The 57,225-nt window shown below is 61.0% G+C and carries 48 protein-coding genes, 1 tRNA gene and 1 riboswitch (1 of these 50 only partly in view); of the genes, 25 read left to right on the top strand and 24 right to left on the bottom strand.

What is annotated here, in order from left to right:
- Positions 1-626 carry the 3' portion of an ABC transporter permease gene (locus tag GG26_RS07000; protein WP_206336834.1) on the top strand. 178 nt of this gene lie to the left of the window's left edge, so only the last 626 of its 804 coding nucleotides appear in the window; its start codon lies off the left edge, out of view; the stop codon is at positions 624-626.
- 4 nt (positions 627-630) lie between these two features.
- On the opposite strand, the gene metH is transcribed toward GG26_RS07000, so the two are convergent.
- Positions 631-4,290: a methionine synthase gene (gene metH, locus GG26_RS06995; RefSeq protein WP_099812841.1), complete on the bottom strand. Its 3,660-nt coding sequence runs from the start codon at positions 4,288-4,290 to the stop codon at positions 631-633.
- Between the two features lie 651 nt (positions 4,291-4,941).
- On the opposite strand from metH, the gene rpoD reads away from it, so the two are divergent.
- The 3 genes from rpoD to cobS are packed head-to-tail and all read left to right on the top strand — an operon-like array spanning position 4,942 to position 7,373.
- On the top strand, positions 4,942-6,156 hold the full coding sequence (gene rpoD / locus GG26_RS06990) for an RNA polymerase sigma factor RpoD (protein ID WP_011431207.1): 1,215 nt from the start codon (positions 4,942-4,944) through the stop codon (positions 6,154-6,156).
- A gap of 24 nt (positions 6,157-6,180) precedes the next feature.
- Entirely contained in the window at positions 6,181-6,561 is a 381-nt protein-coding gene (locus GG26_RS06985) for a DUF4342 domain-containing protein (protein WP_228375312.1), read from the top strand.
- A 32-nt stretch (positions 6,562-6,593) separates the two neighbouring features.
- Complete coding sequence (gene cobS, locus GG26_RS06980) at positions 6,594-7,373, top strand: adenosylcobinamide-GDP ribazoletransferase (protein ID WP_011431205.1); 780 nt, start codon at positions 6,594-6,596, stop codon at positions 7,371-7,373.
- 47 nt (positions 7,374-7,420) lie between these two features.
- On the opposite strand, the gene GG26_RS06975 is transcribed toward cobS, so the two are convergent.
- Positions 7,421-8,353 carry a bifunctional riboflavin kinase/FAD synthetase gene (locus GG26_RS06975; RefSeq protein ID WP_011431204.1) on the bottom strand — a complete coding sequence of 311 codons (933 nt, stop codon included), beginning with the start codon at positions 8,351-8,353 and terminating at the stop codon, positions 7,421-7,423.
- A gap of 47 nt (positions 8,354-8,400) precedes the next feature.
- Positions 8,401-8,886 carry a CGLD27 family protein gene (locus GG26_RS06970; RefSeq protein WP_414389588.1) on the bottom strand — a complete coding sequence of 162 codons (486 nt, stop codon included), beginning with the start codon at positions 8,884-8,886 and terminating at the stop codon, positions 8,401-8,403.
- Between the two features lie 133 nt (positions 8,887-9,019).
- On the opposite strand from GG26_RS06970, the gene GG26_RS06965 reads away from it, so the two are divergent.
- Positions 9,020-10,036, top strand: coding sequence for an adenylate/guanylate cyclase domain-containing protein (locus GG26_RS06965; RefSeq protein ID WP_011431202.1), 1,017 nt, complete (start codon positions 9,020-9,022; stop codon positions 10,034-10,036).
- A 161-nt stretch (positions 10,037-10,197) separates the two neighbouring features.
- Here the strand turns inward: GG26_RS06965 and GG26_RS06960 are convergent, their stop codons facing one another.
- A complete protein-coding gene (locus GG26_RS06960) occupies positions 10,198-11,310 on the bottom strand; it encodes an ATP-dependent 6-phosphofructokinase (RefSeq protein WP_099812844.1) in 1,113 nt (370 codons plus the stop codon).
- A 477-nt stretch (positions 11,311-11,787) separates the two neighbouring features.
- Here GG26_RS06960 and GG26_RS06955 point away from each other — a divergent pair, with 477 nt between their 5' ends.
- Positions 11,788-12,147, top strand: a complete 360-nt coding sequence (locus tag GG26_RS06955; RefSeq protein ID WP_011431201.1) for a pentapeptide repeat-containing protein — start codon at positions 11,788-11,790, stop codon at positions 12,145-12,147.
- Positions 12,148-12,248: 101 nt separating this feature from the next.
- On the opposite strand, the gene GG26_RS06950 is transcribed toward GG26_RS06955, so the two are convergent.
- Positions 12,249-12,470: a hypothetical protein gene (locus tag GG26_RS06950; protein ID WP_011431200.1), complete on the bottom strand. Its 222-nt coding sequence runs from the start codon at positions 12,468-12,470 to the stop codon at positions 12,249-12,251.
- Positions 12,470-14,326 (bottom strand): S8 family serine peptidase, encoded by a 1,857-nt coding sequence (locus tag GG26_RS06945; protein ID WP_011431199.1) that lies wholly within the window; start codon positions 14,324-14,326, stop codon positions 12,470-12,472. Before GG26_RS06945 ends, GG26_RS06950 begins: the two co-directional genes overlap by 1 nt.
- Positions 14,327-14,695: 369 nt before the next feature.
- Here GG26_RS06945 and GG26_RS06940 point away from each other — a divergent pair, with 369 nt between their 5' ends.
- The 3 genes from GG26_RS06940 to GG26_RS06930 all read left to right on the top strand — a co-directional run bounded on the left by GG26_RS06940 (position 14,696) and on the right by GG26_RS06930 (position 17,377).
- Complete coding sequence (locus tag GG26_RS06940) at positions 14,696-15,391, top strand: TPM domain-containing protein (protein ID WP_011431197.1); 696 nt, start codon at positions 14,696-14,698, stop codon at positions 15,389-15,391.
- A 162-nt stretch (positions 15,392-15,553) separates the two neighbouring features.
- A tRNA-Thr gene (locus GG26_RS06935) sits at positions 15,554-15,626 on the top strand.
- Positions 15,627-15,763: 137 nt separating this feature from the next.
- Positions 15,764-17,377 carry a DUF6930 domain-containing protein gene (locus tag GG26_RS06930; protein ID WP_011431195.1) on the top strand — a complete coding sequence of 538 codons (1,614 nt, stop codon included), beginning with the start codon at positions 15,764-15,766 and terminating at the stop codon, positions 17,375-17,377.
- 260 nt (positions 17,378-17,637) lie between these two features.
- On the opposite strand, the gene fni is transcribed toward GG26_RS06930, so the two are convergent.
- Positions 17,638-18,714 (bottom strand): type 2 isopentenyl-diphosphate Delta-isomerase, encoded by a 1,077-nt coding sequence (gene fni / locus GG26_RS06925; protein WP_041438548.1) that lies wholly within the window; start codon positions 18,712-18,714, stop codon positions 17,638-17,640.
- 97 nt (positions 18,715-18,811) lie between these two features.
- Between fni and GG26_RS06920 the strand changes: the two genes are divergently transcribed.
- Positions 18,812-19,591, top strand: a complete 780-nt coding sequence (locus GG26_RS06920) for a response regulator transcription factor (protein WP_099812846.1) — start codon at positions 18,812-18,814, stop codon at positions 19,589-19,591.
- A 492-nt stretch (positions 19,592-20,083) separates the two neighbouring features.
- Here GG26_RS06920 and GG26_RS06915 read toward each other — a convergent pair whose 3' ends face one another.
- Positions 20,084-22,234 carry an NAD(P)H-quinone oxidoreductase subunit 5 gene (locus GG26_RS06915; RefSeq protein WP_099812848.1) on the bottom strand — a complete coding sequence of 717 codons (2,151 nt, stop codon included), beginning with the start codon at positions 22,232-22,234 and terminating at the stop codon, positions 20,084-20,086.
- A gap of 372 nt (positions 22,235-22,606) precedes the next feature.
- Here GG26_RS06915 and GG26_RS06910 point away from each other — a divergent pair, with 372 nt between their 5' ends.
- The gene (locus GG26_RS06910; RefSeq protein ID WP_414389583.1) at positions 22,607-22,963 is read left to right on the top strand and encodes a single-stranded DNA-binding protein; all 357 of its coding nucleotides are present in this window, start codon (positions 22,607-22,609) and stop codon (positions 22,961-22,963) included.
- Here the strand turns inward: GG26_RS06910 and GG26_RS06905 are convergent.
- A complete protein-coding gene (locus GG26_RS06905; RefSeq protein ID WP_414389581.1) occupies positions 22,921-23,751 on the bottom strand; it encodes a cobalt-precorrin-6A reductase in 831 nt (276 codons plus the stop codon). The two genes, GG26_RS06910 and GG26_RS06905, sit on opposite strands and share 43 nt — an antisense overlap.
- Positions 23,752-23,816: 65 nt before the next feature.
- On the opposite strand from GG26_RS06905, the gene GG26_RS06900 reads away from it, so the two are divergent.
- From GG26_RS06900 to GG26_RS06885, 4 genes are all read left to right on the top strand, one after another.
- Positions 23,817-24,332 (top strand): bifunctional nuclease family protein, encoded by a 516-nt coding sequence (locus GG26_RS06900; protein ID WP_041438544.1) that lies wholly within the window; start codon positions 23,817-23,819, stop codon positions 24,330-24,332.
- Between the two features lie 725 nt (positions 24,333-25,057).
- Complete coding sequence (gene ispG, locus GG26_RS06895) at positions 25,058-26,296, top strand: (E)-4-hydroxy-3-methylbut-2-enyl-diphosphate synthase (RefSeq protein ID WP_011431186.1); 1,239 nt, start codon at positions 25,058-25,060, stop codon at positions 26,294-26,296.
- A 78-nt stretch (positions 26,297-26,374) separates the two neighbouring features.
- Entirely contained in the window at positions 26,375-27,685 is a 1,311-nt protein-coding gene (gene hemL / locus GG26_RS06890; RefSeq protein WP_011431185.1) for a glutamate-1-semialdehyde 2,1-aminomutase, read from the top strand.
- Positions 27,686-27,760: 75 nt separating this feature from the next.
- On the top strand, positions 27,761-27,997 hold the full coding sequence (locus GG26_RS06885; RefSeq protein WP_011431184.1) for a hypothetical protein: 237 nt from the start codon (positions 27,761-27,763) through the stop codon (positions 27,995-27,997).
- On the opposite strand, the gene GG26_RS06880 is transcribed toward GG26_RS06885, so the two are convergent.
- The 5 genes from GG26_RS06880 to GG26_RS06860 form a co-directional block, all read right to left on the bottom strand.
- Complete coding sequence (locus GG26_RS06880) at positions 27,994-29,394, bottom strand: ferredoxin:protochlorophyllide reductase (ATP-dependent) subunit N (protein ID WP_011431183.1); 1,401 nt, start codon at positions 29,392-29,394, stop codon at positions 27,994-27,996. The genes GG26_RS06885 and GG26_RS06880 overlap by 4 nt on opposite strands.
- Before the next feature lie 29 nt (positions 29,395-29,423).
- Positions 29,424-30,401: a protochlorophyllide reductase gene (locus GG26_RS06875; RefSeq protein ID WP_011431182.1), complete on the bottom strand. Its 978-nt coding sequence runs from the start codon at positions 30,399-30,401 to the stop codon at positions 29,424-29,426.
- Between the two features lie 158 nt (positions 30,402-30,559).
- On the bottom strand, positions 30,560-31,396 hold the full coding sequence (bchL, locus tag GG26_RS06870; RefSeq protein WP_041439195.1) for a ferredoxin:protochlorophyllide reductase (ATP-dependent) iron-sulfur ATP-binding protein: 837 nt from the start codon (positions 31,394-31,396) through the stop codon (positions 30,560-30,562).
- Positions 31,397-31,776: 380 nt separating this feature from the next.
- Positions 31,777-33,063: a recombinase family protein gene (locus GG26_RS06865; protein ID WP_011431180.1), complete on the bottom strand. Its 1,287-nt coding sequence runs from the start codon at positions 33,061-33,063 to the stop codon at positions 31,777-31,779.
- 126 nt (positions 33,064-33,189) lie between these two features.
- Entirely contained in the window at positions 33,190-34,161 is a 972-nt protein-coding gene (locus tag GG26_RS06860) for a 30S ribosomal protein S1 (RefSeq protein ID WP_011431178.1), read from the bottom strand.
- Positions 34,162-34,361: 200 nt separating this feature from the next.
- Between GG26_RS06860 and obgE the strand changes: the two genes are divergently transcribed.
- The 4 genes from obgE to GG26_RS06840 are packed head-to-tail and all read left to right on the top strand — an operon-like array spanning position 34,362 to position 37,243.
- Positions 34,362-35,519 carry a GTPase ObgE gene (gene obgE, locus GG26_RS06855; protein WP_011431177.1) on the top strand — a complete coding sequence of 386 codons (1,158 nt, stop codon included), beginning with the start codon at positions 34,362-34,364 and terminating at the stop codon, positions 35,517-35,519.
- A complete protein-coding gene (locus GG26_RS06850) occupies positions 35,461-35,829 on the top strand; it encodes a hypothetical protein (RefSeq protein WP_228375305.1) in 369 nt (122 codons plus the stop codon). The genes obgE and GG26_RS06850 overlap by 59 nt, the downstream gene beginning before the upstream one ends.
- Positions 35,830-35,850: 21 nt before the next feature.
- Entirely contained in the window at positions 35,851-36,558 is a 708-nt protein-coding gene (locus GG26_RS06845; RefSeq protein WP_011431175.1) for an L-threonylcarbamoyladenylate synthase, read from the top strand.
- A 55-nt stretch (positions 36,559-36,613) separates the two neighbouring features.
- Positions 36,614-37,243, top strand: a complete 630-nt coding sequence (locus GG26_RS06840) for a PAP/fibrillin family protein (protein WP_099812851.1) — start codon at positions 36,614-36,616, stop codon at positions 37,241-37,243.
- Here GG26_RS06840 and GG26_RS06835 read toward each other — a convergent pair.
- The 6 genes from GG26_RS06835 to trpC form a co-directional block, all read right to left on the bottom strand.
- Complete coding sequence (locus tag GG26_RS06835; protein WP_414389574.1) at positions 37,240-38,148, bottom strand: hypothetical protein; 909 nt, start codon at positions 38,146-38,148, stop codon at positions 37,240-37,242. The genes GG26_RS06840 and GG26_RS06835 overlap by 4 nt on opposite strands.
- Positions 38,149-38,259: 111 nt before the next feature.
- Entirely contained in the window at positions 38,260-39,288 is a 1,029-nt protein-coding gene (locus GG26_RS06830; protein WP_414389572.1) for a sirohydrochlorin chelatase, read from the bottom strand.
- 29 nt (positions 39,289-39,317) lie between these two features.
- A riboswitch (cobalamin riboswitch) is annotated at positions 39,318-39,454 on the bottom strand.
- A gap of 128 nt (positions 39,455-39,582) precedes the next feature.
- Positions 39,583-41,901: a heavy metal translocating P-type ATPase gene (locus tag GG26_RS06825; protein WP_414389569.1), complete on the bottom strand. Its 2,319-nt coding sequence runs from the start codon at positions 41,899-41,901 to the stop codon at positions 39,583-39,585.
- 110 nt (positions 41,902-42,011) lie between these two features.
- Complete coding sequence (locus GG26_RS06820) at positions 42,012-42,206, bottom strand: heavy-metal-associated domain-containing protein (RefSeq protein WP_011431170.1); 195 nt, start codon at positions 42,204-42,206, stop codon at positions 42,012-42,014.
- 64 nt (positions 42,207-42,270) lie between these two features.
- On the bottom strand, positions 42,271-42,510 hold the full coding sequence (locus tag GG26_RS06815; protein ID WP_011431169.1) for a DUF5340 domain-containing protein: 240 nt from the start codon (positions 42,508-42,510) through the stop codon (positions 42,271-42,273).
- 40 nt (positions 42,511-42,550) lie between these two features.
- Positions 42,551-43,471: an indole-3-glycerol phosphate synthase TrpC gene (trpC, locus tag GG26_RS06810; protein WP_011431168.1), complete on the bottom strand. Its 921-nt coding sequence runs from the start codon at positions 43,469-43,471 to the stop codon at positions 42,551-42,553.
- Positions 43,472-43,883: 412 nt separating this feature from the next.
- Between trpC and hmpF the strand changes: the two genes are divergently transcribed.
- The 5 genes from hmpF to GG26_RS06785 all read left to right on the top strand — a co-directional run bounded on the left by hmpF (position 43,884) and on the right by GG26_RS06785 (position 49,952).
- Entirely contained in the window at positions 43,884-45,611 is a 1,728-nt protein-coding gene (gene hmpF / locus GG26_RS06805) for a pilus motility taxis protein HmpF (RefSeq protein ID WP_414389564.1), read from the top strand.
- 482 nt (positions 45,612-46,093) lie between these two features.
- A complete protein-coding gene (plsX, locus tag GG26_RS06800; RefSeq protein ID WP_011431166.1) occupies positions 46,094-47,185 on the top strand; it encodes a phosphate acyltransferase PlsX in 1,092 nt (363 codons plus the stop codon).
- A gap of 5 nt (positions 47,186-47,190) precedes the next feature.
- On the top strand, positions 47,191-48,198 hold the full coding sequence (locus GG26_RS06795) for a beta-ketoacyl-ACP synthase III (RefSeq protein WP_011431165.1): 1,008 nt from the start codon (positions 47,191-47,193) through the stop codon (positions 48,196-48,198).
- Positions 48,199-48,217: 19 nt separating this feature from the next.
- On the top strand, positions 48,218-49,087 hold the full coding sequence (gene fabD / locus GG26_RS06790; protein ID WP_011431164.1) for an ACP S-malonyltransferase: 870 nt from the start codon (positions 48,218-48,220) through the stop codon (positions 49,085-49,087).
- A 124-nt stretch (positions 49,088-49,211) separates the two neighbouring features.
- Entirely contained in the window at positions 49,212-49,952 is a 741-nt protein-coding gene (locus GG26_RS06785) for a hypothetical protein (protein WP_011431163.1), read from the top strand.
- 4 nt (positions 49,953-49,956) lie between these two features.
- Here GG26_RS06785 and GG26_RS06780 read toward each other — a convergent pair whose 3' ends face one another.
- Positions 49,957-52,074: a DEAD/DEAH box helicase gene (locus tag GG26_RS06780; RefSeq protein ID WP_414389560.1), complete on the bottom strand. Its 2,118-nt coding sequence runs from the start codon at positions 52,072-52,074 to the stop codon at positions 49,957-49,959.
- 76 nt (positions 52,075-52,150) lie between these two features.
- Positions 52,151-53,176 (bottom strand): ABC transporter permease, encoded by a 1,026-nt coding sequence (locus tag GG26_RS06775; protein ID WP_011431161.1) that lies wholly within the window; start codon positions 53,174-53,176, stop codon positions 52,151-52,153.
- A 198-nt stretch (positions 53,177-53,374) separates the two neighbouring features.
- Here GG26_RS06775 and GG26_RS06770 point away from each other — a divergent pair, with 198 nt between their 5' ends.
- Complete coding sequence (locus GG26_RS06770; protein WP_414389557.1) at positions 53,375-54,355, top strand: NAD-dependent epimerase/dehydratase family protein; 981 nt, start codon at positions 53,375-53,377, stop codon at positions 54,353-54,355.
- A gap of 61 nt (positions 54,356-54,416) precedes the next feature.
- Here GG26_RS06770 and cobW read toward each other — a convergent pair whose 3' ends face one another.
- Together cobW and psbC are read right to left on the bottom strand one after the other, a co-directional pair.
- The gene (gene cobW, locus GG26_RS06765) at positions 54,417-55,475 is read right to left on the bottom strand and encodes a cobalamin biosynthesis protein CobW (protein ID WP_011431159.1); all 1,059 of its coding nucleotides are present in this window, start codon (positions 55,473-55,475) and stop codon (positions 54,417-54,419) included.
- Positions 55,476-55,606: 131 nt separating this feature from the next.
- A complete protein-coding gene (gene psbC / locus GG26_RS06760; protein ID WP_414389553.1) occupies positions 55,607-56,956 on the bottom strand; it encodes a photosystem II reaction center protein CP43 in 1,350 nt (449 codons plus the stop codon).
- Positions 56,957-57,225 lie beyond the last annotated feature (269 nt).

The raw sequence follows: 57,225 nt of genomic DNA, 5'->3' as shown, positions 1-57,225 counted from the left end.
CCACGCAAAATACCCTTGTCTTGGCTGGAGTCAGCACCCTGGTGAGCACGCTGCTGGGATCCCTTTTGGGCTATGGGCTGTACCGCTACCGCTTCCCCGGCCAGAAGGCTGTGCAGGGACTGCTGCTGTTGCCGGTGGTCGTCCCCGACATTGTGATGGCCATTACCCTGCTGTTGTTTTACCAGTTGGTGCGCGCCTACACCGGCTGGTTTGAGCTGGGCCTGGGGACGATGGTGATTGCCCACATCACCTTTCAGATTGCCTTTGTGGCCATCGTGGTGCGCAGCCGCCTGCAGCTTTTGGATCCGGCTTTGGAGGAAGCCGCCTACGACCTCTACGCCAACACCTGGCAGAAGCTGCGCTACGTCACACTGCCGCTGGCCATGCCAGGGATCCTGGCCGCGGCGCTGCTGGCCTTTACCCTCTCCATCGACGATTTTGTGATCTCCTTTTTCACCAGCGGGCCCGAAAGCCAGACCCTGCCCATTTTGATCTACAGCACGGCGCGGCGAGGGGTGACGCCGGAGATCAACGCCCTCTCCACCGTGATCGTCGCGATAACCTTGGTTGCCGTGATGGGCTTTCCCCTGCTCAGCCGCTCCTCTAGGGAGAGGGGCCGGGGGTGAGGGATCAAGTATTGAAATAGCGGGCCGCCGGGTGGTAGGCGACGATGGCGGTGGTGGACTGCTCAGGATCCAACTGGTCGCTTTCGTCCATCCTCAGGCCGATGCGCTCCGTCTGGAGCAGCTCCAACAAAACTCGCTGATCGGCGATGTTGGGGCAGGCGGGATAGCCGAAGCTGTAGCGGGAGCCGCGGTAGCCCTGGTGCAGGATCTGGCGGATGTCGGGGCTGTCCTCGCCGCCAAAGCCCAGCTCCCGCCGGATGCGGGCATGGCACCACTCCGCCAAGGCCTCTGCCAGGGTGACGGCCAGGCCGTGGAAATAGAGATAGTCGGTGTACTGGCCCTCGGCAAAGAGGTGCTGGGCGTAGGCCGTGGCCTCTGGCCCCACTGTAACTGCCTGCATGGGGAAGACGTCCACCAGGCCGGTGGAGCGGTCGGCGAAGAAGTCGGCAATGCAGAGGCGCTGGCCGCTCTTCTGGCGGGGGAAGGTGAAGCGGGCCAGCTCCCGCACCTGGGGAGAAAGCCGAGGGCGATCGACGGTGGGCAATTGCAAATAGGTGGTGGAGCCGGGCTCTAGAGCAAACAGCTCGGGGAAGCTGGCCGGGTCGAAGAGGATCACCGTATTCCCTTCCGCCTGCGCCGGGAAGTAGCCATAAACCACCTGCGGGCGCAGCAAGTCCTCGGTAACAATCCGCTCCTTCCAGCGCTCGATCACCGGCTCCACCTGGGTGGCGAGAAACTGGGCAAACTCCTCCGCCGACTGGTCGCGCGGCTTGCGAATCTGCCACTGGCCGGCTACCAGGGCCTGCTTGTCGATGTAGAAGAAGACCTCCGGCCAGGGGATCTGATCCGGCTCGAGAACTTGGGATCCCCAGAAGGGGGGGATGGGCCGCTCGGTATCGAGGGTAACCGCCTCGGAACGACGGGTGTCTGCCCCGCCGTCGCCAGCCGAGACAGCAGGGGCAGGAGCGGCGCCCACGGTCACCTCTGGAGCCGGCAAGGTGGGATCCCTTTCCTCCACGGCTGCCGCAGCTCTCCTCTGGCGGTTGTCAGAGCGGGATCCCAGCTCGAAGTTATCCAGAAAACCCAGCCGGTCATCCCAGCGCCCGGCCGCCTTGGCCTGCATCAGCCGATCCATAAAGTGCAGGTCGGCAAAGGCGTCGCGGCCGTAGATGACTTGGCCCTTGTAGGTCTGGCGGCAGTCTTCTTCCACAAAGCGGCGGGTGAGGGCCGCCCCTCCCAAGATCACCGGCACGGTAATGCCCCGCTCGTTAAACACCTCCAGATTCTCTTTCATAAAGGCGGTGGATTTCACCAACAGGCCGCTCATGGCAATGCAGTCGGGCTTGTACTTTTCGTAGGCCTCGATGATGTTTTCCACCGGCTGCTTGATGCCCAAATTGATGACCTTGTAGCCGTTGTTGGTGAGGATGATGTCCACCAGGTTTTTGCCGATGTCGTGGACATCCCCCTTGACGGTGGCGATCAAGAAGGTGCCTTTGCACACCTCCCCGCCTACTTTTTCCATGAAGGGCTCCAGGTATTTCACCGCCGCCTTCATGGTTTCTGCCGACTGCAGCACAAACGGCAGTTGCATTTTGCCGGCGCCAAAAAGCTCCCCCACCTCCTTCATGCCGTCTAGCAAAAAGGTGTTGATGATCTCCAGGGGGGGGTATTTCTGCAGCGCCTCTGCCAGGGTCTCCTCCAGGCCGATGCGCTCGCCGTCGATGATGTGCCGCCGCAGCCGCTCCTCCAAGGGCAGTTTGGCCAGGGATCCGGTCGCCCGCAGCTCCTGCCCGGAAACCCCCGCAAACAGCTCCGTCAGCCGCGCCAGGGGATCGTAGGTGCAGATGCCCTCAGCGTTGAACTGGCGCCGATCCCAGATCAGATCCCGGCACACCTGCTGCTGTTCTTCCGGGATCTTGCTCAGGGGCAGGATCTTGGCGGCGCTGACGATGGCGGCATCCAGGCCGGCCTGGCGGCACTCGTGCAAAAACACCGAGTTCAAGACCACGCGGGCTGCCGGCGAGAGCCCAAAGGAGATGTTGGAGATGCCCAAGAGAATGTGGGCCTCAGGAAAAGCCTGGCGGATGCGGCGGATGGCCTCCAGGGTAGCCGCCCCGTTGGCCCGGTCTTCCTCGATGCCGGTGGAGATGGGCAAAGCCAGCGGGTCAAAGAAAATCTCGTAGGGCGGGATCCCGTACTCAACGGCCTGGCGATAGGCCCGCTCGGCAATCTGGAACTTCTTCTCGGCGGTGCGGGCCATGCCCTCCTCGTCGATGGTGCCGATGACCACCCCCGCGCCGTAGGTCTTGGCCAGCTCCAGCACCTTGAAGAAGCGCTCTTCCCCATCCTCGTAGTTGGTGGAGTTGAGCAGGCACTTGCCCCCGGCCACCTTGAGGCCGGCCTCCATCTTCTGCCAGTCGGTGGAATCCAGCATCAGGGGAATGGGTATCTGGGTCACCAGCCGCGAGACCAGCTCCCGCATATCCCGCACCCCGTCCCGGCCCACATAGTCCACGTTGACATCCAAGATGTGGGATCCCTCCCGCACCTGCTCCCGCGCCAGGGCCACCAGGCCGTCCCAATCTTCGGCATTCAGCAGCTCCCGCATCTTCTTGGAGCCGCTGGCGTTGAGCCGCTCGCCGATGATCAAAAAAGAGTTCTCCTGCAGGTAGGGCTGAGGGGCATAGATGGAAGCGGCAGCCTGGATGCGCTCGACGGAGCGGCGTTTGGGCCGCAGCCCCCGCACAGCCTCCACCAAAGCAGCGATGTGATCCGGGCGGGTGCCGCAGCAGCCCCCCACCACCGCCACCCCCAGATCCCGCACAAAGTGCTCCAGGTGGAAGCGCAACTGCTCCGGCGTGAGCTTGTAGTGGGCCTTGCCGCCGATGTTTTCCGGCAGGCCGGCGTTGGGGATGCAGGAGATGGGAAAGGGAGAATGGCGGGAGAGGTAGCGGATGTGCTCAGCCATCTTGTCCGGCCCGGTGGCGCAGTTGAGGCCCAGCACATCGATGGGGTAGGGCTCCAGGATGGCCAGCGCCGCCCCGATCTCCGTGCCCACCAGCATCGTCCCCTGCACCTCAAAGGTCAGAGACACCACCAGCGGCAGGCGGATCCCGCGCCGGGCAAACTCCTGCTGCACGGCCACCAGCGCCGCCTTGGTCTGCAGGATATCTTGACAGGTCTCGATGATGAGGAGATCCACCCCCCCGTCGATCAGGCCCCGCACCTGCTCGGCGTAGCTGGCCCGCATCTCGTCAAAACCGATGTGCCCTAGGGTGGGCAGCTTGGTGGTGGGGCCGATGGAGCCGGCCACAAAGCGAGGCTTTTCCGGCGTCGAAAACTCCGCCGCCAGCCGCTTGGCCAGGCGCGCTGCCGCCACGTTCAGCTCGTAGGCTTTTTCCGCGATCCCGTACTCGGCCAAGACGATCGAGGTGGCGCCAAAAGTATCGGTCTCGATGACATCGGCCCCCACCTCCAGAAAGCCCCGGTGTACCCGCTCCACCGCCTCCGGCTTGCTCAGCACCAGGATCTCGTTGCAGCCTTCTAGCTCCGGCCCGCCAAAATCCGCTGCCGTCAGGTTCTGGGCTTGCAGAGAGGATCCCATTGCCCCGTCGAAGACGATCACACGTTCCTGGAGATGCTGCAGGAAGGGATGGGTCATAGGCGGTGCGGCGCTGGCAGGGATCCTTTCCTTTTAAGGTAGCCTGATTTAAGGTAGCATTGAGCCACTTCCCCGGACTAGGCCAACCCAGGGATCCCCTAGACCAGGATCTCAGAGCCGGGACGGGGTGGGGTGAAGTTAAGATTTTCTTCGTCTGCCCCGTTGCTGTTTCCCCAAGGGCGGGCTAATTTAGGGAAGACATTTTGGTGTGAACGGCTACAGTTGCCTGCAGGGATCTTCCTCAAGGTCGCTTGCTGGCGGCTGCAATGCGCTCTTCTCCTTATAGGTTGGGGTGATTGAGGTGCTGAATATCCTGCCCTCTCAGTAAGTGGCCTGGATTGTGCCAGGGGATAGGCAAAGCCAAAGACTTGCCTTTCGAGATCTCAGGAGGTTTTACCCATCAAAACGGGTTTTGCGCCAGTTCGGTTAAACCCTATGAGCGATATCTGCTTCGAGATTGGCCTGAGCGATCGGTTGCCTAGAAGCGGGCGAGCTTGCCCGGCGCAAGTGGGGTTTGGGTCTGCGGAACTTGACTCCCTCCATCTGGCGTCAGGGGCCGCAGCAAAGTTGGAACCTGCTTCCCTCATTTCAGGGCCTAGAACCCCTTAGTCTCCTCCAGTTGTCTGTGATTGAAGTTACGAGGAACTCAGCATGGCTCAAGCAAAGGAATTGGTGCAGTCTGGTCATACGGCTCTTCTCGAACCGGATCTGGAAAGTTCATCCTCCATCCCTCTGGATGCGGACAATGAGGTGGATCCCCTCGAGACGGAACTGGATGCCAGTGACACTGATGCTTTTGATGAGGATGATGAGGACGACGAAGAGTCCCTCGAGGAGGATGCCGATGCTGCTGCCGCCGCTGCCAAGGGCCGTTCCAAGCGCAAAGCGGCCAGCAAGAAAAAACCCTACACCGATGACTCCATCCGCGTCTATTTGCAGGAAATCGGGCGTATCCGCCTGTTGCGGGCAGATGAAGAAATTGAGCTAGCCCGCAAAATTGCCGACCTGCTGGAGCTAGAGCGGGCTCGCGAGGCCGTTTTCCAGCGTATGGGCCTCTGGTCCGACCCAGAGGAGGTACCGGAGACGCTGTGGGCAGAAGAAGTGAAGATGTCCCTGCCCGAATTCCGGCGGCGCTTGCATCGGGGGCGACGGGCCAAAGAAAAGATGGTGCAGTCCAATCTGCGGCTGGTGGTCTCCATTGCCAAGAAATACATGAACCGGGGCCTGTCGTTTCAGGATCTCATCCAAGAGGGATCCCTAGGTCTGATCCGGGCAGCGGAAAAGTTTGACCACGAGAAGGGCTACAAGTTTTCCACCTATGCCACTTGGTGGATTCGCCAGGCCATCACCCGCGCCATTGCCGACCAATCGCGCACCATTCGCCTGCCGGTTCACCTTTACGAGACCATCTCCCGCATCAAGAAGGTCACCAAGCAGCTTTCTCAGGAGCTGGGCCGCAGGCCGACCGAAGAGGAGATCGCCACCCGCATGGAGATTACCATCGAGAAGTTGCGCTTCATCGCCAAGTCGGCTCAGCTTCCCATCTCTCTGGAGACTCCCATCGGTAAAGAAGAGGATTCGCGGCTGGGCGACTTCATCGAGTCGGAAGGGGAAACCCCCGAGGAGCGGGTGGCCAAGGTTTTGCTCCGAGAGGATCTGGAAAGCGTGCTGGAAACTCTTACCCCCCGCGAGCGGGATGTGTTGAAGCTGCGCTACGGCCTAGACGATGGCCGCATGAAAACCCTGGAGGAGATCGGCCAGATCTTCAATGTGACCCGCGAGCGGATCCGGCAGATCGAGGCCAAGGCGCTGCGCAAGCTGCGCCACCCCAATCGCAACAGTGTGTTGAAAGAGTACATCCGCTAGGATCCGGTCTTAGGATGGACTCAGTTGCCGCTGCCAACCGACGTGTGGAGCCTCTTCAGCATGAACCCCAATGAGACGCCGGATCCCAACTTTCCTGAGAAGGCCGACATAGAGGCCAAGGATGTACCTCCGGCCCAGGTGGAGTACCACGTGGAGGAGTTTAAGATCAGCGGGGACGAGCTGTTGGCCAAAATTCGCGAGCTGATCGAGGAGGCCAATGTTCGCCGCATTCTGATCAAAAATGCCGAAGGGCAGACGCTGATCGAGATCCCTCTGGGCGTAGGCGTGGCGGCAGGGGTGTTGGGGGCGGCTCTGTTCCCGGTGTTGGCGGCTGTGGGAGCGATCGGGGCTCTGGTGGCCAAGCTGACCATTGTGGTGGAGCGAACCCTTCGGGATGATTCTTAGCTGATCAACGTTGTTTTGAGCGTCCTGAACAATTGCGGCGCTTCTGGGCAGCCCTGACCTTCTACACTGCCTTGCCTTTGGGGCGGGCGGGCGGGCTACAGTTTGAGGGCATTGCCGCCTGGCTGCCGGCGGTGGGCCTGCTGTTGGGCGGGATCCTCACCCTGGCGGCGCTTTTGCTGCAGATTTTCCCGCCGCCGGTGCGAGCAGCTTTGCTCGTGGCTCTGTGGGTGCTGTTAACCGGCGGGCTGCACCTGGATGGGGTGGCTGACACTGCCGATGGGTTGGCGGTCAACGTCCCCAAAAGCTTTGCCGACGCGGAACGGCCAGCCGTCAACGGGCTATCCCGCCGCCTGCAGGTGATGAGGGACAGCCACACCGGGGCCTATGGGGTGCTCGCCTTGGTGCTGGTGTTGCTGCTGAAATTTGCTGCCCTGAGCAGCCTGCAGGTCTGGCCTCTCTTGCTCTTGGTGCCGGCCTGGGGGCGCTGGGGCCAGTTGCTCGCCATTGTCCTATACCCCTATCTGCGCGACCAGGGATCCGCCCGCTTCCTCAAAGACTCCACTTCCCTGCCGGGATCCCTGTGGCCGGGCACGCTGCTGTTGCTGGCCATCAGCGGGGGGGTGGGCTGGGCCGGGCTCCTGGCTTGGCGGCCTTTGCTGCTTTGGACGCTGGGATCCGCCCTGGGAGCCCTGGCCGTGGGCTATTGGCTCTACCGCCAGTTGGGAGGGCACACAGGGGACACCTACGGAGCTACGGTGGAATGGTCGGAAGCGATAGCCTTGTTGTGGGGATCCCTGCTTGGCCCGTCCTAGCCCCCCTCTCCTTTTGGGATTGGGAGAGGGGCCGAGGGGGAGGGCCTCTAGACTAGGCCAACTTGCTCGGCCAAGCCCAATTGTTGGCGGGCCGTTTGGCAATCCTGCCGGATCTGCTGGATTAAGTCTGCCACACTGGGAAACCGCCGCTCTGGGCGGATAAAGCCTTGCAGCGCCACCTGCACCTCTTGCCCGTAGAGATCGCCTGTCCAATCCAGCAGATGCACCTCAACGGTGTGCTGCAGCCCGGCAAACGTGGGCCGATGGCCAATGTTCATCACCCCAGGCAGGGCTGCCGCCTCAGCAGGCACATTCACCCAAACGCTGTACACCCCGTCGCGGGGCAAAAACTTCTCCGGCGGCAGGCGCAGATTGGCGGTGGGAAAACCCAGCTCTCGGCCTCGCCGATCCCCTGGCACCACCTCTCCGATCAGCCGGTAGGGACGGCCCAAGAGCTCCGTTGCCGCTGCCACCTCCCCCGTAGCCAGGGCAGCGCGAATGCGAGAGCTGCTCACCCGCTCCCCCTTCAGTTGCGCCTCCGGGATCACCTCCACCGGAATGCAGCGCTCGGATCCCCAAGCCTGGAGAGTTTGGGCATTGCCCGAGCGACGGTGGCCAAAGCAGAAATCCCAGCCGACGCTGAGATGGCGAACGCGCAAGCCCTGTTCCAGTACTGTTTGGATAAACTCTTGGGGCGGCTGGCGGGCAAAGGCAGGAGTGAAGGGGAGCAACACCACCTGCTCAAAACCCATCTGCGCCAGCAGAGCCAGCTTTTCGGCAGGGGGAGTGAGCAACAGTTGCCTGCGCCCCGTCAATACTTCTTGGGGGTGAGGATGAAAGGTGAGAACCGTGCGCACCCCCTGCAGGGAGTCGCGAATGGGCTGCAGCACTTTCTGATGGCCCAGGTGCAAGCCATCGAAGTTCCCGATGGCAACGGCGGTGGGTCGCAAGGTTTGAGCCAGGTCAGAAGTTACGTGCACCGCTTGGGATCCCGAACAACAGCTGATTAACCACCGCCCGACAATCTCTACCAGAGGGGCCAAAGCAAAGCCATGAGCCCGCTCAGGCCGGCCACAGCCCACAAGCTACGTCGCAGGCGCTGCAACACAGGGTCGATTTGATAGTGGACGATCAGCCGATGCTGCGCCAGCTCCTCGTCCGATTTCGCGTAGATCGCCCCATCGTACCAGCCACTTTCTTCATAGGGGATCCGCGCCTGCACCAAGCGCCGCCGCACATAGGCCCATCCCAAGTAGAGGTGGAGCAACACCAGGCTGAGCAAGGCATTGGCCCCCAGCACAGACCCAGAGACGAAGTGGCCCCAATCCCCGGCAAAGCTGCCCCAGACCAGCGGCGAAACCGCCAGCACAACAGCTCCCCAAACCCCAAAGATTCGTTTTAAGTAAGGGATCCACCCCAAAGCAGGCCAGGAAAAAGGAAAGGCTTCCCTCAGCTCTGCGTATTGCCGGAGCGGCTGCTGCTCAGGGGGGATGGGATGGGAGGGATCCACCATATGGCCTTAATGTATCTACACAAAATGATACTGGCAGGCCCAGCCCCCCGCCAAGCCCAGCCCAGCCGCAGTTCAACCGAGGAGAAGAGGAGTATCGTATTAGAGTGTGGTCGCATCTACCTCTCGTTCTACCATGAGCGTCCCAGGCGAACCTGCCGCCACCACCGCCCCCTATGTGATCCTGAGAGAGCCGGACGGCAGCCAGAGGAAGTACATTCTCGCCGGAGCGACCGCTTGGACGCTGGGCCGCGATGAAGACAACGCCATCGTCCTGACCGATCCCAGCGTTTCCCGCCAACATGCCCTGCTGCAATACCTGGACAACAACAGCATCTATCTCATCGATCTGGGCAGCCGCAACGGCTCGTTCGTCAACAATCGCCGCGTCAGCATTCCCACCCTGCTGCAAGATGGAGATCACCTCACCCTCGGACAATCCCAGCTCGAGTTCCACAGCGGATCCCTGGCCAGCCCAGAACCCAGTCCTGCGGCCAAACTGTCGGACACCCTGGTTTTGCAAACCCGCTGGCTGATCTCGGTGGCCGTGGTGGATGTGCGCGGCTACGGACAACTGACCCAGCAACTGGACGAGCGCCTCCTCTCCCAGGTGATGGGCGATTGGTTCCGGCGCGGCGGAGATATCATTCAGCAGTACGGCGGCACTGTCGATAAGTACATCGGCGACGCGATCATGGCCGTCTGGTTTCATGCGCCCCAGGCCAATGAGGATCCCTTACAAGCTGAACAAGTGGGGATCGAGCTCGACGTGAAGTCGGTTTTGCGGGCCATGGTGAAGCTGTTTCAGATGACCGAGCAACTGAACGGCGAGTTTCCGCTGCCTTCTCCCCTGCGCCTGGGGGCGGGCGTCAACACCGGCTCGGCCATTGTTCGCCAGGTGGGCAACAACACCCGCCAGGAATACACCGCCCTGGGCGATACGGTCAATTTGGCCTTTCGCATCGAGAGTGTTACCCGCACCCTCAACGCCGACTTGGCCATCAGCCACGACACCTATACCTGCTTGGCGCAACAACTGGGACAGGCAGCTACCTGCTTTGCGCAGCAGGCGGTTCAGCTCAAGGGATATACCCACCCGCACCAGGTGTACTACTGCGATGTGGGGGCTCTGCAGGCCGTTCTCGGCACCTAGACCCCGCATCCCGATAGCTGGGGACGGCTCGCCGGGCCATGGGATCCCGCTGTTCTTCCAGAACCTTCTGCCGCTCTGTCGGCCGATGGGAGGGCAAGGCCCTTTCGACCGCACAAGAGCCCGACTCCTGACTGGGGTGAATCGGTGGTGGCAGAGCTTGATCAGGGGGAAAACCTGCGCAAAAGCTGCGGATCCACCTCGCCCACATAGGTATTCAGCCCGATAGCCGTGGCGATCAAAGCCCCATCCACCTCCACCCGCCGGTACTGGGCGATGGCCTCTGCCAGGGGCACATCCACCACGCGCCGATTTTGCCAGGCCACCATGCGGTCGTACTTGCCCTGGGCGATCAAGTCCACAGCCGCCACCCCAAAAGCTGCCCCCAGCAGACGATCCAAAGGAGAAGGGGTGCCTCCCCGCTGCAGATGGCCCAAAACCATCACCCGCGTCTCGATGCCGGTGCGCAGCGCGATCTCGTTGCCGATGTAATAGCCAATACCGCCGTAGAGAGACTGCCCCAGGCTGTTGGTGTAGGTCACCGGCTCTCCCGACTCGGTGCGAACAGCCTCCGCCACCACCACAATGCTGAAATTGTTGCCCCGCTCTTTGCGGTCGAGGATTCTTTTGCAGACGTTTTCCAGCTTGTAGGGGATCTCCGGGATCAGGATCACATGCGCCCCCCCGGCGATGCCAGCGCTGAGGGCAATGTGACCGGCATCCCGCCCCATCACCTCCATGACCATGACGCGGCTGTGGCTGATGGCCGTGTAGGTGAGCTGATCCAGAGCCTGCACCGCCACGCTCAGAGCCGTATTGAATCCCACGGAATACTCGGTGGCGCCGACATCGTTGTCGATGGTCTTAGGGATCCCGACAAAGTTCCAATCCCCCTGCAAAGCTAGCTGCCGGAGAATGGCCAGGCTGCCATCTCCCCCCACCCCAATGAGCGCATCCAACCCCAGCCGGTGGTAACCCGTGATCACCTCTGCCGAGCGATCCACCAAGCTGCCATCGGGCATGGGATAGGCGAAGGGGTTGCCCCTGTTCACCGTACCCAGAATGGTGCCGCCATAGCGCAAAATGCCCGAAACCCGCTTCACGTCCAGCAGCTCCGCTTCCACCGGTCGCGCCATCAGACCTGCGGTCGCGTTTTTGATGCCGTAAACCTCCATGTCATAGTCGCGGGCCCGCCGCACCACCGCCCGGATGACGGCGTTGAGGCCGCCACAATCGCCACCGCTGGTGAGGATCCCAATTCGCTTCCGTTTCGGCATGGTGCTCTAGGATGAACAGTTTGAACAAAAAAATTAAGAACTTCTTCGCTCCGCAGTTTCGAGCCGACTAGACTCTACTCCTGCAAGTGGCTTACAGCGGGCCCTGGGCCCTAGCAAGCTGTAGCCATGGGGCGCTTGACCAACCGCAGAGAAGGGAAGGCGACGGCTGGATTGATTATGTCCAGCCCTTGGGACCAAGATGCCTAGCAGAGTTTGCAGTGGGCGAGCGGCTCCGCAGACAAGACCAATTGTTCAGCATCCTTCACAACAAAGAATTAAGAAATATTGCTTGGCAAAGCTAAGTTTGGAGCAGTTTCCGCTATCTCTGAGGATAGATCTTGTAGGCAAGACTTGGGGGGAACAACTTGCCAAAAAACCAAAATTATTTGTTAAGCAACTTTGATCAAAACCCATTCAGGCCAATAAGGGTAGAGATGATGGAGATATAAGGATCGGGTCTGAGTTGGGAGAAGCATTATGACTCAAACCATTGCCCAATGTGGGCTGCGGGGGGCCTCAGAGCTGCTCAGCCGTTACCGGCAAGGAGAGCGTCACTTTCCCCAATCTTGTCTGGAGTACGCCTTCTTGCGGGGGGTCGATCTGCGCCGGGCCGACCTGCGCGGGTCTGACTTGCATGGGGCCAACCTGCGCTATGCCAACCTGCGCGGCAGCAATCTGGCCAATGCCGACTTGCGCTGTGCCGATCTGCGCTATGCCGACCTGGAGGGAGCCTGTTTGGAGGGAGCCAATTTAAGCGGAGCCCAGTACAACCACAACACCTGCTTCCCCGCCGGTTTCGATCCGGTAACGGCAGGGATGCAACGGTTCGAGTTTTAGTCAAGCTTTCAATCAAGGCGGGTGCTGCCTTGCAGCCGCAGCAAGCTCTCTAAAAAAATCGGGATCCCCAGGCGGGGATCCCAGGCTGTTTATCGGGTTAGCTAGGGCTGCGTCCGGAAGCTCTTCACCTCCAAGACCGGCCCCACCTGAGCCACCGTCACCATATCTTCTTTGAGCTGTCCCTGGATGGTGACTTCCAACCCCTCTTGTAAGAGCTCTTTGGGGGCGCGGAAGAGGGCGTAGTGCTGGCCGGAAGGGAGCGTCAGCACCCACACCCCCCCTTCGATATCCAGGAACTCGATGGTACCGCTGTATTCTTGCATCACTTCCTCAGCGCTAAACCGGTGCTGCTGGGCTGGGAATCCAGGATGGCTTGCGCCCCCAAATAGGCCAGGCCCAGGCAGAGCAAACCATTGAGAAGCAAGAAGGAGCGCCCCAGCCAAGCAGAGGATCCAAGCCATAGTACCCCCTCATAGAACAGGGATCCAGCTAGAAGCAGATGGGAGGCCATGCCGATGGAGAGGCCGACAACCGCCCAACGCCAGCGCCGATGTCCCAGGAGCAGCACCATCAACAGCCCTGGGATCAACACGCTGGCAAACAAGGGGTTCAAGGCATTGGTCTGGGCTAAGGCCGTGCCCAGCTCCGGCAGGGAGCTCCCCGCCAACTGGAAGGGCCAGCGAGGGGCACCCACAATGGCCAGGCCCTGCAGCGGGAAGAGGCCGGCGCTGCCCAGCAGGATCCCTCCCAGGAGGGGCGCCGTTGCCAGCATGGGCTTGGGAGCCAGCCACCAGCGGATCAGCACCAGGATGATGTAGCCGCCCACCACCATCAGCAGCTTGGGCACCAGGGCAATCGGGCCGCCGTCAAACCAGAAGCGAGGGTTGAGGTAGCCGTTGTTGTTCAGGTATTGCAGGAAGTCCTTCAGCCACAGCAGCAGGGGGTTCTCCTCTTGCTGACCGGTGGCCCTGGCCAGCGCCTTGGCAGCATCCAGACGACCGGCGCCGTAGAAGTTCTGCTTGTCGCCGGGCACCGGGGTGGCCGACATCTTCAGCACCTCTTCCACCTTGTCCGGATCTTTGATGCCCTGAGCCTGGATCAGCGCTGCTACGCCGGCCACGTGGGGAGTGGCCATGCTGGTGCCTTGGAAGTAGGCAAAGACCGGCTCGTTGGGGTTGCGTCGGTTGATGGTCTGCTGCAGAATGCCGTGCTCAGGATGCTCGGGAGTCTTGGCCCCGCCGGGAGCGGCGATATCTACCCCAACCCCATAGTTGGAGTAGGGGGCTTTGCTGCCATCGGGCCCGGTGGCCGAGACGGCGATGACATGCGGGTAGCGGGCCGGGTAGCTCACCTGGCTTGAGTTTTCGTTGCCGGCGGCGGCGATGATCGTCACCCCTTTGCTGTGGGCATAGGCTACGGCCTCCTCCATCAGTCGGGCCGAAGCGCGGCTACCCAGGCTGAGGTTGATGATCGTGGCGCCGTGGTCGGCAGCATAGCGGATCCCTTCCACCACGTCTGACAGGGATCCAAAACCATTGGCATCCAGCACCCGCACCGGCATGATCTTGGCCTTGAAGGCAACCCCGGCCACGCCTAGGGTGTTGTTGGTGGATTGGGCGATGGTGCCGGCCACATGAGTGCCATGGCCGTTGAGGTCGGTGGGATCCTCATCGTCGTCCACGAAGTCGTAGCCCTGCACAAATTGCGTTTGGGCCAGATCCGGCACCCGCGTCACCCCGGTGTCCACCACGGCTACCGTCACCCCTTCTCCCTGGGAAATGTCCCAGGCTTCCGGCATGCGGATGGCTCGCAGGTTCCATTGCTGGGGATAGAGGGGATCGTCGGGCACAAAAGCCGCCTGAAATTGGTAATTGGGGTGGGCATACTCGACCAGGGCTTCCCGCGAGAGCCGTTTGATGAGCCGCCGTGTGGCTCCTGGATGTTCCGCATCCACATCGAACAGGTAGATAGCCTCCTGGCGGGCAAAAGCGCTGTTGCTGCTGGGTCGCAGCGGCAAATTGTAGGCTTTGGCAAGAGCAGCGATCTCAGTGGGAGTGGCCGTGTTGACAAAGTTGACCACGATGCTGTCGTAGGGGGTGGATCCCTTGCCGCAGGCCGTCAGCAGCAGTGCCATCAGGCCAGCGCAGCAGAGACCCAACCAGCGTCTGAAGTTCATCATGCACGCCCTCGGGATCCAAAATTGTTGCCACCAGTATGCCCTCTGGATGGGCAATTGACCAGAAAATCAGCACGCTGCGTCACGAGCCTGTTCCTGTTGCCAACTTTTTCGGGGGCCACTCAGAAAACCCAGAAAAAGGGATCCCTCTGGCCAAACGATTTGTCCCGATGCATGATGGATCTGTAAGAACTTGAAATACTTCTTAACACCAGTTCTCAGTATCTCGTCATCACAGCCAAGAGAGGAACCAGCATGAGCATCGGATGGCAACGGATACTGCGCGTCGGGGCAAGCTTTTGCCTGGGGCTGTGGATTTGGCTAGGTGGGGGATCCCCGCTCTGGGCCCAGCCTGCTTTGCCAGTGGTGGAGATGGAGTTGCCGCAGCCGCCGGTGCCGGTTTTGGATTTGGCGGATCAGTTGACCAGCAATCAGGAAGCACAACTGGCCGAGCATCTGAACCGGTTGGAGGAAGAAACGGGCTGGAAGCTGCGGGTGCTGACCCAGTTTGACCAAACCCCAGGCCGCCAAGTGAAAGAGTACTGGGGCCTGAACGAGCGCAGCGTTTTGATGGTGGCCGATCCCAGGGGAGGCAACTTGCTGGCCTTTAACGTGGGAGACGCGGTGCGGGAGATCCTGCCGCGTACCTTTTGGATTGAGCTGCAATCTCGCTTCGGCAACCAGTTCTACGTGCGAGAGCACGGCACTCAGCGCGCCATTTTGGAAACCGTTGACGTTTTGGATCGCTGTTTTCACCAAGGGGGCTGCCGTGTGGTGCCCGGACTGCCGCAGGAGCAGTGGATCCTGACGCTGCTCACCTCTATCTTGGGCGGGATCGTCTTCGGGTTTGCCGGCAAACCCCGCCACGCGGAGGAGCTGTTTAACTGGCGTTGGGCTTTGCTTATCTCTCCCTTGTGGTTCATTTTGTTTGGGGCCTTCGGCATCGGCCCGGTGATCACCCGCACCCAGGATTGGCTCCCGCTGGTGCGCAACATCCTGGGCTTTCTCGCAGGAGCCTTGGTGATCTACTTGGCCCCCATTGCCCAACCGGCAGCGGAGCAGCAGTAGCCGTCCTGCCAAGTTGAGGCTAAGCTCCCTTCCCCTCTCCCTCTGGGAGGGGGGTGGGCCTCTGGGTCAAGAAAGCATCCCCCGCCTCTTGCCCCCCGAAGCAAGCCAGCGGCTGGGGGACAACTTCCCAAGAGAGAATGCTAGAATCGGTAGAGCTAAATTGCTGATGTAGCTCAGTTGGTAGAGCACTCGACTTGTAATCGAGCGGTCGTCAGTTCGAGTCTGACCATCAGCTTGGCAGGCGGCTCAGTCACTCAGCTTTGACTCTGGCAGTTTGGTTAGATTGACTTCAGGGGGATCCTTCATCCTCACCCCCTCAGATCCCCGCGCAGGGTATCTGCCAATTTGTTCCTTTGTTTGCTCTAGATGTCTATGTCGGGTCTGCCAGCCGCTACAGTTCGTCGATTGCAAAAGCTGCCCCAGGTGTCCTCGGTATGGGAAGGGGATTGCCACCGCCTACCAGGTTCGCTAGCCCTGGGATCCCAGATCTCCGCCGGCTTGGCTGAGGGGGAGTGCATTTTATGGGTGGATGGCGTTCAGGGCGTGGTGCGGGCCATGGAGGTGGTGCCTGCTGGCTCCGGCTTGGAGCCGATGGTGCGAACCTTGATCATGGCTATGGAGCGGCCCAATGCTGCCTTGCCGGCTCGTCCGCAAAAGGTCGTCGTGCGGGATCGGGAGGTGCAGTTTTTCCTGCGCGGCATTTTGCACGAGCTGGACATCAAAGTGGAATGCCAGCCGGAATTGCCGCTAATCGACGAGATCCTGCAGAGCTTTGCAGAGGCCAGTGAGGGGATCCCGCCGCCGCTGCCGGAGAACTACGCGAAGCTGCTGGCCGGCAAAGCCCTCACCCTCTGGCAAGATGCCCCCTGGGACTATCTAGAGGATCACCAAATCTTGGCGATCGAGCTAAATCGCTGGGATATTGAAACCCTCTACGTCTCGGTCATGGGGCGGCTGGGGATGGAGTACGGGGTTCTTTTTTATCGCTCGCTGCACTCCCTCAAACGGTTTCGCCAGGACGCGGGCCAACCAGAGACTTCCGAGGAGATGGAGGAAGCCTTCCTCAGGCAAGATTGTCTCTATCTCACCTTTCAAGCTCGCAATCCCGAACTCAACGAGCTATCAGACCTGGACTTGGCCGATCTGGATCCCGAAGAAATCGAGCCGAACTTCGGCACCATCCACCCTCTCGAGGGCCTGCGCGTTGTTTTGCAGGAAGATGAGGCGGCGGCTGTGGCGGTGGCTTTGGAGGCCTTGCATCGTTTTTTGAAGCAGTACCGCCGCAAGCTGGAAGAGGATTTCCAACCCTGTCAGGGGCGGTATCGCATTCCCAACCCCCAGGCCCCAGGGGAAACCCTCTCGGTGCAAGTGCGCACCTTGCCCGACTTGGCTGTAGAACTTCTGGAGCTAGAAGGAGACGAAGAAGAGCACACCCAAACCCTGCTGCGAGATGATCTGGTGCCTGAGGGTGCGCAGCTTAGCCTGGGCGTGCTGCCCTGGGCCACCGTAGAGGCGCTGCGCCGCACAGGGCAATGGCATCCTCTCCCCCAGAGTAAGCTGGTGCCAAGGGGTGAAGGGCTGCCGGTGGTGATCGTGCGCACCTCCCGCCCCAAGGCCAAGCAATTGATCGAAAACCTGCGCGGCGAAGGGGGGCCCCAGGGTGTTTGTTTTAACACAGGGGTGGATCCCTTTGCCGGCAGCCGCTACGACTTGGAAATTGTCCAAACGGGCAACCGCGACCTGCACCTGTTTGCAGAGTTTCCCGAGGACGATCCCGTGCACGCCAAAGCTCGCAGGCGCTGGGAGCGGCGTTGCCGCGAGACGGGCGGCTATTGTGGCCTGGTGGTGGCGATGGGGGTAAATTCCAACCGGCCAGAGCTGCAGGTACGCCACATTCTGGCCCTGTTTGAGATGCAGGCGCTCAACCCGACCCGATTGGGCCTGGGGCCTATGGTGCGCATTAGCCGACAGTTGCACTTTCCCTAAAGGCTTCCTGGGGCAGCCCCCAGCTAAGGGATCCCAAGACCGCCCAGGCCTCGCAGACGGCGTTTCAAAGCCTGAGGCTGGAGATATCCTTTGCCAAGCCTTTCCAGAGGCACTTTTTTGCCAGGGAAAGAGGGGGTCTCCTTGCGGAGAACTATCGCCCCGAGGCCCGACGCCGTAGCCTGTGAGCTGCAAGCAAGTGCGGCAGGGGCGGCCGTCCTGGGGTTGGAGGTGAGCCTGTGGCAGGTGTTGGGAATTTGATTTCAACCCCTTTCCATGATAGGAGGCAGCGGATCCCAGGTATCTTGCCAGCGCAAAGCCGCTTGCCGTAGCTGCGCCAAGTTGGCCGATCCGGTGCAAAAAGCGGCGATCCTCAGCTCCTCGATCACGGCTCGGAAGCTGTCCACCACCGCCTGGGCCCGCCCTCGGGAGACGGCGTGGAGAGCGGGAGCGGCCATGCCGACCACATCGGCCCCTAAGCGGATGGCTTTGGCTGCATCGATGCCGGTGCGGATGCCGCCGCTGGCCACCAGGGGCAGGTTGGGCAGGAAGCGGCGGATTTCCAGCAGGGCCAAGGCGGTTGGGATCCCCCAGTCCCGGAAGCTGTGGGCAATGCGTTTCTGGAGGGGATCGGTCTGGCGATGGGCTTCCACCTCGCTCCAGCTCGTCCCCCCTGCCCCAGCCACATCTAGGGCGGCCACGCCACACTCGGCCAGCCGCCGGGCTACTTGGGCGCTGAGGCCATTGCCCACTTCCTTGACCAGCACCGGCACCGGCAACTGGTTCACCAACTGCTCGATGCGGCGATAGAGGTTGCGCCAGTCGGGATCCCCCTGGGGCTGAACCGCCTCCTGCAGCGGGTTGAGGTGCAAAATCAGCGCATCTGCCTCGATCATCTCCACTGCCCGTCGCGCCTGCTCCAGGCCATAGCCGTAGTTGAGCTGCACAGCGCCCAGGTTGGCCAAAAGCAGAATATCCGGAGCCACTGGGCGCACCTGGTAAGTCTGGGCCAGCTCCGGGTGTTCTAAAGCTGCCCGCTGGGATCCCACCCCCATGGCAATGCCCAGCTCTTGAGCGGCAGCCGCCAGGTACAGGTTTAGCTCCCGGGCAGTGTCTGTCCCCCCGGTCATGCTGCTAATCAGCAGAGGGGCCTGCAGGCGTTTTCCCAGAAACTGGCAACTGAGATCGATCTCGGGCAGCAGCAGCTCCGGCAGCGCCACGTGCTCGAAGAAAAACCGCTCAAATCCGGTGCGGATCCCTCTGGCGTTTACGTCCTGCCGCAAAACAATGTCCAGGTGATCCTGCTTACGTTCGGAGATAGGGGATGGAGAATCGGCCATGGTCTGGATAGAGGGCTGTCCAACCGGTAGCGGGCGAACAACATTGTCCGAAGGTGGCCCGCTGTCTATGATGAGGGCGGGATCCAACCTAGTAGCCATGCAACCTTTGCACATCTTGCTGGCAGAAGGCAACCCTCATCTGCGCAGCTTGCTGGGTTGGCATCTGCAACAGGCACGGCACCGGGTTTGGGAAGCGGAGACCATTCGCCAAGCCAAAACCCTGCTGCAACAGCAGCCTGTCCACCTCTTAATTTTGGATGCGGAGCTGTCCAGCCGTGCCGGACTCCAACTATGCCGGTGGGCGCATCGCCATTGCGATGTGTTGATCTTGCTCCTCTCCCAACAGGGAGCGGAAGCCGACATCATCGCTTGGCTGAAGGCAGGCGCAGACGACTACCTCACCAAGCCCCTTAGTCTGCCCCTTCTGGATGCTCACATTCAGGCCCTGACCCGTCGGCTGCGGCGCAGCCTTCCCCCCACCTTCCTGCAGTATGGGGATCTGAAAATCGACCTGGTGCAGCGGCGCGTCACCCTGGCCGGCCAAGGCATCGACCTCACCCCGCAGGAGTTTAGCTTGCTGATGGTGCTGATCCAGGCCGATGGGGATCCTCTCTCGCGGCAGGAGCTGCTGGAGCGGGCTTGGCCCGATTCCACCGCCAACCCCCGCACCATCGATACCCACATCCTCTCCCTGCGCAAGAAACTGGAGCGCGATCCGCACCAACCCCGCCTCATTCACACTGTGCGCCAGGTGGGCTACAGCTTCGGCATAGAGCCGCCTCCTCCCTTGCAGCAGCCGAGTCGAGCTGCTGGCGCAACTGCCCCAGGATCTGGGCCTCAACAGCGGCGCCGTAGAGCTGCTTCAAGTGTCGGGTGAGTGTGAAGAGATGCACTTGCAGTTGCGTGGCTGCCTAGATGCAGTTTTCGGCAGGCAGGGTGACAAGGTAAGCCTTCACCCCAGGGGTAACTTTTGGGGGAGCGCCAAGTGCTTTGCCGTCCGCAAGCCCATCGCAGCAACGCTGTTGCCCTCGCTTGAGGTCGTTGAGGACAGTGGCGGGGTGGCATCCGAGAAACTGTGCAATGCAGGGTGCGCTCCGGTGTTGTGCGGAGAGTCGAATGACAAGGGCGCGTGTACTTCGGTCGCTCAGCGGCTGTCTGGCAGGGAGAGACGCTCTCAGGCTTGGGTGAATCACTGCCTCTCCAAAGCGATTGTTTGTAGGGCGCAGGCAACCAACAGTCCTATTGCCTTGGAAGACTTGCCCCCCGGCCCCCCTGCCCCCCGTATACGAGGGGATTGAGGGGGGCGGTCGGAGCCGGTTAGTTTACTGCTGATGGCAAAACCTTGATCAGCAGCAACCGAGCTCCTGGGCTAGACCCCAACCCCAGAAAGCACCACCATCACCACCACCGCCGCAAAGATGATCAAAGCGTAAAACTGCGCCTTGCCGTTCTCCAGATATTTCATCACTTCGCCGCCGACCATGGTCGCCAGGCCCGTCAAGTTGACCACCCCATCCACAATGCGGCTGTCCACCTCCAAGGCCTCCCGCGCCACAAAGCGGGTGCCCCGCACAAAGACCCGCTCGTAGAGGTCGTCAATGTACCACTTGTTGAGGGAGAAGTAGTACAGGGGTTGCAGACTTTGGGGGAAGGTGCTGGGATCAATACGTTTTTGCCAGTAGATAAGACCCGCCAGGGCAATGCCGATCAGCCCAATGCCCACCGAGCTGCCCGCCATGATCAGAAACTCTGCCCAATCGAAGTGGCCGGCCAGCACCGCTTGCCACTCGGCGGCCACCTGGGCCCAACCAGTTTCTGCTGCAGACTCACCAGGCGCATGGATGAAAGCCTCGAAGAAGTTGGCAAAGGGAGTGCCCACCAAGCCGATCAGCACGGAAGGAACGGCCAGCGCCACCAGCGGAATCGTCATCGATGCCGGAGATTCATGCGGCTCGGCAGCGTGGCCATGCCCTTCGTGTCCCTCTCCCCCAGCTTCGGGATGGCTGCTGGGCTGGGGCTTTTCGTAAATGTTCATGGCTCCGGGACCATAGGCCGCCTCTTTCCCGGCAAACGCGTAGGCAAAAGCCGGCACCGGTCGGCCTTGGCTGACGGCCACCTCCTGCCGCAGCTTCAGGTTGGTGCCGCGAAACTCCCCTTCAAAGGTGAGGAAGTAGATGCGGAACATGTAGAAGGCGGTGATCCCCGCCGTGAGGAAGCCCACCCCCCAGAGGGCCGGGTTGCGCTCAAAAACCGCGGCCAAAATCTCATCTTTAGACCAAAAGCCGGCAAAGGGCGGGATCCCACAGATGGCCAGCGTGCCGATCAAAAACGTGAAGGCCGTAACGGGCATGAACTTGCGCAGCCCTCCCATCAGGCGCATGTCCTGGGCCAAGACCGGGTCGTGGCCCACCACCGCCTCCATGCCATGAATTACAGAGCCAGAGCCCAAGAAGAGCAGCGCCTTGAAGTAGGCGTGGGTCATCAGGTGGAACAAGCTTGCCCCATAGGCACCGGATCCCATGGCCATGACCATGTAGCCCAGCTGGGAAATGGTGGAGTAGGCCAGGCCCTTTTTGATGTCGTTTTGGGTGATGGCAATGCTGGCCCCCAAAAAGGCCGTGCCCGCCCCTGTCCAGGCGATGAGGTCCATGACTGGTGGGATCCCTTCCAGCAGCGGGAACATGCGCGCCAACAGGAACACCCCGGCGGCCACCATCGTGGCTGCGTGGATGAGGGCCGAAATGGGCGTGGGGCCTTCCATGGCATCCGGCAGCCACACGTGCAGCGGGAACTGGGCCGACTTGGCCACCGGGCCCAAGAACACCAACACCGCAAACAGGGCAACCAAGCTGCTGCTCACCGCGCCGTTGGCCACCATCTGCTCCACATTGCGAGCCAGCTCCTCGAACCCAAACGTGCCGGAAATCCAGTAGAAGCCCAAAATGCCCAGCAACAGCCCAAAGTCCCCCACCCGGTTGACGACAAACGCCTTCTGGGCTGCCTCCGCCGCTGCCTGCCGCTCGTACCAAAAGCCAATCAGCAGGTAGGAGCACATCCCCACCAGCTCCCAGAAGACATAGATTTGCACCAGGTTGGGGCTGACCACCAGGCCCAGCATCGAGGAGGCAAACAGGCTCAGGTAGGCGTAGAAACGCACATAGCCAGGGTCGTGGGCCATGTAGCCGTCGGAGTAGATCTGCACCAGAAAGGCCACCGTGGTTACCACCACCAGCATCATGGCGCTCAAGTGATCCACCACAAAGCCCATGTCCAGGGAGAAGGAGCCCGCCTGAGCCCAGGTGAGGGTTTTGAGAACGGTCTCATGGCCCTGCACTTGGCCGGCCAAGAGGGCAAAGGCGTGAACCATCGCCGTTCCCGTCGCAAACACGCTCAAGAAGGCGGCCAGAGAGCGGTTGGCCCTTGTCCAGGCATTGAACAGCAAAATGCCCAAGCCGAGTAAAAAAGCCGCCACCAACGGATAAACGGGGATCAACCAGGCGTATGCGTAGATGAATTCCATAGGAACTGGTGCTGAATGCGTCCTCTTGCAGTGATGAGCCCTTCTTGCTGGCCGGTGGCAATCTGTCTGTCGGGATCAGGGGCCTAGGCCGGCAGGTGCTCTGGAGCCTCTGATATTGTAAATCTTTGCAACACGATCAGCGCCCCCCCTGCAACCACCCAGTCCATGAGAGCAAAGATTCTTCTTCCCGATCAACCGAGATCCCCGCAGGAGAATCGGGAGATATCCTGAAGACTCTCCCCCAGCTCAGATCCGCAAGGCCTACGGCCCGCTGACGGGATCGGCTGAGACTGTCGTTGCCAAGATGACAGGGATCCCTTGCAAGCGCTACAACTAAAGGCTGAAAGCTGCAGACTGTCTGGAGAAAAGCCCATGAGCCTGAACTTGGTGACCTTGGTGGGGCGAGCCGGCATGGATCCGGAGGTGCGCTACTTTGAGTCGGGCAGGGTGGTGTGTACCTTTAGCTTGGCGGTGAACCGCTTCCGCAAAGGCGAAGACAAGCCCGATTGGTTCAACCTAGAGCTGTGGGGGCGCACCGCCGAGGTGGCCGGAGAATATGTGCGCAAGGGCAGCCTCATTGGGGTAACCGGCAGCCTCAAGTTCGATCGCTGGAAAGACAAATCCACCGGTGAGGATCGCCAAAGACCCGTCATTGCCGTAGATCGCCTCGAACTCCTGGGATCCCGTCAAGACCGGGAGGCTGACCTGCCCGCCAAGGAGCCGTTTTGATTTGTTTGAGCGTGAGCTCCGGCCAGTCGGCGCTTGCACTCCTGCACCACCGCTGTCAAATCCTGGCTGCACCAGGGATAGCGCAAGGGTGGCCGCCGGATGACCCACAGCGGGATCCCCAGGGTTTTGGCCACTGCCTGCTTGACGGCCAGCCCACCCGCTTCTCCAGACTCCTTGCTGATGACTACCTGAGGATCTAGACTCTGCCAAAGCCGCAGTTCCTGCTCAAAGCTGAGGGGCAGGCGCATTCCGATCACCCGCTCGGCAGGGATCCCGGCTTGCACCGCTTGGGGAACCGACTCCGGCAGCACCCGCGCCCACAGTTGGCAGCGATCCTGCCAGGGCCCAAACAGGGGCAATGCCTTCACCCCCACCGTCAGCAGCACCCGCCGCCCCGCCAGTACGCCATCCGTGAGCACCGCCTGCCAGTCCGGCGCCACCTGTACCCAGGGATCCAACGCCACCGGGGGGCGCTCGTAGCGCAGGTAGGGGATCCCCAGTTGGGCGGTCACCTGCATGGCCAGTTGCGAGATCTCCTGGGCGAAGGGATGGGAAGCATCTACCAGCACGCGGATCCCGTGTTCCTGTAGGAATTGTGCCAAAGATGGCGGCGAAAATCGCGTCACCACCACCTGGCCGGGCAGATCCCGATACAGCCTTCTTCCGCCCTCGGTGGTGACGGTGGCTATCCAAGGGATCCCCTCATGGCTGAGGACGTGGGCCAAGCTGCGGCTTTCGCTGGTGCCACCGATGAGGGCCACTTCAAGTGATGTACGAACCGAGCCCATGCTGTGTTGCCAAAGTTTGCTACCAGTGGATACGATCGAGGTCTGAAGGCTGGAGGCGAGTGCTCATGATCGAGATGCATGTGGCTGGGATCGCGGTCGACGCTGTCAACCAGGCTCCCATTGTCATCTTGCGCGATACCCATGAGCGGCGTGCCCTACCCATCTGGGTAGGAAGAGCGGAGGCCAACGCCATTCTGCAGGCGCTGGACGACCAAAAGCCCCTCCGCCCCATGACCCACGACCTTATTCTGAACTCCTGGAAAGCTTGGGGGATCAAGCTGGAGCGGGTTATCATCCACGCGCTGCTGGACAACACCTTCTATGCAGTGCTTGTTACAGTCTGCGGCGATAAAAAGCAGGAGATCGACTGCCGCCCCAGCGATGCCATTGCCCTTGCCTTGCGGGCCCATGCCCCCATCTGGACCGTAGAAGAGGTGATTGCGGAAGCTTCGATCCCGATGAACCAAGATGCCGACGAGGCAGAGCGGGAGGCCTTCCATAAGTTTGTGGAAAGCGTGACGCCCAAAGACTTTATTCGCAGCCACCTCCTCAGGGATCAGCCCACGGAATCGGATGGCTGAAGCCCTGTCTTCTCCGCTAGGACAGACGCTGAGCGGCTCCAAGAGCACCCTCAGCGCCGGCAGTTGCCTCTTTCCCTGTAGACAGTTCCCCTAGGCCCTTGAGTGCCGTTTTCAGGGGCGGCTTGCCTCCACCTCAGACTTGGCCGCAAAGGACGCCCTCGCGCCAGCCCAAGGGGAGCATTTTAATTCCTGCTTATCGGCCCTAGCCGAAACGCTGCCTGCTCGTGCGGAGGGATTTCTCTAGAAACCTTTGAGACCGAGGTTATACCGCTAACCGGGGATTGCTCTCTCTCCCTCTAGAGCTCCCAGGTGCATACGGCTCATCTTGGAACTCAGGGTGTTTTGCTTTGACACCCTGTTGCCGTCCAAGGCAGGCGGGCTTGCTTCAAAGCCACCGTCCCCCTGGCAAGAATGGCAGGGGAGTTTGCCCAGCTTGACAAAGGGAGTACCGACACCCTAGTTTCTAGCAAATTGTGCGGCTTGTGCGGCTAGGACGGCTTCATCGAGAGTGATCCTGCTCCCCTGGGGCAGTTGATTGGCTTGACTTTTCTTTATTGCGCCATTTGTCCGAGAAGTCAGCTCGTTTGCGCCTTCTACCCCTAGACCTGTGCCGCGCTTTTTAGCCAAAGCCGGGGGGTCGGAGCTGTGGGCCAAGCGGGGAGATCCTCGGTCTTGCTGGCATTTCGGCCTACAATCAAGCTAGAGCAGCCCTTTTTTAGCAAGCCATGCAGACTCTAGATCGGCCCAACGCGCCCTCTCAGCAGCCCTACCCAGAACCGGTCTACCCCCGTCGTCCTACCCGCACCGTAGCCGTAGGCAACGTGTTGATCGGCAGCCAGCACCCGGTGGTGGTGCAGTCCATGATCAACGAAGACACTCTCGACATCGATGCGGCGGTGGCGGCCATCCGTCGTCTGCACGAGGCGGGCTCGGAGATCGTGCGGGTTACCGTTCCCAGCATGGCCCATGCCAAGGCGATGGAGGCGATTCGGAGCAAGCTGATCCAAACCTACAAGCCGGTGCCGCTGGTGGCCGATGTCCACCACAACGGCATCAAGATCGCCCTGGAGGTCGCCCAATACGTGGACAAGGTGCGCATCAACCCGGGTCTGTTCGTCCTGGAAAAGCCGCAGCCCGGTCGCACCGAGTACACCCAAGCCGAACTGGAGGCCATCCGCAATAAGATCCGCGAAACCTTCACCCCCCTGGTGCAGACCCTCAAAGCTCAGAACAAAGCCCTGCGCATCGGCGTCAACCACGGATCCCTGGCCGAGCGCATGCTCTTCATGTATGGAGACACTCCAGAGGGCATGGTGGAGTCGGCCCTAGAATATGCCGAGATTTGCGCCGAGCAAGACTTCCACAACGTAGTTCTTTCCTTCAAAGCTTCCCGTCCGCAGGTGATGTTGGCGGCCTACCGGCTGGCGGCCCGCCGCTTCGATGCCTTGGGCCTGAACTACCCCTTCCACTTGGGGGTGACCGAGGCCGGCGATGGAGAATATGGCCGCATCAAATCGGCAGTGGGGATCGGGACGCTTCTGGCCGAGGGGATCGGTGACACCATTCGGGTTTCCCTAACCGAAGCCCCGGAAAAAGAGATCCCGGTGGCCTACGGCATCTTGCAGGCCCTCAACCTGCGCAAAACCATGGTGGAATATGTGGCCTGCCCCTCCTGTGGCCGCACCCTCTTCAACTTGGAGGAAGTACTGCAGAAGGTGCGGGCCGCAACCCAGCACCTGGTGGGCCTCGACATTGCCGTCATGGGCTGCATCGTCAACGGGCCGGGGGAAATGGCCGACGCCGACTACGGCTATGTGGGGAAAACCCCCGGCTACATCTCCCTCTACCGCGGAAAGGAGGAGGTGAAGAAGGTGCCCGAGTCGGAGGGCGTCCAGGCGCTGATCGAGCTCATCAAAGCCGATGGGCGGTGGGTGGATCCCCCAGAAGGAAGCCCAAGTAACTAAAACCAAAAGAGAGGGCAGCAGTCCACCAGCAGGTCTCCTTGCCTGCTAGCCTAGAAGATGCGTTGAACAGCTCCCAGTATGACCAGCACTCTCCCCACTCGCTCGTTTAACACCAGCCGCTCCAGGCAGATCTTTGCACGGGCGCAGCAGCTTATGCCGGGGGGCGTCAGCTCTCCGGTGCGTGCCTTTAAGTCGGTGGGCGGGGATCCCGTCGTCTTCGACCGCGTTGCCGGCGCCTACGCCTGGGATGTGGATGGCAACCAGTACATCGACTACATCGGCAGTTGGGGGCCGGCGATTGTCGGCCACGCCCACCCCGAGGTGATCGAGGCGTTGCGGCGGGCCCTGGAGAAAGGCACCAGCTTTGGCGCCCCTTGCGTTTTGGAAAACGAGCTGGCCGAGCGGGTGATCGAGGCGGTGCCCAGCGTGGAGATGGTGCGCTTTGTCAACTCCGGCACCGAAGCCTGCATGGCGGCGCTGCGCCTGATGCGGGCCTACACCGGGCGGGAAAAGGTGATCAAGTTCGAGGGCTGCTACCACGGCCATGCGGACATGTTTTTGGTCAAGGCCGGCTCGGGGGTAGCCACGCTGGGCCTGCCAGATTCGCCGGGGGTGCCCAAGGCTGCCACCAGTGCCACGCTGACCGCCCCCTACAACGACCTAGAGGCAGTCAAGGCTCTGTTTGAGCAGTATCCCGACTCCATTGCCGGCGTGATCCTGGAGCCGGTGGTGGGCAATGCCGGCTTCATTCCGCCGCAGCCGGGCTTTTTGGAGGGTTTGCGGGAGCTGACGCAAAAGTATGGCGCCCTGCTGGTGTTTGACGAGGTGATGACCGGCTTTCGCATCAGCTACGGCGGCGTGCAGGCCAAGTTTGGCGTCATCCCCGATTTGACCACCCTGGGCAAGGTGATCGGCGGCGGCCTGCCGGTGGGGGCCTACGGCGGTCGGCGGGAGATTATGGAGATGGTGGCGCCGGCGGGGCCCATGTACCAGGCGGGCACCCTCTCCGGCAACCCCCTGGCCATGACGGCCGGGATCCACACTCTGGACATCTTGCGCCGACCCGGTACCTATGAGTATCTGGAGCGGATTACCGAGCAGTTGGCGACGGGGCTGCTGCAGATTGCACAAGAGACCGGTCATGAGATGTGCGGGGGCTATTTGCCCGGCATGTTCGGCTTCTTCTTCACCGCCGGCCCGGTGCGCAACTACGAGGAGGCCAAGCGCTCGGATTTGCAGAAGTTTGCCCGCTTCCACCGCGGCATGCTGGAGCGGGGGGTGTATCTGGCGCCCTCGCAATTTGAGGCCGGCTTCACTTCCCTGGCCCACACCGAGGCCGATGTGGAGAGAACCCTAGAGGCAGCGCGAGAGGTGCTGCGCACGCTCTAGGGTTTTTCTCCCCTCTCCCCTTGAGAGAGGGGTTGGGGGTGAGGGAGCTCCCTTGCTGCATTGGGATCCCCGACCATGGCCGAGCACATCCACCGCAACTGGCGCATCACCACCCAAACTACCGACAAGGGGTTTATCTTTTGCTGCCAGCGGCTACGTCAGGATGGCTCAGTGGAGCCTGCTGCCAAAGCCTACGGCTACTTCCAAAATGAGGCCGAGGCGATTTTGGCGGGCATGGTCTGGATCGACCGGCAGCAACTTCCGGATCACCTGGACGGCTTGCTCTTCGACAACGAGGAGCCAGAGGGCTAGACAGAAGCTTCTTCGCGTACCAACTGTTCCCAGCCCAAGCCTTTGAGGGCGGCGTTGCGCCGCAGCGGGCGGGTGACCAACTCCAGCAGCGCCTGGGTGTTGCCGAAGCCGTGGATCGGGGCAAAGGTAAACTCCACCGACCATTTGGTGGTGATGCCGCGGGCCTCGAGGGGGTTGGCGTGGGCCATGCCCGTGATCACCAGATCCGGCTGCAGGGCTTTGATGCGCTGCAGTTGGTGGTAGTTATCCGGCTTCTCCACCAGGGTGGGCTTGGGCACCCCCATCTCCTCGCAGGTGCGCTCCAAGAGGGCCAGCTCGGCGGCTTGGTAGCGCTTGTCGAGGTAAGGGATCCCGATTTCCTGCACCGTCATGCCGCAGCGCACCAGGAAGCGGGCCAGGGAGACCTCCAGCAGGTTATCCCCCATGAAGAAGACGCTCTTGCCCCGCAGCAGGCCCAGGTACTCTTGAACTTGGGGGTGGCGCCACACTTCCGCTTCCCGCTCTGCCAGGCCTGGAGTCGGGATTCCCAGCTCGCGGGCAATGGCTTCGATCCAGGCGCGGGTGCCATCTGGCCCGATGGGAAAAGGAGCAGGGATGAGCTTGGCCTTTTTGCGGCGCACCAGCGTGGTGGCGGTGCGGCTGAGGAAAGGATTCACCCCCACCACATGGGTGCCCGGCTCGATGGCCGGCAGCTCCCCGTAGCGCTTGGCCGGCAGCCAGCCGGAGACGCGGATCCCGTATTTTTTCAGCTCCAGAGTGAGTTGGGTAACCACCGGATCCGGCACGGAGCCGAAGATGACCAGCGGCGGGTGGGGGTGGAAGCCCTCTTCCTCTTTCTTTTTGCCGGAGCGCAGCCCGTAGAAAAGGGCCTGCAGGCCGCCCCGCGTCTCCCGCTCCTCTTCCTGCACCTGCTCCGGGCAGCGCTGGGCCATGGAAGCCAACACCGTGTCTTCCCCCTGGGTAAAGGCGTAGTCGAGGCCGTTGGCCCGCGCCACCACAATCGGGATCCCGATCTCGGCCTCTAGCTTCTGTGCCAGGCCCTCCAGATCCATTTTGATGATCTCGGTGGTGCAGGTGCCGATCCAGACGATGACGCTGGGGTTGCGATCCCGCTGGATTTGCAGGCACAGCCGCTTCAGCTCCTCGTAGTCGTTGAGCTTGGCGCTGATATCTCCCTCTTCCAGCTCGGCCATGGCATAGCGCGGCTCGGCGAAGATCATCACCCCCATGGCATTTTGCAAAAAGTAGCCACAGGTTTTGGTGCCGATCACCAAAAAGAAGCTGTCTTCGATTTTGGGGTAGAGCCAGGCCACGCAACTAATCGGGCAGAAGGTGTGGTAGTTGCCGGTCTCGCATTGAAAGTGGAGGGTATTGGAAGTATCCACAGCAGCAGTCATCGTCGGCTCCTAGAAAAGGGTTTGTCAAGCTAGAGGGCGACCAACTGGGGCACGCCCACCAATTTTTCGCTCAGATCCCAGAGCAGCTTGGCCTTGGCCTCGTCCCCTGCTTCGTCCGAGACTTCTTGGTTAAAGGGCTTGGCATTCTTGCGTTGCCGGTTGCCCCAGCTCCAGTAGAACCCTGACTGGCGAAACTCGGGATCCGCCACCACCTGGGCCACCCGCTCGCCGGCCAGCTCCTGGGAGACATAGCCACCGGTGATGTTTTTTTGAAACCAGGGGAAGAGCTTTTGGAACAGGGGATAGTGATGGCGGAAGAGGCCTGTTTCCGCCACGCAGCCGGGGTAGAGGGAGAGGAAGGTGATGCCGGTGCTCTCGTGGAAGCGGCGGTGCAGCTCCCGCATGGTGAGGATGTTGCAGACTTTGCTGTCTTTGTAGGCCTTGACGGGATCGAACTTGCCGCCATCGGCCATGCTGATCGGCTCCTTGAAACCCTGGGCAAAACCCCGCAGATCCCCCAGGTGGGGTTGGGGCGGGATCTTGCCCCCCAGCTCCTTGGGGTTGTGGGTGACGGTGCCCAAGATCACCAGCCGCCGATCCGGGTAAGTGGAGCGCTTCAGATCCTCCAGCATCAAATGGCAGAGCAAGAAGTGCCCCAGGTGGTTGGTGGCCATGGTCAGCTCATAGCCCTCCGGGCTGCGCAGGGGCTGCTTGAGCAAGGGCATGTAGATGGCGGCGTTGCACACCAGGGCATCCAGAGAGCGGCCCGACTGGCGAAATTGCTCGACAAATTGCCGCACACTGGCCAGGCTGGCCAGATCGATCGGCATCAAGGTGTAGCTGCCCTGGGGGATCCCCACCTGCTGGGCCATCCGCCGGCCTTTGTCCAGATCCCGACAGGCCATCACCACGTGCCAGCCCCGCTTGGCCAAAGCCAAAGCCGCATACAGGCCGACGCCGGAAGAAGCTCCGGTAATCACCACGGTGGGTTGCGCTTGTGCTTGCATATCCAACTCCTCTGCCATGTCCTCAAGAGGGATTTCCTGCACAATCCATCTTGGAGTGGAAAGCGGGCCAGACAACGAATTGATAAGGTTTGCGACGGTTTTTCGAAACAATTGCTTCACTTTTAGACACACCGGCAAGCTGGCAGGCTTGGGATCCCTTACACCAGCGCCGGCTCCCGCACGGGGGTTTTGTAAAAGTCCGAAAGCAGGGCAAACAGCTCCCGATCCTCGGCAGGCCGGGGCACGATCCCCTCCGGGCGGGCCAGCAGCTCGTCGGCGATGTTCAGGTAGTACTGACAGACGGGCTCCAGGCTGGGATCCGTCTCTGCCATCTCGAAGAGGGTTTTGCCCTTCACCCGCGAGATGCGAATGTCCTCGACCAGTGGCAACACCTCGAGCACGGGCATGGGCACTGCCGAGACGTATTGGTCGATGAGATCCCGCTTGCTGGTGCGATTGCCGATCAACCCGGCCAGCCGCAGCTTGCGGGTTTTGGCCTTCTCCCGCACCGAGGCGGCAATGCGATTGGCGGCAAAGAGGGCGTCAAAGCCGTTGTCGGTCACGATCACGCAGTAGTCGGCGTAGTTGAGGGGGGCAGCAAAGCCGCCGCACACCACGTCCCCCAGCACGTCGAAGAGAATGACGTCGTATTCATCGAAAGCATTTAGCTCCTTCAGGAGTTTGACGGTCTCCCCCACCACATAGCCGCCACAGCCGGCCCCCGCCGGTGGACCGCCCGCCTCGACGCAATCTACGCCGCCATAGCCGCGGTAGATCACGTCCTCCGGGTAGATGTCTTCGTAGTGGTAGCCCTTGGCCTCCAGAGTGTCGATGATGGTGGGGATCAAAAAGCCGGTCAGGGTGAAGGTGCTGTCGTGCTTGGGATCACAGCCGATCTGCAGAACCTTTTTGCCCCGCTTGGCCAAAGCCACCGAGAGGTTGCAACTGGTGGTGGACTTGCCGATCCCACCCTTTCCGTAAACTGCCAACTTCACAGCACGTTCCTCCACAAGCCTGGCAAAGGCCATTATCGGCAGCCCATCCACCTCCTGAGAAGTGTTAAGAAGAGTTAAGGGAAGTCTAAAACAGGTTAAAGGAGTTTCCTAAATCGCTGGACAGACAAAATTCCGTCCAAAAGATTTTTAGAGCTAGATTTTAGCTGTTTATCAGCTTTTGTTTTTTGTTTTTGTATAAAAGTAGATCAAAAGCAAATGATGCCTCTCTCCTCGCCTCTGACGAGCGCTGACGACAAACGTCCTCCCGTCAACCCGATGGAGACGGCTGGCGGGATCCCTGTTCCCGGTGTGAGGGCGGGTCTCAAGAATTGTCTCAATGTCCAGAGGAGCGGCGGAATCGGCAATTCAAAAGGGATCCCTTAGGGATCGAAGGCAAAGGTCATCTGCACGGCCCCTGTAGAATCCACCTCAACCCTGCGCAGGAATTCCCGCAGGTAGGCGCGGCGCTCACTCTCGCTGAGGTCTTGCCAGAAGGGCGGGATGGAGAGAGTTTGGGCAATCTGGAGGAAGTTGGCGGGGGGGAGCTGTTCCAGCTTTTGGGCCAAGCGGGCCGTTTCCGCCCGCAACTGGTAGCAGCGCTGGGCCAGGGCAGGTTCGTCCATTAGTCCAGATTGCTGCAGCTCCTCCAGTTGTCGCAGCCGCTCGCTGTTGGCTTGGATCTGGGCTTGGAGCTGTTGGCGGGTTTGATCCAGGGCCTGCCGATCCAGGTTTTGGGCCCGCTGGGGGAGCTGTTGGCAGACTTGGCGGATCACCTCCTGCAGAACGGCGGCGTAGTGGAGGCTGTAGCGACAGGTTTGGCAACGCAGGTAGAGGTAGGAGGAGCCGTTCTTCTTGGCCTTGCGAGGGGTGGTTTGCACAATGCGCAGAAGGCTGCCGCAGACGCGGCAATGGACTAGGCCGGCCAAGGCGCGGGGGGCGCTGGCGCTGCGGCGCGGGATCTTTTGGTTGCGTTTGAGCCAGCGATCGATCTGGGCGGCCTCGGCGCGGCTGAGGAGAGCCGGGTGGGTATCGCGCAGAACGGTGCCGTCGGCGTAGGCCAGATCTCCACGATAGACCGGGTTGAGCAGCCAGTTGCGCCCGGTGGCCACCGAAATGCGCTTGTGGTGTTTTTCAGCGATGAAGCGCACCGCCTGGCGCAAGGATCCGTAGAGAAGAAAGTGCTGGAAAAAATCCTGAACAATGGGGGCTTGGCGGCGATCCAGCGCGTAGCGATCCCCTTCGCGGCGGTAGCCAAAGGGGGCAGGCCCAGGGGGAGGCTTGCCCGCTAGACGGTTTTGGGCTTGGCTGCAGCAGAGGCGGCGGCTCTGCAATTGATGGGGGAGCTCGGCCAGCAGCGGGATCCAATCGGCAGCAGCGCTGGGGGTGTGCAGGCCGGACTCGTTGACCAAGCTGAGGCGGAGCCCCGCTTGTTGGATCTGCAATAGCCGTTGGTGGACTTCCTCCACTCGATCCCCCAGATCCGCCAGGCGCACCAGCAGCACCTGCTGCACCGATCCGGCGGCAATGCCCTGCAACAGCTCTTCCAGATGGATGCGGGATCCCCAGTCGTGCCAGATGGGATCGGCCCCGTGTGCTTTCAACCAGGCCAGCTCCTGGTCTGGCCAAGAGGCATGGGCGGGCGTGTAGAGGTAGCCGCAAACGCTCATGGACAAGCAAACTCTCACCGCTGCTGTACCCGCACCCGACACCCCTCTTGGCCAGGGATCCCAGCTAGGCTAAGGGAGAGACAAACCGGCAAGCCTTGGCCGCCGAAGGCTCTCCGCAAGATGGCTTTACTCCACCGCCGCAGCCGCGTATTCCAGCTCCTCTTCCGAAACCTCCAGCGGCGCCTCCTCGACTTGTCCTTGCTTGGCAGCCCGCAGTTGCTCGCGGTACTTGGCCGCCATTTCTTCTGCTTTTTCGTAAACCAGCTTGGGATCTCGCAGCATGTCGCCGGGATTGGGCTCCAGTTGCTTGGTAGACAGCGAGATGCGACCCCGTTCTGCGTCTAGGTCGATGATCATCACCTTCACTTCGTCGTTGACGTTGAAGACGCTGTGAGGCGTGTCGACATGCTCGTGGGAGATCTCGGAAATGTGCAGCAAGCCAGAGACGCCGCCAATGTCGATGAAGGCACCGTAAGGCTTGATGCCGCGCACCGTGCCGACCACTACCTCGCCCACCTCCAGCTTGTTCATCTTCCGCTCCACCAGGGCGCGGCGATGGCTCAACACCAGTCGGTTGCGGTCTTCGTCCACCTCCAAAAACTTCAGGGGCAGCTCTTCGCCCACCAGCTCTTCCTTGGGCTTGCGGCTGCTGATGTGGGAGCCGGGGATAAAGCCGCGCAGTCCCTCAATACGCACCAGGGCGCCTCCGCGGTTGGTGGCAAAAATGGTGGCCCGCACCGTGGCGTCTTCTTTTTGTAGCTGCCGCACCCGCTCCCAGGCCCGCATGTACTCGATGCGGCGGATGGAGAGGGTCAGTTGCCCCTCTTCATTTTCTTCGGTGAGGATAAAAAACTCGCGCGTCTCTCCCGGCTGCAGCACCTCGTGCGGATCCTCTATCCGGCTGATGGACATCTCCTGCAAAGGCAGGAAGGCAGCCGTCTTCGCCCCAATATCGATCAACGCACCGCCCGGCTCCACCGAAAATACCGTGCCAGCTACAATTTCGCCAGGGCTGAAGTGATAGTCGTACTTATCCAAGAGGGCGGCAAAGTCCTCGGTGGTGAAACCTACATCGGCAGCAGCGGTGAATCGACTCATAGGGGTGTAACAGCAGAGCAGTTGATGCGAATTAGCAGTTGAACTTGTAAGGAACAGCTCCCATACTCGCTCACCCTCCCAGGCGGGACAGGCAATGGCTTGGGAAATACTATAGTAGCTTAAGAGGGCAGCTTTTGTGGCAAACTTCCTCGCGATCCTGCCAAGCTAGAGAGAGAGGGCCACAGGTGGGAGAGGGGCGATTGCACTTTATCGACCAGGCGGAAATTGAAGTGCAGGCGGGGAACGGCGGAGATGGCATTGTTGCCTTTCGCCGGGAAAAGTATGTGCCCGCCGGAGGGCCCTCAGGGGGCAATGGAGGACGGGGCGGCTCGGTGATCCTGGTGGCAGATCCCGGCCTGCAGACCTTGTTGGATTTTCGCTTTCAGCCGGTGATCAAGGCAGAACATGGGGCCAAAGGGGGGCCCAACCATCGCAGTGGCGCCAGTGGTGCGGATCGGCTGGTGCGGGTGCCCTGCGGCACAATGGTGTTCGACACAGAGACCGGCGAGCTGCTGGGGGATCTGGTGCAGCCCGGGGATCGGCTGCTGGTGGCTCGGGGCGGGAAAGGCGGCCTGGGCAATGCCCATTTTCTCAGCAACCACAATCGGGCTCCCCGCCAATTTACCAGGGGCCAACCGGGAGAGCGGCGACGCCTGCGCCTGGAGCTAAAGCTCATTGCCGAGGTGGGGATCGTCGGTATGCCCAATGCGGGCAAATCCACCCTGATCTCGGTGGTCTCGTCCGCCCGGCCCAAGATCGCCGATTACCCCTTCACCACCCTGCAGCCCAATTTGGGAGTGGTGCCCCATCCTGCCGGGGATGGGGTGGTGTTTGCCGACATTCCCGGACTGATCGAGGGGGCACACCGAGGGGTGGGGTTGGGCCACGACTTTTTGCGCCATGTGGAGCGCACGCGGGTGTTGATCCACCTGGTGGACGGCACAGCAGCAGATCCCGTCAGGGATTACCAAATCATTCAGCAGGAGCTGCGCGCCTACGGCCACGGGCTAAGCGACAAGCCGCAGATTGTGGTTTTGAACAAGATCGATGCCCTTGAGCCCCAGGAGGTGAGCGAGCGCACCCAGCGGCTGTCAATGGCTGCCGGTGCCCCGGTATCGGCCATCTCGGCGGTTGCCAGGCAGGGGCTGGAGCCCTTGTTGCAGCGGGTGTGGCAGTGCCTGGGCCGGGATCCGGATCTCCATCGACCCGCGGCGGCTAGCAAAATCCAGCCAGTTCGGGGGCAGGAGAATCTTAGAATAGGAGTGCCCCTGCCTTCCCAAAACTCAGAGATGAGCGGCTATGTATATCTCGGCGGAGGATCTGCCCCCCGATTTGCGCCAGATCAAGTTGGCCATTGAGCAGGCGGCCCAGGCGAGGGCGGGAGCTTGTGTGGAGCTGTTGATGCTCCTGCGGTTGTTGGAGGATCTGCACCGCACGATTTTGGAGGGGGCCTTCCGAGAGTCTTTGCCCAACACCCGGCAAGAGCTCTATCGGGTGCTTCAGGATTTGGAGGAAGCAGGCGACTGGCCCTATTTGCCTCGTCTGCATATTCAAGCGCTGATGCAACGGCTAAAAGATTGGCCGCAGGGATCCCTGTCGGTGCCGCCTACCCCTCGTTCTGGGGGAGTTGCGGAAGTGGTGGAAAGCCCTAGCCGCTCCGAGTCTTGAGGTTTTGCTTTTTTCTCCCGAATGGCCGAGTATTTTAAGCTCCATCCACAGCATCCCCAGGCCCGTTCCATCCAACGGATTGCAGCCGCTCTGCGGGAAGGGGCGGTCATGCTTTACCCCACCGATACGGTCTATGCCATTGGCTGCGATGTCACCCACAAGCAGGCGGTGGAGCGGGTAAGGCGTCTCAAGCGGCTTTCCAACGACAAGCCCCTCACCTTTTTGTGCCCTTCGCTTTCCCAAATTGCCCAGTATGCCCAAGTGAGCGATCCCGCCTATCGGCTGATGCGGCGGCTGATCCCGGGCCCGTTTACGTTTTTGCTGCCGGCCACCAAGCTGGTGCCCAAGTTGGTCATGGATCCCAAGCGGAAAACCACCGGCATCCGCGTGCCCGATTCGGCCATCTGTCAGGCGCTGTTGGCCGAGCTGGGCAATCCCATCGTCTCCACCTCGGCCAAGCTGGGCGGGGATCCCGTCGGCTCTTTGGAGGTGGGTTTTGACTCTGCTGGGGATTGGGAAGAGGGGGGAATCTTTACCGCCGAGGAAATGCGACAGTTGGAGAAACAGGTGGATTTGGTGCTGGATGACGAGGCTCCCTATCGGGCCCAGGTCTCGACGGTGATCGATCTCACGGGGCCGGAGCCGCTGCTGGTGCGGGCCGGCTTGGGGTACGAGCAGGTGGCGGATCTAATAAATCTAAATCTGAAGCCGGTGGAAGCGGAGGGTTGAGGGCAGAGGGATCCCGTGTTCTCTAGAATAGGGCCGGTGCCTGTGGAGTGTGCCCATGCCTGAGTCTTTGGCTGAGCAAAAGCTGGCCCTGTTGCGCCTGCTGGAGGGGGCTGACCGAGGCCGGAAGGTTTCCCCTGACCAGAAAGCCCAGATCTTGTCTCACATTGCTGCTTTGGAGGCGCTCAACCCCACCCCCAGGCCAACCTCTGTTCCTGAACAGTTGGAGGGGAACTGGCTTACCCTATTTACCACCAGCACAGACCTGCTGCGGCTGGCCCAGTTGCCCCTTCTGACCACCGGCGAGATCTACCAGTGCATTCGGGCCAAAGCTGGGCGGGTCTTTAACGTGGCGGAGATCCAGGGATCCGGCTGGCTGCAGGCTTGGCTGCCCCGGGGAGTTGTGGCGGTGGCGGCCCGCTTCTACCCAGAGTCGGAATGCCGGGTCAGGGTCATTTTCGAGCGCTTGGTGCTCGGATCCCAGGCCTTGATGAGCTACGAGATCGAGAGTTTTCTCTATCTGCTCGAGCGGGATCCCAAACGGATCCCGGCGGTGCAGATCGACGTTCGCCGCCGCGAGCCAAGGGGTTGGCTGGATATCACCTATTTGGATGAGGACCTGCGGATTGGGCGTGGCAGCGAAGGGAGTGTGTTTGTCCTGCAGCGGGTGAGCCGAGGCTGCGGCTAGCCGGAGGTGCCAGAGAGTTCGGCGGCGGCAATTTCAGAAGCAGTCGTCTTGGGAGTTAGGGTAGAGCCTATCTCCCAGAGGGTCTGCAGGGCGCGGTAGGACTCCCGCAAAGTCCGCAACTCCTGTTGGGATTGCTCCAGTTGCCGGGCCCATTCCTCCTGTTGGGAGCGCAGCTTTTGGTTTTCGGATTTTGTGCGCTGCAGGAGGCGCTTAAGTTTTTGCTGCTGCTGCTGGAGTTGGGCCCGCTCGGCTTCCGACTGCTGCAGTTGGATCCCTTGCCGTTCCAGCTCTATTTTTAGGGTGGTAACTTGCGATTGAAGTTGGCGGAGCCTGTGGCGCAGTTCCCGCTCTGGTGTGGGTTTGGCCGGTTTGGAGTTTGGGGAAGAGGGCGGGGGTGATGTTTGGAGATTTTGCAAGTGCCGTTGCAACCGTTGGGCTTGGGCCTGCAGAACTCGGCACCGCTGCTGCTCGCTGCGCAGTTGCGCTTGGGGGCGTTCGCAGGTTTGGATTTCGGCTTTCACCTGCTGCTTGGTGCGGTCGAGGATCTTTTGGTGGCGGAGCTGGGTTTGGCGGATCTCCTCAGCCACTTGCAGAGGACGCGGATCCACTTCGGGTTGCCGCGGCCTACCACCGTGATCGGCAGGATCGAAGGGAGACACAGCCGCCAACAGCGATTCTCGAAAGTCAGGCCAGGAATGCGACTGCAGACCCATCTGAACCACCCGCCAGGCCCCATAGGAGGCCCCAATTGCAGCCAGGAGCCCAGGGATCCCGGCCAAGGACAGGGAAACCTTGGGCAGGGTCGGCAGGATCTGATCCAGCAGGCCCACCACCAACGCGAAGACAAAGATCCCGCTCCCCGCGGCAGCGGCACCTGAGACCCAAGAGGAGCGGGAGAACATCATCGTTTCTGTTTTTTCGCTAGCAGAACCACCGGAGCAGGAGAACCAGAGGTCAGGTTCACAGATCGCCTGCCTGCATCTCAGTTTATCCCGCCGGCAGCCTCTGTTTCTCGCTTAGGGCACTTGCCAAGCCCGCTGGTGGTAGCTCTGCAATTCGGCCCAGGGATCCGCTGCTGCTGCGGGGGTATGGCCGTGGTTGTGGTGATGGTGAGAGTGATGGTGATGGGATCCGTGCCCATGGGAGTCATGGTCATGGTGATGAGTATGCCCCGCTCCCAGCTCTGCGCTCACCGCCAGGCGAAACTTGCAGAGGTGGCAGTTCATCAGGGTTTGGCCCTGGAGAGCTTCCTGCTCCAGTTGCTGCAGGCTGTGCAGCACCGCGTCCACAAGGCCCAATTCCGGCAGCATCAGCCAGTCGATCTCGGGGTATTGGCGTCGCCGTTCTTGCACCGCCGCCTCGATTTTTTTCACCAGCACCCCTGTAAAGAGAAAATAGGGCAGCACAACCACCCGGCGCGGCTGCCAAGAGAGGGCCCGCTCCAGACCCACCGGCAGGCGGGGATGGGTGATGCCGATAAAGCAGGTTTCCACGGCAGCAAACCCGGATCCTTCCCAAAGCAGCCGGGCCAGCTTACAGGCTTCGGCGTTGGCTTCGGGATCGCTGGAGCCGCGACCCACAAATAGGAGCACGGTTTCTGCCTCTGGGATCCGCCGCGGTTGGGCAGCTATCAGAGCAGCCAATCGGTCTCGCAGCAGTTGCAAGATCTCGACCCGGATCCCCAGCGGCCCGCCGTAGTGGATGCGCAACTGCGGGTGGAGGGCCTGCAGACGATCCAGCTCCACCGTCACGTCGAACTTGTTGTGGCGCGCCCCAAAAAGCAGCAGCGGCAGGGCCACGATCTCCTGCCACCCTTGGGCCAAGCATTGTTCCACCCCCTGGGCAATACTGGGCTGGGCTAGCTCCAAAAAGCAGGGGATCACCGGCCGATGGGGGGTGAGGGATTGATAAACTTGGGCCAGCTCCAGAAAGGCTTGCTGCCCTTCAGGGTCACGGGATCCATGGCCGATGAGCAACAGGGGCAAGGCAGGAGAAGAAAACTGCCCAACCGCACGGGGAGGGGAAAAACTGAGGACATCCAACACAAAAAACTCCGTTCCTTGTGAATCGCAAGGGGTACAGGACAACGGCAGGTGGGTGTTCTGGCTGAGGGAGGGATCCCATCACAGTTGCGTCACAGTGGCGGATTTGCACCGCGCTTTCCCCAGTCTGCCTGAGCCTTTTAGGTTAGCTTGCCGCTTGTCGTTCACCAAGCCCCCTGGGGGGGATGTCCTTGTCTGCCAGAAGATAGCCCTGAGGCATGAGCGGTACGGCAGACTCATGCTCAAAGGGCAGCAAAACTGTTGCCGCGCTAATCCCCCTTGCCCCTGGGAGAGGGCCTAACGCCGGCCCGCTGGTCTGGGGGGCTGAAAGTGTCGCAGGCGCAGGGCATTGGCGACCACCGAAACGGAACTCAGGGCCATGGCTGCCCCCGCCAGCATAGGGTTGAGCAGCCAACCGGTGAAGGGGTAGAGCGCCCCAGCGGCAATCGGGATCCCGAGCGTATTGTAGATAAAGGCGAAGAAGAGGTTCTGGCGGATGTTGTTGAGGGTGGCCCGGCTGAGTTGAATGGCTGTGGCGACTCCCCGCAGATCCCCCGACATGAGGGTAATATCGCTGGCGGCCATCGCCACATCCGTACCTGTACCAATGGCGATCCCCACATCGGCTTCTGCCAGTGCCGGCGCATCGTTAATGCCATCTCCCACCATCGCTACCCGGTGGCGGGGCCGTCTGAGCTGGCGAATATAGGCTGCCTTTTGCTCAGGGCGGACTTGGGCGATCACCCGGCGAATGCCTGCCTGCCGAGCAATGGCCTGGGCGGTGGTGGGGTTATCCCCGGTCAGCAGGATCACCTCCAGGCCCATCTCCTGAAGCTGGCGCACCGCTACAGGGGAGGTGGGTTTAATGGGGTCGGCAATGGCCAACAGCCCCACCAGACGGTGGGATTGCGCCACGCCGATCACCGTTTTGCCCTGGCTTTCCCAGGTCTGAACCCGCTCCAACCAAGAGGGATCCCAAGCGATCCCCATCGCCTGCAACCAGCTCAGCCGACCGATGCCGACCCACTGATCCTCCACCCAGGCTTCTGCCCCCTCGCCCACTTTTGCCTGAAAGTGCTGGGCCGGCGGGATCGAGATGCCTTCGGCTTCGGCTTTTTGCACCACTGCCTGGGCCAGCGGATGTTCCGAGTGTTGTTCCACCGCTGCTGCCAGGCGCAACAGGGCTAGGGGGGAAGATCCTGGCGTCCAGATCTCGGTGACGCTGGGACGGCCCTCGGTGAGGGTGCCGGTTTTGTCCAGGACGACTGTGCCCAGGCGATGGGCCAGCCATTCCAGGCTTTCGGCCCGCTTCACCAGGATCCCCAGTTCTGCCCCCCGCCCCGTCGCCACCATGATCGAGGTGGGGGTGGCCAACCCCAGCGCACAAGGGCAGGCGATGATCAGCACCCCAATGGTGTTCACCAAAGCCAGCGTCGGATTGCCCGCCAGCCCCCACCAGAGCACAAAAGTTAGGATGGCTACCCCGATCACCGCCGGCACAAACCAGGCCGTCACCCGATCCGCCACCTGTTGAATGGGAGCTTTGGATCCCTGGGCCTCCTGCACCAGGCGCACGATCTGGGCCAGAAGCGTATCTTTGCCCACCCGCCGCGCTTCCATCACAAAGCTGCCCGTCTGGTTGAGGGTGGCCCCGATAACCTCATCTCCTGCCGACTTGCTCACCGGCAGGCTCTCGCCCGTCACCATCGACTCGTCCAGGCTGGAGGATCCTTCCAGGATCACCCCGTCTACTGGCACCTTCTCACCGGGGCGCACCCGGATGCGATCCCCCACCTGCACCGCCGCAATCGGGATATCCTGCTCCACCCCGTCGCGGATGACCCTTGCCGTTTTCGGCTGCAGCCCGATCAGCTTGCGAATGGCCTCGGAGGTTTGCCCCTTGGCCCGCTGCTCCATCCATTTGCCCACCAGCACCAGGGTGACGACCACCGCCGCCACTTCGTAGTACACATCCGGGTGCAGGCCCTGCTGGTGGAAGAAGTTGGGAAAGAGGGTTTGAAAAAGGGAGTAGAAAAAAGCGGCGCTCGTTCCCAAAGCTACCAAGGTATTCATATCCGCCGAGCGTCGCTGCCAAGCCGCCCAGGCGCCACGATAAAAAGGCTGGCCCACCCAAAACTGCACCGGCGCCGTCAGCAGCAACTGCAACCACGGATCCTGCAGCCAGGGGGGCAGGCCGGGGATCTCCCGCCCCAGCATCATCGGCAGGGATCCGATCAGCAGCACCGTGCTGAGGCCCACTCCTATTGCCACCTTCAGCTTCAATTCCCGTTCTGCCGCCCGTTGGGCGATCCGTTTTGGGTCGGTCGGATCGGACTGTTGCCAATCGTCTTCGACCAAGCGCGCCTGATACCCCGCCTGCTCCACCGCCCGGATCAAGGCTTGCGGATTCACCAGCCGGGGATCCCCTCGCACGATGGCCTGCTCGCTGGCAAAGTTGACCGCTTGTGCCGTAACGCCCCGCACGCGACTGAGGGCCTGTTCAATGACGGCAGTGCAGGAGGCGCAGCTCATGCCCTGGATAGCCAAGCGCCAAGTGCCGCCAGCAGATGAGGCGGACAGGCCGGGGGCAGCGGAATGGGAACCCGAATCAGACATGGCTGTCCTCAGAGCAAAAATTAATAGCAAAAGCCCTCTTTCCCCCAACCAGGGGAAAACCACACCTGTGAACCTTGTCCCGCTACTGCCGACGGGCAAGGGAAAAATCGCTAGGCCGGCGGATAGCCCACTTGGGCGAGCACCTGCCGCCAGACACTTTCCGGCTGCTCAGACGTAATCCGCACCTGCTTGGTCTTGGGATCCGCCTCCACCTGCGCCTGGGGATCCTGTTGCCGCACCGCCTGCGTGATGGTGTCCACACAAGCGGAGCAGGCCAGCTTCGGCACCGTCAAAACAACTTGCATCCTGGGAAACCTCCCCAGCCCAATGCCACCAGCTTGATGCTAAACCTTCCAGTGGGCTGGAAGGTCAAGAGGGTGGCTGAGGCTCCTCTATGTTCCAGCGGTAGTCCACCTGATAGCCCCGCTGTCGCCAGTCCTCTTCCAGTTGCAACTGTTGGGTCAGGGCTTTGCGCAGAGAGTTGATCAGCTCTTGCGTGCGGCCTCGGTTGCCGAAATCCTGCTCTTCGACAGTGGGAAACGTTTGCCGCTCGAGAACCCGCAGCAGAAATTCGTAGTGGACGTGAGCCGGCACAGGAATACGTTTCATCGATCTAGGCCCTTCTTGGGATCCATTGACAATCCTGGGCTTACTGGGATGACAACAGGGAGCGGACGGCTTGGCCGGGATCCGGCTGCGTTACCAGCGCTTCCCCCACCAGCACAGCGCGCACCCCCCAACTGCGCAACTGCTGCAAGTCAGCAGGGGTGTGGATGCCAGACTCGCTGACCACCGGCAGATCGCCGAGGCGCTCCCGATGGGCGACCAAGAGATCCCGCGTCGTGTTCAAGTCCACCGCAAAGGTTTTGAGATCCCGATTGTTGATGCCGATCAGCACCCGTCCTTTGGCCTGTTGCAGGTGCGGCAAGGCCAAAACCCGCTGCAACTCTTGGCAAGTGTGCACCTCCAACAGAGCCGCCATGCCCAGTTGCTGAATGAGCTTGAGAAAATAGCCCAAGTCCGCATCCGAGAGAATGGCGGCAATCAACAGTACCGCATCCGCTCCCAGAGTGCGGGCCCAGAGGATTTGGTAAGGGTAGAGGATGAACTCCTTGCACAAGATGGGGATCCCTACCGCCTGGCGGATCTGGCGCAAGTACTCGCCGCTGCCCTGAAAAAACCGCTCATCCGTGAGCACCGACAGGCAACTGGCTCCCGCCGCCTCGTAGCTTTGGGCAATGGCCACCGGATCAAAGGGATCGCGGAGAACCCCACGGCTGGGGGAAGCTTTTTTCACCTCAGCGATAAGGGAAACGGGGTGAGGGGATTGGGTGAGGGCCGCCACAAAATCCCGCACCGGTGGCGCTTGCTCCAGTTGCTGCTGCAATTGCTTCAGAGGAAGCTGTTCCCGTTGGCGCTCCACCTCCTGCTCTTTGTGCCAGACGATCTCCTCCAAAATGTGGCGTGGCTCGGCCTCTGGAGCCTTTGTCCGGTACACCTGCGAGGCCACCACCACCGGCGGGGCAGGAGAACGCCGACGAACGGCAAGCAGCTCACCTTCCAGCTCCATACCACCCCTGAACAGAACTCTACACCTCACCCTAAACTACTCTAGTGTGCTGCTGTCGGTTTGAATAGCTACTCCGAATATCCCCAAACCGCCTCTGGCAAAGGTGTTTTTTTTACTCTATGGTTGAGTTTAGGGCTGAGCAGCAGCCGATGCCGGTTAGACTGCCAGTTAAGCAGAGAGCCGGCGGAGGCGCTGCTTGAGGCAAGACAAAGGTGCTGCTCAGGACGAGATGGCTCGAGACAGATCCAAGTCAACCCGGGTCAAGCGAGAGGCTTGACGCAGGTTTTCGCGCCCCGGGGTGCCTTGCTCCGGCAGCCGTTTCGTCTCCCCATCTTGCCCAACTGTGGGCAAAGGCTCGGCTGAGGCAGAGTTTGGGATATTGCTGTCCATGCTGTTTTGAAGGAGTTCGGGCGTGCTGTACCTGGCAGAGCTATCCAAGCCGATTGGGTTTGCCAAATCGTCGCTGCAATTGCTAGCCAAGCAGCAGCAGGACAACACCTGGGTGGCCGTGAACGAAGAATCGATTACTCTAGAGGGCCGCATCGCCCAGGAGGCCGGGCGCTTCAAGGATGGGGCCTTGGTGCTGGCAGAAATCACAGGCAGCCGTCAGATTACCCGCATCAACGAAGCCGCTCGCCAACTGGTGACCTACCTACAAAACTTCAGCCAACTTCAGCTCAAAGCCCGCAGCCAAGAGGAAGAGATTGAAAATTGGCGCAAGTCCCTCACCTTTCAGGCGCATGAGCTGACCCGCCGCGAGATGGAGCTGGCAGCCCAAGAAGAGGAGGTGCGGCGGCTGTACGAGCAATACAAGGGCGTGGAGGAAGAGCGCAAGCTTCTAGACAGCCTCAAAGAGGAGTTGGCAGCCCAGCAAGCCTACCTGGCCGAGCAGCAGCGCCTGATCGGAGAACAGCGAGAAGCCCTGAACCGGCAACGGCAGGAACTGGAAGCTCAGTTGCAAGAGGCCCGCTCCAGCCGGCTGGGGGAAGCAGAAGCGGTCCAGCTCCAGATTTTGTTGCAAGAAGTTCAGGAGAGTTTACATTTCTCCGCGAATCCCTTGGCTCTTCTCCAGAGTTTAAAAAGCCAGGTTCAGCAGCAGCAGGATCACTTCAATCAAGAGATTGCCCAACTGGAGCAAGAACGTCAGCAGGCCCACGCTCAACAGGAGGAGCTGGATCGAGACTACCATGCCTGGCGGGAGCGCTGCGCCGCCTGGTGGGGATCCCAACGATCCCTGGAGCAGAGCCAAGCCGAATGGCATGCCCGCCAGGGATCCCTGCGAGCCTATCAGGAGCAACTGCAGAGGATCCTTCAGCAGTTGCAATCCCAAGAGAGCTTGTACCAAAAAGCCTATCGCCTGGTGCAGGAGTACGACTTTATCGTCGATGGCAGCAGCAACGGCAGGGCTGGGGAGCCGGCGATCTCGGTCGAGGAGCTGGCGGCCTTGGTGAGCCAACTGCGCCGAGATTACGAGCAGCGGGCAGCCCAAGTCAGCCAACAGCGGGCCGAGCTGGAGCAAAACCGGCAAACCCTGCGGGAGCTGCAAGAGCGGCTGGCCACCGCCTCTCCGGAGGAGCGGTTCGACATCGAACTGGATATCGACTACGCCCAGTCTGCCTGCAGCGCCCTAGAGGAAGCCCTGCTGCCTCAGGAGAAAAACCTGCAACGGGAATACGAGGAGCTGGCCCGCCAGGAAGCCCGCCTTAGGCAGCTTCAAAATCAGGCTGCCGCCCCAGTTCAGGTCGATATCGGGCCGATCCTGGAGCAGATCGGCAGCCAGAAGCAGGAGCTTCTCCAAGAAAAAAGCCGCCTGCAAACCCTCGTCCACCAACTGGAATCCTCTCTGCCCTTTCAACAAGAGCAACTGGCCCGCCAGCAGCAGGAATTGCAGCAGCAGTGGCAACAGTTGCAGCAAGAGGAGGGATCCCTGCGGGCCCGCACCCAGGCGATGGCAGAAACCTGGGGCCGCCTCAACCATCTGCAGGCCACCCTCTACCCCGAGCGAGATCGCTGGGCGGAGTTAGCGGAACAACTGGCTCAGTTGGAGGCAGAGCTGGCTCAATATCAAGAAAGGGGCTCCACGGCCAGCGCCCATGTCCAGCAGGTGCAATCGCTCCTGGCCGCCCTCACCCAGCGGTAAGGAGCTGTGTCCTGTCGTCTTCCCAAGCAGGCAGGCAGTGCCCACACATTCCTTTTGACACAAAAGGATAGCTTGGTAGCCCCGTACTTGAGGACGGGGCGGAAAAGCCCTTGAGCCACTTTAGTTGCTTCTTTAGAGCTTCTCCAGGAAAACAACCTACTGCGGTGCCAAACCCGCGCGGCAATGACTAACCTGGAGGAACTGAAGTCCTCCGAAGTAAGCAGAACTTTGAGGTTATGCCTCAAAAGACTATCTAGGGGCGTCTTGACAGCGCCTTCGCCAGTCCATTTTGGGCTGCGTAAGAATCCCCTGCCTTCAGGCGCTGGGAGTGTCAAGGGCTTGACGGCCTCAACCAAAGAGAGCAAATCTGGTAAAATTCGGTAGCGCCTTGTAGATAGCGGGATCCCAACTTCTCAAGGCAGAGGAGCAGCGGAGATCCCCGCATTTTATCTGTCAGGAGTGTTCCAGTGTGAGGTCAGCTTGTGCGAATTGCGGTCGATGCGATGGGGGGTGACTACGCTCCCGAAGAGATCATCAAGGGCGCCCTGCTGGCCCATCGCTATCTTCAGGTGGGGATTGCGCTGGTCGGCCGTCCAGACGCGCTTGAGCCTTTCTTGCCCCGGCCCCTGCCTCCTGGGATCACCGTCGTGCCCGCTGAGGAGGTAGTGGGCATGGCGGAAGAGCCCCTGGCGGTGCGCAGGAAGCCGCAAGCCTCTATCAACGTCTCCATGCAACAGGTGCGCGCCAAGCAGGCAGATGCAGTGGTGGCTGCCGGCAACACTGGGGCTACGATGGCCGCTGCCTACCTCAACTTGGGCCGATTGGCGGGGATCGACCGCCCGGCCATCGGTGCTCTTTTGCCCACTTTGAAGGGCAAGCCGGTCTTGCTTTTGGATGTGGGAGCCAACGTGGACTGCCGGCCCCGCTTCTTGGAACAATTTGCCCGCATGGGATCCCTCTACTGCCAGTGCGTGCTGGGGATTGAGAAGCCGCGGGTGGGCCTGCTCAACATTGGCGAGGAGCCCAACAAGGGCAACGACCTGGCCCTGGCCACCCATCAGCGCCTGACCCAGTTGCCGGGGATTCACTTTGCCGGCAACGCCGAGGGGCGAGACGTGCTGACGGGGGACTTTGATGTGGTGGTGTGCGACGGCTTTGTGGGCAACGCCCTGCTCAAGTTTGCCGAGAGCGTCGGCCAGGTGATCACCCAGGTGCTGCGGGAGGAGTTGCCCCGCGGCTGGCGTGGCAAGCTGGGCTGCTGGCTGCTGCAGCCCAATCTGAAGCAGGTGAAGCGGCGCATGGACTATGTGGAATACGGCGGCGCTTTGTTGCTGGGGGTGAACGGCATCTGCGTCATTACCCACGGCAGCTCCAAGGCGGCGATGGTCTACCATGCCATTCGCCTGGCCAAAGAGGCGGCGGAGCAGAAGATCCTACAGCGGCTGCAAGCGGAAATGGCCGACTCTCACCCATCCAAAGTCAATGCCGGAGAGAATGCTCCTCCTCTGGCCTCAGCCTCTAACCCCAGTCCAGAAGCCCTGCCGGTAGGATCCCTGGATCGGGTGGAAGGATAGCGTTCATGCCCAGCAATGGCCTCCCGAGCGTGCGGCTGGTGGGGGTGGGGGCTGCCCTGCCGACTCCCTGCCTGAGCAACGACGACCTCAGCCAGATCGTGGAGACTTCCGACGAGTGGATCTGGCCCCGCACCGGCATTCGCCAACGGCGCATCCTGCCCCCCGACCTCAGCCTGGTGGATTTGGCGGCGCAAGCGGCAAAGGCTGCCCTGGCGCAGGCCGGCATCCCGCCCCAGGAGCTGGATCTAATCCTCCTGGCCACCTCCACCGGCGTCGATCGCTTCGGCTCCGCTCCGCGGGTGCAAGCAGCGCTGGGGGCGACACGGGCGGTGGCTTTTGACCTGACGGCAGCCTGTACAGGGTTTGTGTTTGCTGTGGCCACGGCGGCCCAGTTTCTGCAAACCGGGCTGTACCGGCGGGCGCTGGTGGTGGCGGCGGACGTACTCTCTCGCACAGTGGACTGGACAGATCGCACCACCTGTGTCCTATTTGGGGACGGGGCAGGGGCGGTGGTGCTGGAAGCCGCAAGAGAGGGGGACGGCGGCATCCTCAGCATCGAGCTGCGCAGCGATGGCAGTGGCAGCGAGCTGCTCAGCCTGGCCATGGCCACCGAGGCCAGGCCCCTGGTGGGATCCCTGCAGGTGGGTCAATACCGCTGCTGCCCCATCGCCATGAACGGCCGTGAGGTGTACAAGTTCGCCGTCCAAGCGGTGCCGGAGATTATCGAGAAGGCTCTCTTTCGAGCTGGGATTGCCGCAGCAGCCGTGCAAGGCTACTTCATCCACCAGGCCAACCAGCGCATCCTCGATGCTGTGGCCAAGCGGCTGCAGTTGGATCCCCAGCGGGTGGCCAGCGTTCTGGAGCGCTACGGCAACACCTCCGGCGCCTCGGTGCCGATTGCGCTGGCCGACTGGATTGGCCAAAGGCGGTTTGGCCCTGGGGATTTGGGGGTGATGGCTGGCTTCGGCGCCGGCCTCACCTGGGGAGCAATTGTCTTTCGTTGGGGCAGATGAGTTGGAGAGTATTGAACTGATGAGCGTTGCCTGGATCTATCCCGGTCAGGGATCCCAAGTCGTGGGCATGGGAAGGGATTTACAAGATTGGCCAGGGGCGGCCCGCAAGTTGGCTGTGGCCCGCGAGGTGCTGGGATGGGATCCCCTGGCGCTCTCGGAAGAGCAGATCCATCAGACCGGCTACACGCAGCCGGCTTTATTCACTGTATCGGCCCTGCTGACGGACTATCTCTACGCTCAGGGTCAGGCTCCCGCCTGTACAGCCGGCCACAGCTTGGGAGAATATAGCGCCCTCTACGCCGCGGGGGTATTTGATTTTGAGACTGGCCTGCGGCTGGTGGCGCTGCGGGGCCAGTTGATGGAAGCTGCAGGGGATCCCCCCGGCAGCATGGCGGCGCTGATTGGGTTTGATCGCGACAAGCTGGAGCACCTGTGCCAGATGACTCCCGATGTGGTCATTGCCAACGACAACAGCCCGGATCAGGTCGTGATCAGCGGCTCGGTCGAGGGGGTGCAGGCCATCTGTGAGCAGTTGCAGGCCAAGCGCACCGTTCCCCTCAAAGTCAGCGGCGCCTTCCACTCGCCCTTGATGCAGGCGGCGGCGGAAACCTTTGCCCACACCTTGCGCGAGGTTGACTTTCAGGCTCCGCGAGTGCCGGTCTACAGCAATTGCACGGCTGCCGCTAGCCGAGATCCCCAGGTCCTCAAGCAGGCACTGCTGTCTCAGATGACTGCCCCAGTCCGCTGGCGAGAAACGGTGCTGCAGATGGCCGCCGACGGCATCCGAGAGGTGTGGGAAATCGGCCCTGGCAATGTGCTGACGGGCTTGGTGAGGCGAACGGCACCTGCCCTGGGACGGTGCAACATCAGCAGCCTCAGCATCGGCTAAGGGATCCCGGCAGCCCTGTTGCTGCAAGTTGCGTTGCTAGCTCCTCAAGGGAGAAGGGCTGCGGGTGAGGAAACCTCCCCAAACAGCAGTTAGGATCAATGAAAACCTGTTTCTGGGGCCGACGATGCCGTCTTCTCCCCCTCGCCAGCTTTGGGTCAATGCTTTTCCCGCTTTGGCTGGCCTTGCCGTGGCCCTCGGCAGCCTGGGATCCGGCGGATCCCTGTGGCAGTCGGGGGCAGCCGCTTTGGCTACGGGCATGACCGGCTACCTCGCCTCCGCCCTGGCTGGGAGTGAGTCCAAAGCCAAAATCCACCTGCTGGAGCAATCTCTGGAGCACCTCAAAAGCCGGCAAGAGCTAGGTTTACAGCACCTGCAAAACGAGCTGGCCGATCTGCGGGCTGCTCTTGCCAATTGGACACCCCTTCGGCAGGAAGAGAAAGCCGGCGATGGAACTGATGCTCAAACCTATTTTGAGTTGGGATCCCAGATCCAAGCTCAGCAAGAATTGCTTTCACAATTGCGTACAGAAGAGCAGAATCTAAAAGCCTCAATAGAAGACTTGCAAGCCAAAAAACAAGAGCTTGTACAACTTTTGAAAGAGTACGTTGCGAAAATTGACCAACTCCGCTGCAAACGGGATCTTTTGGCCCAAGAGATCGCCCGCCTTAATCAAGCTCGCCAAGCAACAGGCTGCAGCAACTTTGCCGCCCACCCCTCTGGGTTTGGAAAGGGATCCCTGGGCTTCAGCTCCGTTTCTGCCACCGCCTACGACGAAATTCTTGCAGCTATTGAGGAGCGAGTAAACGACTTGGACGACATGGCAAAAGCGATGGCAGAGCTGAGCTCGCTCGAGGGCAGATGGTAGCCTATCAGACGCCTTCCGAGTCCGGATCTATTTCATGAATTCGCCGCAGGGATCCCTTATTAAAGGCCGGGAAGCGTAGATAGGGGTACTGTTCCTTGGCCTGCTGCAGCTCTTGAAAGGCGGGGGCCAGGTGGTCTTGGGGGGAGATCCCTGTCACGACACACCAGATCTTGGTGCGTGTCAAGGCCACAAAAGCTTGGTTGCGCCGGCGCAGTTGCTCTTCCACACTGAGCCCCGGTTCGGTGGCGTTTTGAAACTGGCAAACGTAGACTTTCCAAGCTTCATTGCCTTTGGCCCGGAAGATCCCCGCTAGGGTGACATGCCCCGGCAAGCGGAAAATATCCTGACCGGCATCTTCGCCGGCTATGAGAGCTCTAATTCCTCTTTGTTTGAGCTTGGCCTTCAGGCTTTCCCAATAAGGTCTGCTCTTCTTGAAGCTGCCTACACCGGTAACCAGGAGATCCTCCGGCTGAAAACTCCACTGCTTCAGGTCGCGCTCGATTTGTTGGGCAATCCAATTCTGCTCCTCTTCCTCAGAAGGGAAGGTGCGCCAGATTAGCAGCGATTGCGGATCCACCTTGGGCTCAAAGTCTTCTTGATCGATGGGATGGCAAGCCTTGCGGGTGAGGGTAATTGTGGATCCAGGCTTACGAAAATCGCCTTCTACCACTTCGTAACCTAAATTTTCCCACTGCCCTTTTTGAGTAACTCCCTGCAAAGGCTGGTCTCCACGCAAAAGACCCATGTTGATGGCATGGGCAGCCATGAGAATAATCTTCGGAGTGCGGTAGCAATGGGGCAACACAGTGGCCCGCCCTCCCAACTGCACTTTGGGCTTGCCTGTCTCGTCGCGCCCGAATAGCTCGGCTATTCCTGGCACCGTCAGCGAGCCAATGCCCTGGGCTTCGTCATAGGCCCAATAGAGCCGTTTGGGATCCCGTAAAGCCCGATAGGCTAAACGGTAAAAGGCAGGGGGCAAATCTTGACCTTCATCGATCAAAATAACATCGAAGAGCTGAGGGATTTCCTTGGCTTCTTTTTCTAACTTTTCGCAGACGTAGTCGAAGGGCTCAGTTGTATAGTCATTTTTATCCCTTAGCTCTGCCTTTGCCCGCTCCAAGCTTTTGGGCGTTAAGCCACATTCGTTAGCGAGCAATCGATAGAACCCAGTTTGATTTTGGGATCCCCAGGCGTGCATCACCTGGATCTTTTTCCAGTCCGGCTCAAGGTCAAACTTGCTCTGACAGACCTTTGAGATTTGCTCGCGAATTTGGTGATAGAGAGAGCGGGTGTAAAAAACTACCGCAATGTCCCAATCGGGGTGGTCGGCGTGGAGCTTGGCCGCTCTGCGAGTCAAGACTACCGTTTTGCCTGTCCCCGCCAGGCCCCGCAACCGCTGTGGCCCCTCAGGATATTGGGTGGCAATTTTGCGTTGGTCTTCATCAAGCTTAAAGATCTGCTCTTGGACGCGACGGATCACCGCCTGGGGATCGTAGCTGTAAGATATTGGGTCATCGCCGGGATCCCCCAACTTTATTCCCAACGTTTTGAGGATCACTTCCCATTCTGTGGCGTTGAGAGGAGCGCCATTGGCCTTTTTGGCCGCATACAGAGTCTGCCGCAACTGCTCTGGATGCTCCAAATCATCTGCAAAAAGCAGCGCCCCGAGAAACGGGGGATCCCTGAAGCGCTCCTGCCATTCTTGTCGCCGAATGCGAGGCAAAGCCAGCCGATATTGCCAGGCAACGCGAGCTTGGAGAGGCCGGGTTTCCGGATTTTGCTGCAGCCAATTCTTGATCTGAAACATTTGGTTATCGGCCTGCCCCAAGGGGGTCTCGGTTTCCCTGTGCCACTCCCGCATGCGCCACTGGCTGCCGTCGATGGCTTCGATATTGTAAAGGTTGCAGCCCTTACACTCGAAAACCCAAAAGCCCAGTTCAAAATGAATCAATAGGATGTCGGGCTTGGCCGTGACGTGGCCCTGATGGTTATAGATACTGAACTGATGGAGGAGGTAGCCGGGATCGGATCCCAGGGCCTGCCGCAGCGCATTCCAAACCACTGCTTCCGCAGCTACCCCAGGTAAGCTGTCGTCCAGAGCGCCGTCGGGTTGAAAGTGCATGGGGGATCCCTCGTTTTCCAACTTGAACCCAATGTACAACAGGAAACCTGAGCTCTTGGGGAAGGATCCAAAGCCCCTAAAGCAAAGACTCAGGTCGGATCCGGGGATCCACCCACATCAAGAGCAGATCGGCCAACAAATTGCCCAGAATGAGCATTACGGCCCCCAGCAAAAGCCCGGCCATCACCACGTTGATGTCGAAGCTCTGGACCGCTTCCAAGAGCAGCTTGCCCAGCCCCGGCCAGTTGAAGAAAAACTCGGCAATAAAAGAGCCGCTGAGCAAATTGGCAAACTCAAAGCCCAAGATCGTGATCAAGGGGTTGACGGCGTTGCGCAATGCATGCAGCCAGATCACCCGCCATTCCGGGATCCCACGCGCCCGCGCCGCCTGGATGTATTCCTGCCGCAGCACGTCCAAGAAGTTGCCGCGGGTAATCCGCTGCAGCCCGGCAAAGCTGGTGATACTCAGGGCCAGCGTGGGCAAGAGCAGGTGACGGCCCAGATCCAGCAGCTTTCCCCCCCAACCCAGCTCGGCAAAATAAACACTGGTCATCCCGCCCACCGGCAGCCAGCCCACGTTTTGGGCCACGATCAGCAGCAAAATGGCCAGCACAAAGCTGGGCATGGCCTGCCCCAGGTAGCTGAGCAACTGCAACGCCCGATCCAGAGGAGTGTTCTGCTGCAGCGCCCCCAGGATCCCCAGCGGAATGGCGATCATCCAAGTCAGCAAAACGGAGCACACTGCCAACAGCAGGGTGGCGCCGGCGCGGGAGAGGATGAGCTGCGCTACTGGCACGCGATAGGTGTAGCTGACGCCAAAATCCCCCTGCAGCAGATTGCCCAGCCAGGTCAAATACTGCCAAAGCAAGGGTTTATCCAAGCCCAGCCGCGCCTCTTCCTGGGCGATAAACTCCTGGCTGATACTGGGATCCGCCCGCAAGGGATCCAAAAAATCGCCGGGGGCCAGTTGCAGGAGCAAAAAGCTGAGCACCGTGATCAGCAGCAGCACCGGCACCGCTTGGACCAGCCGCTGCAAAACAAGGGCTAGGGGAGGCCAAAGGCTGAACACCCGTCCAGCAGGGGGAGAAGAGGTTGCGGCCACAGGCAGAAGTCGAGTTGAGCGAGGTCCAAATCTCCCTGGGAGTGGGATCCCTGTCGAACTATGCTGCCATTCTCGCGGCCAAATTTCCAGGTTGCTGCCTGGCTTGGAACAGGGCGCAGTTGCCCGTTAGGGGAATTGGGGGTTAAGCCAATCCGGCAGGCGCAAGCTAAGGCGGTAGACTAGTCAGAAGCTTTTTCGATGAGTTGCCGTTGGGAAGATCTCTTGCGAAACCTGTTTCTTACCGGCGCTAGCGGCTGTCTGGGGCATTATGTGTTGGAGCGCCTGGCCCAACAAAGGGATCCCGAGTTTCCGGAGCAGCCCGCCTACCACCTGTACATTCTTATCCGCAACCCCAGCCGCCTGCGGTTGCCCCCGGAGCGTTTGCCTGCCCCCATCACCCTGGTGGCCGGCGATCTCCTGCGCATTCGGGAACACGCCGCCCTGCTGCGGCAGATGGATGGGTTGATCCACATGGCGGCGGCTTGGGGGGATCCCACCCTGACCTGGGCGGTGAACGTCACCCACACCTTGGAGTTGCTCAGCTTGTTGGATCCGGAGCGCTGTCAGCAGGTGATCTACTTTTCCACTGCCAGCCTTTTGAATCAAGCGTTAGAACCTTTGGCCATCGCCGGCCAGGCCGGCACCGACTACATCCGCAGCAAGTACGCGATGCTGCTGCGACGGCAGGAAAGCAGCTTCTGGCCAGATCGCCTGCTCACCCTCTACCCCACCCTGCTGTTTGGCGGCAGCCCCCACCACCCCTACTCCCACATCACCGCCGGCCTCAAGGAGGTGCTCCGCTGGCTGGATTTGATCCGCTTTTTGCGGGTGGATGCCAGCTTCCACTTCATCCACGCTGCCGATGTGGCCGAGATGGTGGCCCATTGGGTGGCCCATCCGCCGGGGGGAGGGGATTGGGTGTTGGGCAACCCCCCCTTGTCGGTGGATGAATGCGTAGAGCAGGTGTGCGCCTATTTTAAAAAACGGATTTATTTCCGCCTGCCCCTGCCCATCGGCCTATTTCGCGCCCTAGCCTTCCTACTTCGGGTGCGACTTTCGGCCTGGGATGAGTACTGCCTGCGCCACCGCCACTTTGTCTATCCGGCCCTCTCCCCAGCAGCGCTGGGCTTGCCCTGCCGCTTCCCTACCGTAGCCTCTCTTCTCGACGCCTACCTCTAGGCCACCTTTGATAGAGTCACGCAACTCCCCTCTCCCCAGGGGTAAGGGATCCCGACAGGGATCAGCCGGCAGAGGCCACTGCTTCTCTGTGAGCCAAGCCTTGAAGCTGAGCAGCAATGCGCTCCCGGTCGAGCCTCTGGCCGATGAACACCAGGCGGGTCAACCGCGGCTCTTGCGGGCGCCAGGGGCGGTCGTAGTAGGTCTCAAATCGGGATCCCACCCCCTGCAGCACCAGGCGCATCGGCTTGTGGGGCACGGCCACAAACCCCTTTACCCGGTAGAGGCATTCCTCTTGAGCCAGTTGACGCAGTTGGGCAACTAGGGATCCCGGCTCATAGCTGCCCTCCAGGCTGAGGCAGAAAGACTCAAAAGCTTCGTGCTCGTGCTCCTCCTCGAAGTCGTGGTGGCTGGGGCGGCGCTCCAACTGATCCTCCACCGCCGCCTGGAAGCCCAAGAGCACTTCTGGGGCAACCTGGCCCCGCTCACAGGGGAGAACTCGAACCTCAGGGCGCAATTGTTGCCGCAGCCAGCTCTCCACCTGGGTTCGCTCCTTCGGCGTGATCTGATCCACCTTGCTCAGCAGCACCAAATCAGCGCAGCTCAACTGATCCTCAAACAGCTCCTCAATGGGAGTCTCGTGATCCAGGCTCTCATCGGCCTGACGCTGCGCCTCCAGCGCCGCCAGATCCCCCACCAGTTGCCCAGAAGCCAGGGCCTGGCCATCCACCACTGCAATCACCGCATCCACCGTGGCGCCGGTGCGAATGGTGGGCCAGCGGAAAGCCTGCACCAGCGGCTTGGGCAAGGCCAATCCTGAAGTCTCAATCAGGATGCAGTCCAGCTCTGCCCGCCGCCGCAGCAGAGCCTCCATGGTCGGCAAGAACTCCTCCTGCACCGTGCAGCAGAGGCAGCCGTTGGCCAGCTCCAGAATGGGGATGGAGCCCCCTCCCTCGCAGAGTTGGCAATCCCGCAGCAGTTCGCCGTCGATGCCCACTTCGCCAAACTCATTGACCACTACGGCGATGCGGCGGCCCTGGTTGTTGAGCAAAAGGTGACGGATCAAAGTGGTCTTGCCGGATCCCAAAAATCCGGTGATGACCGTAACCGGAACTTTGTGCATCTTGATTTGCGCATTCGGCCTTCCCAGTCTCTACCCGTGCTTCCCTCTCTGTCCATCCCGGCAGGGGGGATCCCCAAAAAAAGGCCCCCTGCCGGGGGCCAAAGGTTGTGATCTCCGAGAGACTTCCGGGCTTATCGGATCGGCTTCATCCGGTAAACCGGCTCGTTCTCGCGGCTGATCCCCTTCTCAAAGCCGGCAGCAGCGGCGCGCGCGCGACCAGCATGCCACAGGTGACCGACGAAGAACAGGAAGCCGAAGATGAAGTTGTGGGCTGCCAGCCAGGTGCGCGGGCTGGTGAAGTTCACCGTGTTGATCTCGGTAGCCACACCCCCCACCGAGTTCAGGGATCCCAGCGGCGCGTGGGTCATGTACTCTACCGCACGGCGGGCCTGCCAGGGTTGGATGTCGTTCTTCAGCTTGTCCAGATCCAAGCCATTGGGGCCCAGCAGCGGCTCTTTCCAAGGGGCCCGCACATCCCAGAAGCGCATCGTCTCACCGCCGAAGATGATCTCGCCCGTGGGAGAGCGCATCAGGTACTTACCCAGACCGGTGGGGCCTTGGGCCTGGCCGATGTTCGCCCCCAGGCGCTGGTCGCGCACGATAAAGGTGAGGGCTTGGGCTTGCGAGGCTTCCGGGCCGGTGGGGCCGTAGAACTCGCTGGGGTAAACGGTGTTGTTGAACCAGATGTAGCAGGTGGCAATAAAGCTCATCAGCGAGACCGCCGCCAAGCTGTAGGAGAGATAGGCCTCTCCCGACCAGATAAGAGCACGGCGGGCCCAGCCAAAAGGCTTGGTGAGGATGTGCCAGATCCCACCGGCAATGCAGATGATGCCGATGTAGATGTGGCCGCCGATCACATCCTCCATGTTGTCCACGCTGATGATCCAGCCGTCGCCGCCAAAGGGAGACTTGAACAGGTAGCCGAAGATGACCGCCGGGTTGAGCGTGGGGTTGGTGATCACCCGCACGTCGCCACCCCCCGGAGCCCAGGTGTCATAGACGCCACCAAACCACATGGCCTTGGCCACCAACAGGAAAGCCCCCAACCCCAACAGGATGAGGTGGATCCCCAAGATGGTGGTCATCTTGTTCTTGTCTTTCCAGTCGTAGCCGAAGAAGGGGAAAGACTGCTCCAGGGTTTCCGGGCCGCGCACGGCGTGATAAATGCCCCCCAACCCCAGCACGGCGCTGGAGATCAGGTGCAGCACCCCGATGACAAAGTAGGGGTAGGTGTCAATCACCTCGCCGCCCGGGCCAACTCCCCAGCCCAGAGTGGCCACGTGGGGCATCAGGATCAGGCCCTGCTCATACATAGGCCGATCCGGCGTGAAGTGAGCCACCTCAAACAGCAGCATCGCTCCCGCCCAGAAGACGATCAGGCCGGCGTGGGCTACGTGAGCGCCCAAAAGCCGACCGGAAAGATTGATCAAGCGAGCATTCCCGGCCCACCAGGCGAACCCGCCCTGGGTGCGATCCTGCATCGCTGCGGAACCAAACGTCGTTGAAGTCACTGAGGCCAGCCTCCGAAAACAGTAAAGGTCACAGTACAGCAAAAGATATGAGGTGAAAAGCAAAGGAGCTTAGGAATGGCCGAGCGCCTACCCATCCAATCCAAGACTTGAATAGGCGAACGCTCGGCCTCGGCTCTCACGTAAAGGATCGAGAGAACTCAAGCGTTCGACAGCCAGCGCCAGTTTAGAGCGCGTTGCCGCGGGGCAGGACTTCCTCGGGGAACTCAAAGCGCTCGTGC

The organism is Synechococcus sp. 'PEA 65AY6A-5F PE A' (genome assembly GCF_047462575.1).
Classification (GTDB): domain Bacteria; phylum Cyanobacteriota; class Cyanobacteriia; order Thermostichales; family Thermostichaceae; genus Thermostichus.
The sequence above is the reverse complement of the archived record's forward strand: the minus strand, read 5'-3'. Positions and strand labels throughout refer to the sequence as shown.

Coding starts and splice junctions, on each gene's coding strand:
- metH (WP_099812841.1), bottom strand. CDS start 4,290: ATGACCCATCCCTTCCTGCAGCATCTCCAGGAACGTGTGATCGTCTTC.
- rpoD (WP_011431207.1), top strand. CDS start 4,942: ATGGCTCAAGCAAAGGAATTGGTGCAGTCTGGTCATACGGCTCTTCTC.
- GG26_RS06970 (WP_414389588.1), bottom strand. CDS start 8,886: ATGGTGGATCCCTCCCATCCCATCCCCCCTGAGCAGCAGCCGCTCCGG.
- GG26_RS06965 (WP_011431202.1), top strand. CDS start 9,020: ATGAGCGTCCCAGGCGAACCTGCCGCCACCACCGCCCCCTATGTGATC.
- GG26_RS06960 (WP_099812844.1), bottom strand. CDS start 11,310: ATGCCGAAACGGAAGCGAATTGGGATCCTCACCAGCGGTGGCGATTGT.
- GG26_RS06955 (WP_011431201.1), top strand. CDS start 11,788: ATGACTCAAACCATTGCCCAATGTGGGCTGCGGGGGGCCTCAGAGCTG.
- GG26_RS06950 (WP_011431200.1), bottom strand. CDS start 12,470: ATGCAAGAATACAGCGGTACCATCGAGTTCCTGGATATCGAAGGGGGG.
- GG26_RS06945 (WP_011431199.1), bottom strand. CDS start 14,326: ATGATGAACTTCAGACGCTGGTTGGGTCTCTGCTGCGCTGGCCTGATG.
- GG26_RS06940 (WP_011431197.1), top strand. CDS start 14,696: ATGGAGTTGCCGCAGCCGCCGGTGCCGGTTTTGGATTTGGCGGATCAG.
- GG26_RS06930 (WP_011431195.1), top strand. CDS start 15,764: ATGTCGGGTCTGCCAGCCGCTACAGTTCGTCGATTGCAAAAGCTGCCC.
- fni (WP_041438548.1), bottom strand. CDS start 18,714: ATGGCCGATTCTCCATCCCCTATCTCCGAACGTAAGCAGGATCACCTG.
- GG26_RS06920 (WP_099812846.1), top strand. CDS start 18,812: ATGCAACCTTTGCACATCTTGCTGGCAGAAGGCAACCCTCATCTGCGC.
- GG26_RS06915 (WP_099812848.1), bottom strand. CDS start 22,234: ATGGAATTCATCTACGCATACGCCTGGTTGATCCCCGTTTATCCGTTG.
- GG26_RS06910 (WP_414389583.1), top strand. CDS start 22,607: ATGAGCCTGAACTTGGTGACCTTGGTGGGGCGAGCCGGCATGGATCCG.
- GG26_RS06905 (WP_414389581.1), bottom strand. CDS start 23,751: ATGGGCTCGGTTCGTACATCACTTGAAGTGGCCCTCATCGGTGGCACC.
- GG26_RS06900 (WP_041438544.1), top strand. CDS start 23,817: ATGATCGAGATGCATGTGGCTGGGATCGCGGTCGACGCTGTCAACCAG.
- ispG (WP_011431186.1), top strand. CDS start 25,058: ATGCAGACTCTAGATCGGCCCAACGCGCCCTCTCAGCAGCCCTACCCA.
- hemL (WP_011431185.1), top strand. CDS start 26,375: ATGACCAGCACTCTCCCCACTCGCTCGTTTAACACCAGCCGCTCCAGG.
- GG26_RS06885 (WP_011431184.1), top strand. CDS start 27,761: ATGGCCGAGCACATCCACCGCAACTGGCGCATCACCACCCAAACTACC.
- GG26_RS06880 (WP_011431183.1), bottom strand. CDS start 29,394: ATGACTGCTGCTGTGGATACTTCCAATACCCTCCACTTTCAATGCGAG.
- GG26_RS06875 (WP_011431182.1), bottom strand. CDS start 30,401: ATGCAAGCACAAGCGCAACCCACCGTGGTGATTACCGGAGCTTCTTCC.
- GG26_RS06865 (WP_011431180.1), bottom strand. CDS start 33,063: ATGAGCGTTTGCGGCTACCTCTACACGCCCGCCCATGCCTCTTGGCCA.
- GG26_RS06860 (WP_011431178.1), bottom strand. CDS start 34,161: ATGAGTCGATTCACCGCTGCTGCCGATGTAGGTTTCACCACCGAGGAC.
- GG26_RS06850 (WP_228375305.1), top strand. CDS start 35,461: ATGTATATCTCGGCGGAGGATCTGCCCCCCGATTTGCGCCAGATCAAG.
- GG26_RS06845 (WP_011431175.1), top strand. CDS start 35,851: ATGGCCGAGTATTTTAAGCTCCATCCACAGCATCCCCAGGCCCGTTCC.
- GG26_RS06840 (WP_099812851.1), top strand. CDS start 36,614: ATGCCTGAGTCTTTGGCTGAGCAAAAGCTGGCCCTGTTGCGCCTGCTG.
- GG26_RS06835 (WP_414389574.1), bottom strand. CDS start 38,148: ATGATGTTCTCCCGCTCCTCTTGGGTCTCAGGTGCCGCTGCCGCGGGG.
- GG26_RS06825 (WP_414389569.1), bottom strand. CDS start 41,901: ATGTCTGATTCGGGTTCCCATTCCGCTGCCCCCGGCCTGTCCGCCTCA.
- GG26_RS06820 (WP_011431170.1), bottom strand. CDS start 42,206: ATGCAAGTTGTTTTGACGGTGCCGAAGCTGGCCTGCTCCGCTTGTGTG.
- GG26_RS06815 (WP_011431169.1), bottom strand. CDS start 42,510: ATGAAACGTATTCCTGTGCCGGCTCACGTCCACTACGAATTTCTGCTG.
- trpC (WP_011431168.1), bottom strand. CDS start 43,471: ATGGAGCTGGAAGGTGAGCTGCTTGCCGTTCGTCGGCGTTCTCCTGCC.
- GG26_RS06795 (WP_011431165.1), top strand. CDS start 47,191: ATGCCCAGCAATGGCCTCCCGAGCGTGCGGCTGGTGGGGGTGGGGGCT.
- fabD (WP_011431164.1), top strand. CDS start 48,218: ATGAGCGTTGCCTGGATCTATCCCGGTCAGGGATCCCAAGTCGTGGGC.
- GG26_RS06785 (WP_011431163.1), top strand. CDS start 49,212: ATGCCGTCTTCTCCCCCTCGCCAGCTTTGGGTCAATGCTTTTCCCGCT.
- GG26_RS06780 (WP_414389560.1), bottom strand. CDS start 52,074: ATGCACTTTCAACCCGACGGCGCTCTGGACGACAGCTTACCTGGGGTA.
- GG26_RS06770 (WP_414389557.1), top strand. CDS start 53,375: ATGAGTTGCCGTTGGGAAGATCTCTTGCGAAACCTGTTTCTTACCGGC.
- cobW (WP_011431159.1), bottom strand. CDS start 55,475: ATGCACAAAGTTCCGGTTACGGTCATCACCGGATTTTTGGGATCCGGC.
- psbC (WP_414389553.1), bottom strand. CDS start 56,956: ATGCAGGATCGCACCCAGGGCGGGTTCGCCTGGTGGGCCGGGAATGCT.